Raw genomic sequence first — 56,268 nt, 5'->3', positions numbered from 1 at the left:
CCGGTCGCCATTGGCCTGCTGGGTCCGAACGGGGATGAGGTTCGCGCGACCGAGGTGTTTGAGCTGACCGAGGCAGAACAAAGCTTTACCTTCACCGGCCTTGCGGCCAAGCCCGTGCCTTCGATCCTGCGCGACTTCTCGGCCCCGGTGATCCTTGAACATGAGCCGTCGAATGCCGAACGCGCCTTCCTGCTGGCCCATGACACCGACCCGTTCAACCGCTGGCAGGCGGGGCGGTCGCTGGCCGAGGACACGCTGCTGCGCATGATCACCGACGAGGCGACGCCGGATGCCGATTATCTGGACGGCTTGCTGGCCGTTCTGCGCGATGAAACACTGGACCCGGCCTATCGCGCGTTGATGCTGGGCCTGCCGACGCAATCCGAACTGGCCGCGGCGCTACATGACAAAGGCGTCACGCCCGATCCGATGGCTATCTGGGCAGCGGTTGAAACCCTGCGTCAGGCCACCGCCCAGCATGTTCAGGACCTGCTGCCCCGGCTGCACAGCGAAACGCTGGTGGATGCGCCCTATAAGCCGGACGCCGAGCAATCGGGCAAACGGGCCCTTGGGGGTGCTGCGCTGGCGCTGACCTCGCGACTGGATGGTGGCGTCAAGGCGGCCGAGGACTACGCCCGCGCCGACAACATGACACTTCAACTGACCGCCCTGTCCTGCCTGCTGCGCGCGGGCAAGGGCGAAGCCGAGCTGGAGGCGTTTTATGACCAGTGGCAGCATGACCGGCTGGTGATGGACAAATGGTTCGGACTGCAGGTTGCGATGACAGGCCCCGAAAAGACGGTCGAAACCGCGCGCAAACTGTCCGAGCACGCTGATTTCAATTGGAAAAACCCCAACCGGTTCCGCGCGCTGATGGGATCTTTGGCCGGCAGCCATGCGGGCTTCCATCAGGCGGACGGCGCAGGCTATGCGCTGCTGGCGGACTGGCTGATCAAGCTTGACCCGGTGAACCCGCAAACCACCGCCCGGATGTGCAGCGCCTTCCAGACCTGGAAACGCTATGACGCCGACCGTCAGGCCCTGATGCGCGCGCAACTGACTCGCATCGCGGACGCGCCCGACCTGTCTCGGGACACCACCGAGATGGTGTCGCGCATCCTCGGCGCATGACCCCGTTCCGGTTCACCCGGCAGAACCGGAACCAACGCACGGTTCTGATCCTGATCGGCATCTACGCGGTACTGATCGGGTTGACGATCGTGTTTGACGCGGTCTGGTGGCTGATGGCCCTGCTGGCCCTGACCACCCTGCCCGCGCTGTGGGATGTGATCAAAGACACCAGCGCCGGGATGGAACTGACCGGCGATACCCTGCGCTGGCACAGCGGTCAGCGGCAGGGCGAACTGAAGCTGGCCGAGGTTGACCGGTTCCGCTTTGACACGCGCTGGGACTTTTCGGTGCGTGTCTCGGCGGTGTTGAAATCGGACAAACGCGTGCGTCTGCCGGATGAATCACTTCCACCGCACAAGCAGTTCGAAGAGGTCTTGACACAGGCCGGATTCGCGGTCGAGCGTCATCATTTTACAGCATTCTGAAACGATCCCCCAGCTCCAGGCAGGATTGGTCACGGATTCCTCTGCTCGCAGCGTTGTGTCCTTGATTTGCGCCTAATTTTTGGCAAAACTGAACCGGTTACACGCTTGTTCCAGTTCGAGTTTCGCCATGTTTCGGTCTATCAGGGCAGTTTCTGCCCGTCTTTTCGGTTCTTCTGATCCCACCCGAACGCCTCTGCCTGCGTCGGTCGCCGATGCCACGGCATGGCTTGTTGCCTCGGGTCAGCTGAACATCCCCATCGCTGAAACGGATGCTGATGATGCGATCGCGCATCAGGTGATCGAGCGCGGCCGCTATCTGGCGCGGCAGGATATGTGGGCCGAATTGTCGCGCGAAATGCGCGCCGCGGACGCTGCCCGCAAGACCACGCCCTGCGGACAGCCAATCACCGACCTACTGGCCTTTGGTGCCCGCTCGGACGTGGTGCTGGCGGCCGAACATGCGCTGTCTGACGGTAAGGAACTGTCGGATTACGATCTTCTGGGTGGAATCTCAGAGCTGGAAGGCGAGATTCAGAACCATCCCAACGATCCGATGATCGCGCTGGTGGTGGCGCTGGCCCATATCGATCTGGCCTGGGCGTGGCGTGGCACGGCGCAATCGGATGCGCTGCCGGCGCTGCATCAGTCCCGTTGTGCGGCGCATTTCGACCGCGCCGCCGCGCTGCTGCCGGTGAGCCGCGCAGCCATGCCCGACAGCCCCGCCGTTGCCGCGGCGGATTGTGCGCTGCTGGCCGGTCACATCGACCCGCGCACGCGCGTCGCTGACAAGTATGAGGCGCTGATCACACTGGACCCGCAGAACCACCGCCACATGCGCGCCATGGGGACTCACCTGCTGCCGCGCTGGTTCGGCAGCTATGAACAGCTTGAGGTTCAGGCCCTGCGCAACGCCGCGCGGACCCAGAAGACGTGGGGCGCAGGCGGTTATACCTGGGCGCAGTTCGACGCCATCGCACTGGATGATGATGCCTGCGCGCGGGTGGATGTCGAGTATTTTATTGAAGGATTACAGGATATTGTAGCGCGCCGTCCGGATCAACAGACGATCAACCTGCTGGCGGCCTATTGCTCGGTCACCCTGCAGAAGGGCATGGGCCGCAGCCCCAAGGCAGACGTCGCCCGCAAGCAGATCTGCGCCGCCGCAGACTGGTTGATCCGCGATCACCTGACCGAGTTGCACCCGCTGATCTGGGCCCATGCAGCGAACGGGTTCAACAACAGCCTGCGTGTCAATTCGGCTGAACGCTTTGCCGCCCGGGGCCGCCGCGATGCGCTGCGGGCCATTGCCAACCTGCTGCGGGACGAGCTGCGCAGCGGTCAAAGCGCGACGTTCACGCCGTCTGGGCTGCAGTTCTCGGGGAATTAGGGTCGGAACCCCTTGCTCCTTTGGCGCGCCGGGCCTAATACGCAGGCTTAGACTTCTGCGGATATGAGGCGCGCCATGCTCGACCTGACATACGAAATGCCCAAACCCAAAACCATTGCCGGGGCCAAGCACGATTGGGAACTGGTGATCGGGATGGAGGTGCACGCTCAGGTCTCATCCAATGCCAAGCTGTTTTCGGGCGCATCGACCCAGTTCGGGGCGGAGCCGAACTCGAACGTAGCATTCGTGGACGCGGCGATGCCGGGCATGCTGCCGGTGATCAACGAGTACTGCGTGGAACAGGCGGTGCGTACCGGGCTGGGCCTGAAGGCGGATATCAACCTGAAATCGGCCTTTGACCGCAAGAATTATTTCTACCCCGACCTGCCGCAGGGATACCAGATTTCTCAGCTTTATCAGCCTATTGTGGGCGAAGGCGAGGTTCTGGTCGAGATGGGCGACGGCACCGCACGCATCGTGCGGATCGAACGTATCCACATGGAGCAGGACGCGGGCAAATCGATCCACGACATGGACCCGCATATGTCCTTTGTCGACCTGAATCGGACCGGTGTGTGCCTGATGGAGATCGTCAGCCGTCCCGATATTCGCGGACCGGAAGAGGCTGCAGCCTATATCGCCAAGCTGCGGCAGATCATGCGGTATCTGGGCACGTGCGACGGCAACATGCAGAACGGCAACCTGCGGGCGGACGTGAACGTCTCGATCTGTTTGCCGGGCGCGTATGAGAAGTATCAGGAAACACAGGACTTTTCGCATCTGGGCACGCGGTGCGAGATCAAGAACATGAACTCGATGCGGTTCATCCAGCAGGCGATTGAGGTCGAAGCCCGTCGTCAGATCGCCATCGTCGAAGCTGGGGGCAAGGTCGAGCAGGAAACCCGTCTCTATGACCCGGACAAGGGTGAGACACGGTCGATGCGGTCCAAGGAAGAAGCGCATGATTACCGCTATTTCCCCGACCCCGACCTGCTGCCGCTGGAGATCGAGCAGGCCTGGGTGGACGACATCGCCGCCAAGCTGCCGGAACTGCCGGACGATAAAAAATCGCGTTTTATCAGCGAGTTCGGCCTGACCGACTATGACGCGTCCGTGCTGACCGCCGAGGTGGAATCGGCGGCATATTTCGAAGATGTCGCCAAGGGCCGCAGCGGCAAGCTGGCCGCGAACTGGGTCATCAACGAGCTGTTTGGGCGGTTGAAAAAGGACGACAAGGGCATCACCGACTCGCCGGTTTCTCCGGCGCAGTTGGGGGGGATCATTGACCTGATCGCGTCGGATGCGATCTCGGGCAAGATTGCCAAGGACCTGTTTGAAATCGTCTATACCGAAGGCGGTGATCCGGCGCAGATCGTCGAGGATCGCGGCATGAAACAGGTCACGGATACCGGCGCGATTGAGGCCGCTTTGGACGAGATCATCGCCGCCAATCCGGCGCAGGTCGAGAAGGCCAAAGTGAACCCGAAACTGGCGGGCTGGTTCGTGGGTCAGGTGATGAAGGCGACCGGCGGCAAGGCCAATCCGAAGGCGGTTAACGAATTGGTCAGCAAGAAGCTGGGCTCGTAAATCTTCCGATTTGTACATCCCCGAAGACCGGGTTTGTTCATTTTGTACATAATGAAAGCTTAACGTCCGGGGGCGAGTCAGCGGCTTGACTCGGCCCCTGAATGCGCTTTCTCATCCCGCAAGGCAGAGAGGGGATACCGATGCAAAATCGTTTTGATCAGGAACTGGAAACCCGGCTGATGCGCTATGCCGCCATCGACAGCCAAAGCGATGAGACCTCGCCCTCGACCCCCAGCACCAAGATTCAGTTCGACATGCTGAACCTGCTGCAGCAGGAGCTGACCGAGATCGGCGCGCAGGATGTAAAGATGACCGGCGACAGTGTGGTGATGGCGACGATCCCCGGCACGGCTGAGGGGCCGACCATCGGGTTTCTGGCGCATGTGGACACGGCGCCTCAGTTCAACGCGACCGGGGTCAAGCCTCGGGTGATCAAGGGGTATAATGGTGGAGAGATCACGTTTCCCGATGATCCCGATTTGGTACTGTCGCCCGAGGAACACCCCTATCTGGCTGAGAAGATCGGGCATGATCTGATTACGGCGTCGGGGACGACTCTGTTGGGCGCGGATGACAAGGCTGGAGTGTCGATCCTGATGACGCTGGCGCGGCATCTGCTTGAGAACAAGGATGTCCCCCACGGCCCGATTCGCATCGCCTTTACACCCGATGAAGAGATCGGGCGCGGTGTTACTGAACAGCTGCCCAAGGATATGAACGCGGATTTCGCCTATACGCTGGACGGGCAGGAACTGGGTGAGATCGAATATGAAAGCTTCTCGGCCGATCGGGCGGTGATCAAGATCACCGGCGTGTCGATCCATCCGGGGCTGGCCAAGGACAAGATGGTGAACGCCGCGCATCTGGCCGCCAAGATTGTGCAGACCTTGCCGCAGGCGACGATGACGCCCGAGGTGACGGATGATCGTCAGGGGTTCATCCATGTGACGGATATGAATGGCGGTTCGTCCGAGATGGAGATCAAGCTGATCCTGCGCGACTTCGAGATGGAAGGGTTGGAAGCGCAGCGCGATATCGTGCGTCAGGTTTGTGCCGCTGTGCAGGCCACCGAACCGCGCGCGCAGATCGACTGCGAGATTTCGCACCAGTATCGCAACATGCGCTATTGGCTGGAAAAGGACATGACGCCGGTTGATCTGGCGCGGGATGCCTGCCGCGATTTGGGGATCGAGCCGGTTTCCGTACCGATCCGGGGCGGCACCGATGGGTCGCGCCTGACCGAGTTTGGCACGCCGACGCCCAATATCTTCACCGGGATGCAGTGCATTCACGGGCCGTTGGAGTGGATTTCGGTGCAGGACATGGCCGTGGCGACCGAACTGTGCCTGTCGTTGGTTGGCAAGGCCGCGCGCGGCTGAGGCTGAATCTCGCCGAGGCACGATCATGGCTTTCGTTTGCTTGCCAAAATGTTAACGTGCCCGGACACAGCAATCAGGACCTGTTGATGCAGCGCTACGAATACAAAGTTGTCCCCGCTCCGCAAAAGGGCACCAAAGCCAAAGGCGTGAAGACGCCCGAGGGCCGGTTTGCCACCTCGATCGAGCAGTTGCTGAACCAGTTGGGGCAAGAGGGCTGGGAGTATCAGCGCGCGGAACTGCTGCCCAGCGAGGAACGCTCGGGCCTGACCGGATCGACGACGAACTGGCGCAATGTGCTGGTGTTTCGCCGGGCGGTTGCCGCCGATGCGCCGCAGGTCGAGCCGGTGGAAGAGGATGACACCCCGACCCCGCGCCCAGTGCCCGGCCCGGATGAGGTGCTGACCACCCCGCCTGCGGCCCCTGCCCCGATCTCGGAAGCGCCGCAGGACCCGCCGCTGACGCTGAAAGCGTCGGACGAGATCGAAGAGGACACGGTCAAAGACAAGGCCTGACCCCGGAACATGATGTTTCACCCCGCTCACGCGGGTGTTTCGTGTATGTGAACGCGATTGCGGGCAGATTGGGTTTGGACCCAATCGGAGGATGCCATGTCGATCACGCGTCGCAGTTTTACCGCTTTGCTAGGGGCCGGTGCCGCCCTGCCCACCGCGCTTTGGGCGCAGGAGGACCCGGTTTATCAGGCCGTGCGGTCAACGCTTTATGCCGGAGGGGCGGATTTCAAGGCCGGGATGGCCTTTCTTCAGCAACGCGGCAACCCCGATGTGGTGCCTGCCCTTTTGACCGCGATGCGATATGGTCGGCGGCGCGAGCGCGCGATCGCCGAGGTGATGGACGCGCTGACCGGTCAGAACCTGGGCGCTGATTGGTTCGAGTGGATGCTGTGGCAGGAGAAGAACCCTCAGATCGTGCCGCACCCGTCGCTGGCGCCGTTCAAACGCGAGGTGCTGTTGGGGATCGACGAGAATTTCGACCTGTTCCTGCGCCCCGAATACCTGCAGCGCGACAAGATGAAGATCCGGCTGGAAGAGATCACCTGGGGCGGCGTGGTCAAGGACGGCATCCCGTCGCTGGACAATCCCAAGCTGATCCCGGCGGCGCGGGCGGATTATCTGAAGGATGACGATCTGGTCTTTGGTGTCTCGATCAACGGCGATGTGCGCGCTTACCCGCTGCGGATCATGGGCTGGCACGAGATGTTCAACGAGGTGATCGGCGGTGTGCCGGTGGCGCTGGCCTATTGCACGCTCTGCGGGTCGGGGATCTTGTTCGAAACGCAGGTCGAGGCGCGGCGGAAGCCGTTTGTCTTTGGCTCGTCGGGGTTTCTCTATCGGTCGAACAAGCTGATGTTTGATCGCGAGACGCATTCGCTGTGGAACCAGTATACTGGCAAGCCGGTGGTTGGTCCGCTGGTGGATAGCGGCATCGAATTGAAGCAGCGCCCGGTGGTGATCACGCGCTGGGATAACTGGAAAGCCTCGCACCCGGATACGCAGGTGCTGTCGCTGAACACAGGGCACCGGCGGAACTATGGCTCGGGCGTGGTGTATCAGGAGTATTTCGCTTCGCCCGAGTTGATGTTCCCGGCGCTGGTGGATCAGCGCCAGCATCGGCAGAAGGATTACGTGTTTGCCGTGCGCCAGTTCGGCGCGGCGCGGGCCTGGCCGTTGCAGGCGTTCAAGGGCAAGCCGGTGATCAATGACGCCATCGGCGGGCGGGCCTTGATGCTGATGGGCGATCCTGACAAGCGCAGCGTGCGGGCCTATGAGCGTGGATCGCATCAGTTCCGCGCGACCAGCGATGGTGGGTTGCTGGATGAGGCGGGAAATAAGTGGAGCGTCACCGAAGAGGCTCTGGTCGCGCCGGATGGTACGGAATTGCCGCGCGTGGCGGGGCATATTTCCTACTGGTTTGCGTGGGACAATTATCTGGGCGATGCGGCCAGCGTGTATGACGGCTGATTACGAATGTTCCTCGGCCGCAGTCGCCGCCAGCGCGCGGTTATAGGCCTTGAGCGCGTCGATGTGATAGAGCGCGCCGACCGGGTTTTCGCAGCCGTCCTTGTCGATCACCACCACGGGGATGCAGGGGATATCGTCGCGGTCGAAATAGGGCATCGCGGCCTCAAGCGTGGCGTTGGCCCTGACACAGAGGCCCTGATCGATCAGCGCCAGTGCCTGATCCTTGGTGATGGATCGCGCGTCGCCAAGGGGGCGCATCACCGCCCCGGCGCGCAGCATCGCCAGCAGGTAGGCCTGCGGCCCGGCGGCCAGATGCACGTTGCGGCGCTCAAGCTGGGTCAGGAAGAACGACCGGTCCACAAGGCGCGAGGCCAGCGCAGTGGACATCGAGACCGAGACCATCACGGCGAGGCCGATCTGCCAGTCTCCGGTCAGTTCGAAGACGATCAGCGTGGTGGAGATCGGCGCGCCCAGCACCGCCGCCGCCACCGCGCCCATCCCGGCGAAGGCATAGAGCGTGTGGGTGCCCGACACATCCGGCAGCAACCCGGTGGCAATCAGGCCAAAAGCCAGCCCGGTCAGCGCCCCGATCATCAGAGAGGGCGAGAACACGCCACCGCCCATGCGCCCGCCCATGGTGATGGCCACGGCGACGGTTTTCATGACCGCAAACAGGATGGCGGTCGTCAGCACGAGGTCTCCCGTCAGGGCGCGAATGGTTGTCTCGTACCCGACGCCGATGATGTGGGGGAACCAGACGGCAAGCAGGCCCAGCATGGCCCCCGAGACACCGGGGCGCAGCCAGCGTGGCAGGGACAGGCGGTTCTGGATGTGGGTGCCGATATCCTCGGCAAAGAAGATCGAGCGCATCAGCAGCAGCGCCACGAGCCCGCAGATCAGGCCGAGGATCAGGAAGGCGGGCAGTTCCACGTAGAATTGCAGCGAGCCGGGGGTGTCCAGCGTGAATTCGGTGACATCTCCGTAAGCCAGCCGGTTGATCACAGTGCCCGCGACCGAGGCGATCACGATGGGCGCGAAGGCGTGCACGGCAAAGTGGCGCAGCACGACCTCGAGCGCGAACAGCGCGCCTGCGATGGGGGCGTTGAAACTGGCCGAGACGGCGGCGGCCACGGCGCAGCCCAGCAGGTCGCGCCCGGTGATACCATCGGCATGGATACGGTCGCTGACCCATGTGGAGATCACCCCGGCCATGTGCACGACCGGCCCTTCGCGGCCCGTCGACCCACCAGAACTGAGGGTGATGAGCGAGGCGAAGAAGGAGGCGATACCGGCCTTTTTCTCGACCCGGCCATCGGTGATCGCCGCGCCCTCGATCACATCCGCAACCGAGCGGACGCGGCCGTCATCGGTGAACCTATGCAGGATGATGCCGACCAGCAGCCCTCCGACAACGGGGGTGAGGAAGATCCACAGCCAGTGCAGGCTTTCGGCATGGCTGTGCAGATGCAGGATGTCTTGGGTGTTATACAGATAGGTCTGCAGCGCCGAGATCGCCATGCGAAACCCCAGCGCCATGAAACCGGCTGCGATGCCGATGACCAGCGCGATGAACCAGAACTGAACCTGGCTGGGCCCGCGGTGCCGCATCACCCGCCAGCCGTCCCGCAGCGCCGAGAGGGCCTGGTTCAGCTGGTTGCGCAGCACGGTGCGGGTGGACTGGGTCATTGGCCCTCGTGAGGATCGCGGGGATGGTCGCTTAACCTTTACTAAGCCACGTTGGGGCCTGAGAAAAGTCGGTTCACGGGGGATTGTTTGCAGGCGTTGCGCGTTGGGCGCGTCAGGCGTCCAGCAGGGCGCGGGCGGCAGCCCGGGCCTCGTCCGTGATGGTGTCGCCGGCGACCATGCGGGCGATTTCGTCGACGCGGTCAGGGTCAGCCAGCGGGATGACGGTGGACAGGGTCTGATCGCCCGTCACCTGTTTCTGCACCCGCCAATGATGCGCCGCCCGCGCAGCGACCTGTGGGGAATGTGTGACCACCAGTACCTGCCCGCCGTGGGCCAACGATGCCAGACGACGGCCCACCGCATCCGCCGTTGCGCCGCCGACGCCACGGTCGATCTCGTCAAAGATCATGGTGCGGGCGCTGTCTTCACCGGTCAGGCAGACCTTGAGCGCCAGCAGAAAGCGGCTGAGTTCACCGCCCGAGGCGATCTTGTTCAGCGGACCCGAGGGCGCGCCGGGGTTGGTGGCGACGGTGAAGGCCACCGCGTCGGTGCCTTCGGGGCCGGGGTCGGCGGGCGTGATCTCGGTCTGGAATACGGCGCGTTCCATTTTCAGGGGCGCGAGTTCGGCCATGACCGCTTGGTCCAGCGCGCTGGCCGCGGTCTGGCGCGCGGTGCTGAGCGCGGTGGCAGCTTTGTCATACGCGACCTGCGCTGCGTCCACGGCGGCGCGTTTGTCGCTGAGGTCGGCGTCGCCCGCGTCCAGACGGTTCAGGCGGTCGCGCAGGGTATCGGCGAAGGCACCCAGATCGTCGGGGGCGACGTCGTGTTTGCGGGCCAGCGCGCGGATGGCGAACAGGCGTTCCTCGGCCTGTTCCAGTTCCGCCGGATTGAAATCGAGCGCCTGCAGGCAGGTGTTGACGCCGTCCTGCGCCTCGCCCAGTTCGATCAGGGCGCGGCCAAGCGCTGCGATGGGGTCTTCCAACTGACCGCCCGCATTGTCCGAAACGCCTTCGAGCCAGCGCACGGCGTCGGCCATCGCGCCTTCGGCCCCGTCGCCGCCAAGCAGGGCAAAGGCGCGGGCCACGTCATCGCGGATACGCTCGGCCCCCTGCATCATGCGGCGGCGGGCATCCAGATCGGCATCCTCGCCCGGTTGCGGGTCCAACTGGTCAAGCTCGCCGACAGAATGACGCAGGAATTCTTCCTCGGCGCGCATGGTGGCCAGAGTGGCCTCGGTCTCGGTCAGGGCCTTGCGGGCGTGGGACATCTGGGTCCATGCGGTGCGAACGGCGACAAGGTGATCCCCTGCCCCGGCATAAGCGTCCAGCATGGCGCGGTGGCCGCGCGGGTTCAGCAGGCCGCGATCATCGTGCTGGCCGTGCAGTTCGATCAGGGTTTCCGATAGCGCACGCAGCACCTCGCCCGAGCAGCGGCGGTCATTGACCCATGCGGTCTTGCGTCCTTCGGCGGTGTTGATGCGGCGCAGGATCAAGTCTTCGCCGCCCGGCAGACCGGCCTCGGCCAGCACCGCATGGGCGGGATGATCGGCGGGCAGTTCGAACTCGGCCACAACCTCGCCCTGTGCGGCTCCCTGACGGACCAGTTCGGCACGCCCACGCCAGCCCAGCACGAAGCCCAGCGAATCCAGCAGGATCGATTTGCCCGCGCCGGTCTCGCCGGTCAGCGCGTTCAGGCCCGGCTGGAAGGTCAGCTCCAACCGGTCGATGATCAGCATGTCGCGGATATCAAGGGCGCGCAGCATCGGGTCTTTAGCGTCCCTCGGCCTTAGCCATGGCGGTTACAACCACTCACCCTTGACGGTCTGGCGATAGATCGTGGACAGCCAGTTGTTGCCACGGCTCTTGAGGTCCAGCCCGCGCGAGGTCAGCAGCGTATAACCCGCGTCGTACCATTCCGAGGACTGGTAGTTATAACCCAGAATCGCACCGGCGGACTGCGCCTCATCCACCAGACCCAGCGCCAGATAGGCCTCGATCAGACGATAGAGCGCTTCGGCCGTGTGCGAGGTGGTCTGGAAATCCTCGACTACCACGCGGAAGCGGTTGATGGCGGCGGTGAAATGGTCCTGACGCAGGTAGAAACGCCCGATCTCCATCTCTTTTCCGGCCAGATGGTCGAAGGCCAGATCGAATTTCAGAACGGCCGAGGTGGCGTATTCGCTGTCGGGATAGACCTCGATCACCGTGCGCAGGGATTGCAGCGCCTGAAAGGTCAGGCCCTGATCGCGACCCACTTCGTCGATCTGGTCATAATAGCTGAGCGCCAGAAGATACTGGGCATAGGCCGCATCTTCGTCGGTGGGGTAGAAATCAATGTAGCGCTGCGCGGCGGCGCGGCTTTCGGCATAGTTCTTGTCGGAATGGAACGAAAACGCCTGCATGATCAGCGCGCGCTTGGCCCAGTCGGAATAGGGGTAAAGACGCTCGACCTCGGAGAAATACCACGCCGCGTCGTCCGAGCGATTCTGTGACAGTTCGTATTCACCACGGGTGTAGATCTGTTCGGGTGTGAACCCTTCCAGGTTCTGGTTGCGGTCCGCACCGCGGCTGCCAAACAGCCCGCCATTGCCGCATGCGGTCAAAACTGCTGCCAGAAGAAGCGCCCCTGCAATTCTGACTGCCGCCCTGGTGCCAACCATTCCGCCCATCCTTGTCGTCTTTACTTAGCGGGATTTGTCCCTGATCGGACCTTGGTCTAGCACATAAAATTCCGGTGCAAAACGCCTTATGCGCCTCGGTCACTCAAATCTGGAAGAGTTGATCAGCCCGGCCCCGTCAGGCAACCTGCGGGATCTCGCTGCGGACAAGGCCCTGACCGGGTAGGCGCGCGGCCTGTTCGGGGGTGCACAGGATCGGACGCACCGCGCCGGGTGTCTCGAACAGCTTGCGCAGCAGGGTGTTGGTCATGGAATGACCCGACTTTTCGCCGGTGAAACGCCCCAGAATCGGGCCGCCTGCCAGATAGAGATCACCCAGAGCGTCCAGCATCTTGTGGCGCACGGCCTCGTCCGCGTGGCGGAAACCACCCGGGGTCAGCACTTCGTCGCCTTGCACGACCACGGCGTTGTCCAGCGTACCACCCAGCGCCAGCCCGTTTTCGCGCATCGCCTCGACATCGATGCGGCGGCAGAAGGTGCGGCTGTCGCAAAGCTCGCGCGCGAAGGCACCGTTGCACATATCCAGAACCTTGGTCTGGCTGCCGATGGCGTCGTCTTCGAAGTCGATGTGAAACTCGATCTCAAGCTTGTCCGCCGGAGCAATCGTCGCGCTTGCGCCCTCACGCGATACGGTGACAGGTTTCAGAACCTCATAGGCCAGAACCGGGCTGGCCTGACGGCGCACGCCCTTGGCCATGATGCCACGCACGAATTCAACGGACGAGCCATCCATGATCGGAACCTCGGGGCCGTCGATCTCGATCAGCGCATTGTGGATGCCGCAGCCCGCCAGCGCCGCCATGATATGTTCGATGGTCGAGACCGACACGCCTGCGTCATTGACCAGACGGGTACACAGCGGCGTGCGTTCAACCACGTCATAGATCGCGGGGATCAATGCATTGCCCAGCTCGATATCGGTGCGCTTGAACCAGATCCCGTGACCGGCAGCCGCCGGTTTCAGGACCATCGTCGCAGGCTTGCCGCTGTGCAGCCCGGTGCCCTTGAACGTGACCGATGATTTGAGCGTATGTTGCAAATTGAACCTCAGCGAGTGGTGTCCAGCCTTGAGTGGGCTGTGTTGGCCATTCAACTAAGGAACCGAGCCATCAGGCTCAACTCACTCTTTGCAACCGATTGAAACATGAATGTGACAGATCGGCAAAACCCTGCTTAGCCACTGTCAACAGCTTGATATTCAAAAAGAAAGGGCCGCCAGATGGCGACCCTTTGCAGTGATTTTGTGACCGCGATCAGTTGGCCTGACGGCGCAGGAAGGCCGGAATTTCGATGCGATCCTGATCCGGATCGCCTTCGTCCTGTGCAGGTGCCGTAGCGTCAGTTGCGCGCATCGCGGGCTGCTGGCGCACCGGCTGGGCCGGGGTATCGGCGGCGTGGCCGGTCATCCGGTCGATCAGCCGGTTGAAGCCGAACCGGGGGCGATCCTCGGCGGCGTGCTGCGGCTGAGGGGCCGGTTCACGCGGGGCCTCGGCGGTCGGGCGCAGGCGGCTGGCGGGCACCTTCTGTACCGCGGCCTGCAGCCGCTGCATCGCCTCGGGCGACGGTGTGCCGGGGGTCGGGGCACGCGGGGCAACATAAGCGTCGGCCGGTTCTTCGGCTTCGGGCTGGGGTTCGAACTGCGCCACCTGTGGCTGATAGGCGGGCGGCGGCAGGCCGTCATCGTCCTGCGCGGCGGGCTCTTCGTGCCAGCCTTCGTTCAGCTCGACATCCTCGATCGATTCAAACAGCGTGGGGGCGATGTTTGTGTCATCCGCGGCGGGGGTCTCATCCGCGGCGACCTGTTCTGGGGCGGGTTCTTCCGCAGTAACCGTGCGAGTCAGCGGGGCCGACATGGAACGGCGGGCAACCGGCACATCCTCGGACTTTTCGCTGGCGTCGATGCCGGTGGCGACGACCGAAACGCGCATACCGCCTTCCATCGCCGTGTCCAGGGTAGAGCCGACGATGATGTTGGCCTCGGGGTCCACTTCCTCGCGGATGCGGTTGGCAGCCTCGTCCAGCTCGAACAGGGTCAGGTCGTCCGATCCGGTGATGTTGATCAGCACGCCCTTGGCACCCTTGAGGCTGATTTCGTCCAGCAGCGGGTTGGCAATCGCCTTCTCGGCGGCCTGAATGGCGCGGTCTTCGCCGGTCGCCTCACCGGTGCCCATCATCGCCTTGCCCATCTCGTCCATCACGGCGCGAACGTCCGCAAAGTCGAGGTTGATCAGGCCCGGGCGCACCATCAGGTCAGTCACGCCTTTGACGCCCTGATAGAGGACATCGTCAGCCATCGAGAACGCCTCGGTAAAGGTGGTCTTTTCGTTGGCCAGACGGAACAGGTTCTGGTTCGGGATGATGATCAGCGTGTCGACGACCTTTTGCAGCGATTCAACGCCGTCCTCGGCCTGACGCATCCGCTTGGCACCTTCGAACTGGAAGGGTTTGGTGACCACGCCCACGGTCAGCACGCCCAGTTCACGCGCGGCCTGCGCGATGATCGGAGCCGCCCCGGTGCCGGTGCCCCCGCCCATACCGGCGGTGATAAAGCACATATGCGCGCCCGCCAGATGATCCACGATCTGTTCGATGCTTTCTTCGGCAGCCGCAGCACCCACGGCGGGCCGTGCACCTGCGCCCAGCCCTTCGGTGACCTTGACGCCCAGCTGCACCCGCGCCGACGAGCGGCTTTGCTGCAGCGCCTGCGCGTCGGTGTTGGCGACGACAAATTCCACGCCATCCAGCTGTTTTTCGATCATGTTGTCGACCGCGTTGCCGCCTGCCCCACCAACGCCAAATACCGTGATCCGAGGCTTAAGTTCGTCGTGCCCGGGCATCGAAAGATTCAATGTCATGCTCTGTCCGCCTGTTTTATATGTTGCCGCAAAATGCGGTTTTTTCTGACCTATCCACAGATGATTTTACTGTGTCATTTCGGAAACGTCACCAGAAAAATCGCAAGAATCCACAAAATATGGAGGAAATAAGGCATCAGACAGCCGCATTTCGCTGTGACCGCCATATGTTGCGGCAAGAGCTTCATGTTGCACTACACACCGAGAAACCCCACCCGCGCGAACGGGGGTGCGAAAACCGGTTGATCACTTGTTCTGGTCGCGGAAAACTGCTCGATGTCCTGCCGCTGGGCCTCTGCCGGGCCTTGTGGATATCTTGCGGGATTCCGGCGCGCGCTGCAACCGGTTTCTTTAGCCCATCCGGGGGTTTGGGCGATTCAGCGCGGCTTTACCAATTGTCACGGAACCAGCGCACGGCGCGTTTGAACGGGCGCGCGGCGTAGGTGTCGACGGGGATTTCGAAATCCCACCATTCGTCCTGCGGATGCGCGGCAAACAGGCTGAGGCCCACAGCCGACGAGAACCCCGGCCCCGTCGCCGATTGCGGCAGGCCATGGACGCGCAGCGGACGGCCAAGGCGGACGCGCTGGCCGAGGATACGGCTGGCCAGCCCGTCGAGGCCCATGATCTGGCTGCCGCCGCCGGTCAGCACGATCTGCTGGCTCGGCAGATGGTCAAAGCCTGCAGCGTCGAGACGGGTGCGGACCTCTTCCAGAATTTCCTCGACGCGCGGGCGCATGATGCCAATCAGCTCGGCGCGGCTGACGGTGCGGCGGTCGTGTTCCCAATCGCCGGTATCGCCGCCGATATCGATCATGTCGCGGTCATCGGCCCCGGTGGCGTGGACGCCGCCGTTGAAGGTCTTGATACGTTCAGCCACCGCAGCGGGCACGCCGAGACCCATGGAGATATCGCTGGTGACGTGATCGCCGCCCATGCGCACACAATCGGCATAGATCATGTGTTTCTTCATGAAAATCGACACGCTGGTGGTGCCGCCGCCCATGTCGATACAGGCCGCGCCCAGTTCCTGCTCATCCTCGACCAGCGCCGAGATGCCCGACACATAGGCCGAGTTCGCAATCCCCGCCAGTTCCAGATCGCAGCGTTTGATGCAGCGCACGATGTTCTGGATCGCCACCGCGTCGACCGTCAGCATGTGCATGTCCACCGCAAGGCTTTGCCCCAGCTGACCGCGCGGATCAATCAGGCCCGAGCGGTTGTCCAGCGCGAAATTCACCGGCTGGGCGTGCAGAACCTCGCGCCCTTCGCCATAATCCGGCACGTCGCAGGCGTTCAGGACACGACCGACCTCGGCCTCGGTGACCAGTTGGCCCTCCAGATCGACCTGCGCGTCCAGACCATACGAGCGTGGGTTCGCGCCCGAGAAGCTGGCAATCACGTGGTCGACGCGGATATCGGCCATCTTCTGCGCCGCCTGCAACGCTGTGCGGATGGCGCGTTCGGTTTCCTGCATGGCGGTGACTTCGCCGAACTGCACCCCGCGCGACCGGGTGGTGGCCGCGCCGATCACTCGGAAACCCGTCTGACCTGCCATGGAGCCGATCGAGTTATCCTCGGACAGCCGCCCTGTGCCGTCGAACCGCAGCACCAGGCAGGCGATTTTGGAACTGCCCACGTCCAGAATGGCGACAACGCCGCGTTGCATTGCCTGCCGGCGCATCTGCCGCATGGCCCGTTGGGACTGATAAAGATCGGTCATCATGGTCGTTACTGCCCGCTACTCACATCTACTTTTGTGTTCCACCAGTCTTCGCTGGCTGTTTTGTTCATTCGAATGGTTGGCCGCTGTCCGAGGCGCATATCCACCGCCACCACGTCGCGTTCCAGAAGGTCCTGCACCTCGTTCACCGCCAGCACGCGCTCCAAGGCGCGCGCGGGGCGGTCGGTGGGCAGCATGATGCGCTGGTTGCGATCCAGCACCAGATCCCAGCGGCGTTCGCCCACACGCACCAGACCGCGCACCCGCTCGCCCAGACTGCGCGCGGTGGTCAGGATCTGCAGCGCTTCGGGGACGTGTTTGTCGGCACCCTTGCCTGCGATCAGCGGCAGGGTGGCGTGATCGGCGCGCGCGGCGATGTGGTCGACATGGGCCCCGGTTTCGTCCAGCAACTCGATCCCGTCGCGGGTGCGCCAGACGATCACCGGCTGGCGTTCGACCACGTCCACTTGCAGGATACCGCCGGGACGGATGCGCACGGTGGCCGATTTCACCGGGTCCAGCCCGGTGATGGTGTCGCGGATCTGCTCGACATCCAGATCCCAGGAACTGAGCGGAAAGTCGAGCGGCACAACCTCGCGGATATCTTCCGACAGCGCGGTCCCTGCCCCGTCGATGGCCATCAGGTTGACCATGAATTCGGGGCGTTCCTGAATCGAGGTTTTGATGTCGGCGATATAGGTGCTGACGGCCTCGCGCCGGTCTTCCGAGGCGAAATAGCCGCCCACCGCAGCGACCACGGCCAGCACCGGCAGGCCGATCTTCAGCCCGCGCCGGATGCCGGGGGTGAGCATCCAGCGCTGAAAACGGTAGCTGAGGCGCGACGGCGCGGGGTCAGACGCCTGCGCGCGGCCAAACAGGCGCGCACCGCGCAGGCGCAGTTTGGGTTCAGGTTTGGGATCAGGCCGAGGGGCCGCGGCAAAATCCGCGTCTGGCCCGGCAAGGGCCTTCGTCCGGTGGATCACCGGTGCGCGGGTGGCGGTCAGCGGTCGCATGAGGCGTCCTCCACCATCCAGGCGCAAAGCTGGCCGAATGTCATGCCGCAAAGTTCGGCCTGTTCGGGCACCAGCGAGGTCGGGGTCATGCCCGGCTGCGTGTTGGTTTCCAGCAGGAACAGCCCATCCGCGCCGAGGCTGTCATCCCAGCGGTAATCGGTGCGGGTCACGCCGCGGCAGCCCAGAGCGTTGTGGGCCTTGACTGCATAGTCCATGCAGCGGTCGAAGATATCCTGTGGAATGTCGGCGGGCAGCACGTGCCACGATCCGCCGGGTTTGTATTTGGCGTCGTAGTCGTACCAGCCGCCATCGGTCATGATCTCGGTCACCGTCAGGGGGCGGTCGCCCATGACGGTCACGGTCAGTTCGCGGCCTGCGACGTATTTTTCGACCATGATATGCTCGGGCATATCATCGGACAGTTGCGGCGGGCCGTTCGCGCCTTCGTGGACGATGTAAATGCCGACGCTGGAGCCTTCGTTGTTGGGCTTGGCGACGTAGGGCGGTTCCATCACGTGCACCTCGATCACCTCGACCTTGGGCACGATGACGCTGGGCACAATCGGCAGGCCCTCGGTCTGGTAGATTTCCTTGCTGCGCTGTTTGTCCATCGCCAAGGCCGAGGCCAGCACGCCGGAATGCGTATAAGGAATGCGCATCCATTCCAGCAGGCCCTGCACACAGCCATCCTCACCCCAGCGGCCATGCAGGGCGTTGAAGACCACATCCGGTTTGATGTCCAAAAGGCGCGCATAGAGGTCGGGACCTGCGTCCAGCTCGACCACTTCAAAGCCTTCTCCCACAAGGGCGGCTGCGCATTCGCGCCCGCTGCTGAGTGACACCTCGCGTTCAGCCGAGGGGCCGCCCATCAATACCGCCACTTTGGGGTTTGTCCTGCTCGACATACCCAATGTGCGCCTCAATGTCCCCGGACCTTATGTGGTGGTCCGTACTGCGTTTATGCCTTTGATCCGTCGCCTGAATTTGCCTGATTATGGTCTGACGGCTGGGGCTTTATTCTGTCAGCGGATCACCGACCCGCATGATTTCCCACTCTAGCGTGATGCCGCTTGTTTCGTAAACCTTTTTTCGCACCTCTTCGCCCAGACCTTCGAGGTCTGCGGCGGTGGCGTCACCGGTGTTGATCAGGAAATTCGAGTGCTTGGGGCTCATCTGCGCGCCGCCAAGCGTGGCACCGCGCATTCCGGCGTCGTCGATCACCTTCCACGCCTTGAGGTCATGGACATCGTCGGCCTTTCCGGTCGAGGAGAACCCGGCGGGGTTGCGGAAGGTCGAACCGGCGCTGCGGTCTTTGGTGGGTTGGGTTTCGTCGCGTTTCTTAAGTTGCGCTTCCATGCGGGCGTGCAGCTCTTGCGCATCGCCCAAGGGGCCTTTGAACGTGGCCGAGATCAGCACCGCGCCTTCTGGCAGGTCGGACTGGCGGTAGCGGAAATTCAGGTCCTGTGGGGTCAGGTCCACGACCTCTCCGGCCCGGGTGACGACGGTGGCCTTTTGCAGTACATCCGCCGTGTAGCTGCCGTAACAGCCTGCGTTCATGCGCACCGCGCCGCCTATAGAGCCGGGGATCGTGCGCAGAAAGGTCAGGTCCACGCCCGCATCCGCCGCCTTGCGCGCCACATGCGCGTCCAGCGCCGCCGCCCCTGCGGTGACGGTATTGCCATCGACCGAGATATCGTTGAAGCCGCGCCCCAGCCGGATCACCACCGCCCGCAGACCACCATCACGCACGATGAGGTTCGAGCCGACGCCCATGGGGAAGACCGGGGTATCTGTGGGCAGGTCGCGCAGGAAATCCTGCAGGTCTTCGGTATCAGCCGGTTGGAACAGATAATCCGCAGCCCCCCCGACACGCAGCCATGTGAGGTCGTTGAGCGGACGCGCCTTGGTCAGGCGGCCCCGGACGGTGGGTACGTTGCTCATTCCTCGGCCCGTGCGGCCAGGCTGCGCCCGCCGACGCCGCCCATGATGGCAGCAAAGAGGAAGGGCAGAACCGCGCCGGTCAGCCAGACGAAGGGGCCGAAGGCCTGTTCTTCTTCGCCGGTTCCGACACCCGCCAGCATCACGATCAGCACCAGCGCGACGGCTGAGGACAGCCCGATCAGCCACAGCAGCCCTCGCAGCCCGATCCAGCGTCCGGCGACAAAGCCCGCAAGCGCCCCGAAAACGAGGGAGATCAAGGGCAGATAAGCGAAGGTTGCGATGTCGACCATGGGGGCCTCCTGAGACTGGCCGTTACTTTCTGGCCGCCTTCATGCCCTGCATTTTCGCCTTTGTCCAACGGGTCAGGTAAATCACTGGCCAGCGCAGCACGGACATGCCCATCGCCAGCACCAGCAGCCCGATCCACGGGCCGTTCTGATAGGTCACATAGCCCAGAATGGGGATGCCCACGGCAATCAGGATATAGGCGCGGGTCCAGTGGTTGTCCTTGCTGGGGATCATCGCCAGCACATTGGCCGCCAGCCCCCACAGACCGGCCAGAGCAATCGACCAGTTCATTCCGGCACCTCTTTTCCCGTCCATTTGCGCCAGTAATAGCGGATCGGGTTGCGAAACATCGAGGCGAACCCGGCGAAGGCCAGCAACCCGGCAAACCAGCCATAGTCATAGCCCAGAAACACGATCAGCGCGGGCGCGCTGACAAACAGCACGATCCCCGGCGGGAATTGCAGGCGCATCGGCAGCATCGCCACGATGGTCGAGGCCAGCACCCAGAGGCAGGCCAGTATGAGCGACACCGACACGGGACTAGCTGGCCTTTGCCATCAGCCGGTCGGGCAGATCATTGGCCATGGCGCTGATCGAACCGGCCCCGAGGCAGACGACCATATCCCCCGGACGGGCCTGTTCGCGCACAAGGCGCACAAGGTCGTCATCGCCGAGGATCGCACGTGCGTGGCGATGGCCGTGGCGGATCAGCCCCTCGACCAGATCATCGCGCGAGGCGCCTTCGACCGGGTCTTCTCCGGCGGCGAAGACATCGGTGATGGCGACCACATCGGCGTCGTTGAAACAGGTGCAGAAATCATCGAACAGATCCGACAGGCGGGTATAGCGGTGCGGTTGGTGGACGGCGATGACCCGGCCCTCGGTCGCTTGGCGGGCGGCTTTCAGAACGGCGGCGATTTCAACCGGGTGGTGGCCGTAATCGTCGATGATGGTGACGCCGTTCACTTCACCGACCTTGGTAAAGCGGCGGTTGACGCCGCCAAAATTGGCCAGCGCGTCGCGGATTTCCGACAGTTTCATGCCCAGATGGCGCGCCACCGCCACCGCCGACAGCGCGTTCGAGACGTTGTGGTCGCCGGGCATCGGCAGGGTGCAACCCTCGATTACCTTATCTTCGTATTGCAGGTGGATGTCAAAATGAGCAACCCCGCCCTTGTAGGTCAGGTTCTCGGCCCGCACATCGGCCTGCGCGTTGAAGCCATAGGTGCGCACGCGGCGGTCGGTGATGCGGCCGACCAGCGCCTGAACCTCGGCATGGTCGGTGCAGCAGACGGCGAGGCCGTAGAAGGGCAGGTTCGACAGGAATTCGTGGAAGCCGTCGCGCAGCTGATCGAAATCGCCCCAATGCTCCATATGCTCGGGGTCGATATTGGTGACAATGGCGATTGTGGCGGGCAGGCGGTTGAAGGAACCGTCGGATTCGTCCGCCTCAACCACCATCCATTCGCCCTGCCCCATGCGCGCGTTTGAGCCATAGGCGTGGATGATGCCGCCATTGATGACGGTGGGGTCGAAGTCTCCGGCCACCATCAGCTCGGCCATCATGGTGGTCGTGGTTGTCTTGCCGTGGGTTCCGGCAATCGCGATGTTCGAGCGCAGGCGCATCAGTTCGGCCAGCATGTCGGCGCGGCGGACAACCGGCAGGCCTTGCGCACGCGCCTGATCCAGTTCCGGGTTGCCCGGTTTGATCGCGGTCGATGTGACAACAACGGCGGCGTTTTGCAGGTTCTCGGCACGCTGTCCTTCAAAAATCTCGGCCCCCAGCGCGGCCAGACGGTCAGTGATCTTTGACGCCTTCAAGTCCGAGCCCTGCACTTGATAGCCAAGATTCAAAAGCACCTCGGCAATGCCCGACATCCCGATCCCGCCGATGCCAACAAAGTGGATCGGTCCAACGTCCTGCGGCAGTTTGGTTGCTGGATTCATGAGGTCTCCTTCTGCGCCAGTTGTTCGACGAGGGCCACCAGACGCTCGGTCGCGTCCGGGGCCCCGACCGATAGCGCGGCATGGGCCATTTTCTGTGCGGCTTCGGGGTTGGTGAGAACCGTGGTGATTTGCTGCGTCAGCGCAGAAACGTCAAGCGCATTTTCGGGGATCATGATCGCCCCGCCCGCCTGCACCAGCCCGCGCGCATTGGCAGTCTGGTGGTCGCCTGCGGCAGTGGCCAGCGGGATCAGGATTGAGGGCCGTCCAATCACCGAGATATCGGCGATGCTGGACGCGCCCGAGCGGCTGATGACAAGCTGCGCGTCGGACATGCGACGGGGGACATCATCGAAGAAGGGCTGCACATCGGCCTGAATGCCGTGGTCGGCGTAGAAGGCCTTGACCCGCTCGCCATCCTCATCGCGGGCCTGATGTGAGACGCGGACGAAGCCGCGCAGGTATTCGGGCAGGGCCGCGAGCGCGCCGGGCACTACGTCGCTGAGGATGCGCGCGCCTTGGCTGCCGCCCATTACAAGGACAGACATCGGGTAATCGCCGGGCGGGATATAGGGCGCTGCGGCGCGGTCCAGCACGGCGGCGCGGACCGGGTTGCCGGTGTGGACGCCCTTGGCCCCGTCGGGCAGGTCGGTGGGCCAGACGCCGCAGGCGACTTGAGCCACGCGGGTGGCGAAGATCTGGTTCACGCGGCCCAGAACGCCATTTTGCTCATGGATCATGCGCGGGAGTTTTAACAGCGTTGCTGCACCCAGCGCCGGGATCGAGGGGTAGCCGCCAAAGCCCACCACCACGTCCGGCTTGTCGCGCATCATCTGCGCGGCCATGCCGGTGACACCTGTGGCGATCTTGGGGCCGACCAACAGTTTGGCGGCCAGACCGCCACGGGCGAAGGTGGCCGAGGAGGCCTCGACGATTTCGACGCCGTCAGGGAAGGCTCCGGTATAACGCGCGCCGCGCGGGTCGGTGGACAGGCGCACGCGCCAGCCTTTGTGCAGCATCGCCTCGGCCAACGCCTGCGCGGGGAACATATGGCCCCCGGTGCCACCCGCCGCGATCAGAAGATACGGCATCAGCCTCGTCCACGCAGAATGTCGCCCAGTTCGCCTTGCGGGCGCGAGCGGGTGAAGGCCAGCAACATGCCAACCGCGATGCCGCCTGCGATCAGGGACGAGCCGCCATAGCTGACGAAGGGCAGTGTCATGCCCTTGGCCGGTAGCAGCCGCACGGCGACGCCCATGTTGATCATCGCCTGAACGCCGAACATACAGGCCAGACCGGTGCCGGCCAGACGGATGAACATATCGCGTTCGCGCATCAGCCGCAGCAGCGAGCGCACCACGATCAGCGAATAAAGCGCGATGATGATGAGGACGAGGATCAGGCCGTATTCTTCGGCCGCAACAGCAATGATGAAATCCGTATGCGCATCGGGCAGCGACCATTTCACCTGCCCTTCGCCCACGCCAACGCCGAACAAGCCGCCCTCGCGGATGGCGTTGGTGGCGTAGCCAAGCTGCGTCGTGGGGTCGAGTTCCTGATTGAGGAAGCCGTCGATGCGGCGGGCAAAGTGCTCGGAATTGGAATAGGCGAACATACCGCCCAGAACCACGGCTCCGGCCATTCCGACCAGCAGCAGCATAGGTGCCCCAGCGACGAAATACATCACGCCCCAGCCAAACAGGATCAGGCAGGCTTGCCCGAAATCGGGCTGCATCACCAGCATCGCCACAATCGCCATGCACAGCGCAAAGGACCACAGCCGCCCCGGCGGGCCGTTGATTTCTTGCGACGCGGCCAGCAGCCAAGCGGCGACGACCACAAAGCCGGGTTTCAGAAACTCGGACGGTTGCAGCGAGGCAAAGCCCAGCGAATACCAGCGCACGGCACCTTTGCCGAAATCGGTGCCGAAGATGGGCAGGAAGGCCAGCGCCACAAAGGCCCCCAGAAAGCCCAGCACCGCCAGACGTCGCACCAAGGTCGGCGACATCATCGAAGTCAGCAGCATCGCCACCAGAGCCAGCCCGCCAAACAGCGCCTGCCGTTCGACATAGTGGAACGGATCGAACCCGTTGCGCCCGGCCAGCGGCGGCGAGGACGCCAGCCCCAGCAAAAGCCCAATGACAAACAGGATCAGAACGCAGGACATCGTCCAGCGATCAATCGTTCGCCACCACTTTGGTAGAATCGGTTCGCCGCGCTGGTCCTGGACCGCGCCATACACCATCTCAGTCATGAGATACCGCCACTATCTGCCTCGTTAACGTCCCGTTTTCGGGATCTGTTTGAGAGTCTACAGGTGTTTTTGCGTTCAGGCCAGTGGAATGACGGGGTTTGAACGATTTCTGGGCAGCGCTGATCCGATCGCGGGCAATCGCCTTGCTGGCCGCCGATTGCACGTGTGAAACGCGCAGATCAACTTCACCCTATAGGGGTTTGATTTCCCTCAGAATGCAGAGGCTTCATTCAGCCAAAAAGCGGCTTGCCGTTCTTCACATGACGCCGAACCAGCGTGCGAACCTGCCCGCCGCGATCCGGTGTCGGTCGCGCAAGTTGCGGTGCGTGGTCGTCCGAGGTGAGCTCGGGGAACAGCGCCTCGATCTCGGCGCGGGCGTCTGCGCCGACGCCTTTCAGGGCCTCGGGGCCGGTAAAAAGGCTCTCGGTCGGGGCGCCTTCGGCAAAGATCACCTCGTGCCGGTCGAACAGCATGTGGAAATAGGTGACGGCGTTCACATCGGCCTCTTCGGACACACCGGGCAGATCGAGCAGCTTATGCGCCGGAACAAGGACCTCTTGCGCCGAGAACATGCGCACGGCGATGGGCGAGCGCACCAGCATCCGGTGCTGCGGCGAGACACGCAGGTCATTGCGCGGCACCCCGTCACCCAGCGCGCCGCGGGCGATCCGGATCGGGCGCAGCCTGGGCTTGCCCTGCAGATCAATGCTGTCCAGGTCACGCGACCCGATCCAGCGGATCACTTGCGGCCCGTGATCAAGGGTCATCACCGCGTCCCCGACCGCCAGCGTTTCGACCGCGCGGGGACCATCGGGCGTTTCGATCCGGGTTCCGGCAACGAAACAGGGCACAGCGGTGTCGATATCAATGTCAGGCCCATTGTCGATGATATCGATGATCGTCAGCGTCGTGTTGAGCGGCGGGACGGAGCCTCCGAGAAAGGCCATGAAGAAGCCATCCTCGGAATCCACGCCGATCGAGTTGCCATCGCCATCGATGTCATAGTCAAACAGGCCGATCTGATAGGTATTCACGCCATCGGTGACTGAAACGGTGAAATCCCAATAGATGATCTCACCATCAAAAGTCTGGGTCGGGTCGTTGGCGGTTTCGTTCGAGACGCTGTCGCCGTCAAAGATCGTGCCATTTGCACCGTCTTCGATGGTGATCTGGCTGTAGGCGGAAATCTGGAAAGTCGACCCCGCGACATTCGACGAGGCCCCGGCATCAGACAGGGTGGAGTCGCTGCGGAACGCACCAAAGATTGTTGTCGGCATCGTGGGGAAACTCCACCAAAATTACAAAACACATGTGTATTACGCAAGAAACGTTAGGAAATGGCTAGGGGCAGCTTGTCTTTCGGTCAAGGGCACCGGCGGGTTTCGTCAGGCGCTGTGGCGCATCCGCACCCTATTGGGGGCCGCTGCCTCTTGCCATTGCGCCGGGAACAGGCCAAGGGCGGGGCATGACTTACGACACGATCATCCTTGGCGCCGGAGCGGCTGGCATGATGTGCGCGGCCCAATGCGGCGGGCGCGTGCTGGTGATCGACCATGCGAAAGCGGCGGGTGAGAAGATCCGTATCTCGGGCGGTGGGCGGTGCAATTTCACCAATATGTATGCGGGGCCTGCCAACTTCCTGTCGCAAAACCCGCATTTCTGCAAATCGGCGCTGGCGCGGTATACCCAGTGGGATTTCATCGAAATGGTGGATCGCCACGGCATTGCCTGGCACGAGAAGACGCTGGGGCAGTTGTTCTGCGACGGATCCTCGAAACAGATCATTCAGATGCTGCTGGACGAGATGGCGCAGACGGGGGCCGCGCTGTGGGTGCAGACCTCGGTCCGTGATCTGCGCAAGACCGAGGGCGGCTTTGCGTTGGAGGTTGAGCGTGAGGGGCAGCGCGTGGCGCTGAGCTGCCGCAATCTGGTGCTGGCCACCGGCGGCAAGTCGATCCCCAAGATGGGGGCGACGGGGCTGGCCTATGATATCGCGCGGCAATTCGGGCTGCGGGTGACCGAGACGCGGGCGGCGCTGGTGCCGTTCACCTTTTCCGAGGGCCGGTTCAAGGACCTGTCAGGCGTGTCCCTGCCCGCGCGCCTTGCGAATGACCGCACCAGCTTTGACGAGGCTTTGCTGTTCACCCATCGCGGCCTGAGCGGGCCTGCGGTGTTGCAGCTGTCCTCGTACTGGCGCGAGGGTGAGGCGATCCGCGTTAACCTGATCCCCGATCTGCCCCTGTTCGACCTGCTGCGCGATCAGCGTCGGGCCGGAGGGCGCAAAGCCCTGACCACGGAACTGGCGCGGCATCTGCCTGCGCGGCTGGTCGAACATCTTGGCCAGCATATCCCGATGGCGGGCAATCTGGCGGATCAATCCGATGCGGCGCTGACCGATCTGGTCGCAGAACTGTCGAGCTGGGAGCTGACGCCCTCGGGCACCGAAGGGTATCGCACCGCCGAGGTGACGCTGGGCGGGATCGATACCGATGATCTGTCGTCAAAAACGATGGAGGCCAGGGATGTCCCCGGCCTCTATGTCATTGGCGAAGCGGTAGATGTCACCGGCTGGCTGGGCGGCTACAATTTCCAGTGGGCGTGGTCCTCGGGCCACGCCGCAGGATGCGCCATCGCACGCCGTTAGCCTACAACATTGTAGCCACGTCCGCGCATACAGTTGCGCACGATGACTTCCTTGTTCTGGTTCTTGTTGATCACATCCGCGCCCGCGCCGACCAGCGCACCGGCAACGGCCGCACGGCCCAGATTGTCGCTGCTGTCCTGAACGATGCCGGTCACGGCGGCGGCACCGGCTGCCCCAATCGCGGCGTTGCCCGCGGTCGAGCCATCAACGCCCGGCTGCGACGCCGCCAGTTGCTGGCATTGCGCCAGATCGGAGTTGTAGTTCGGACCCACAGGCCCGTCGATCACGGGCTGATAGCTGGCACCGGTATTGGTGCAGGCCCCGGCAGCAAGCAGGGCGGGAACGATCAGCAATAGTTTACGATTTGGCATAGTCATGACCTCGTGTTGAATTTCCCAAAGGCAAAAAGCAATGTGCGTGGGACGTCAAGCAGATAGGCCGCAGCTTCGCCGAACCGGCGGGCAATTGCAAATTCAACGCGATCAGAGCCGTTTTTGCACCTCGGCCACGAAATCATCGCCGCGCTGTTCGAAATTGTCATACTGGTCGAAACTGGCCGCCGCCGGGGCCAGCAGGACGGTTTCGCCCGGTTGTGCGTCCGCCATGGCCTGTTCAACGGCCTCGGCCATGGTGGTGCAGACCTGCGCCTGCGGCTCAAGCTGCATGGCGAACCCTGCAGCCTCGCGCCCGATGACATAGGCCTTGATCACGTGGTCGGCGGCGGCGTTCAGGGCCTCCAACCCGCCCTCTTTCTCAAGCCCGCCGCAGATCCAGCGGATCTGTTTGAACGCGCTCAGCGCTTTCAGGGCGCTGTCGACATTGGTGGCCTTGGAGTCGTTCACATAGGTCACGCCACCCGCCTCGGCGATGATCTGACTGCGATGCGGCAGGCCGGGGAAGGAGTGCAGCGCATCCTCGATCACCCGCGGCGCTAGGCCCAGAGACCGACAGGCAGCATAGGCGGCGCAGGCGTTCTGATGGTTATGCGTGCCGGGCAAGCCCCTGATGCCGCGCAGGTCGATGGAACCCGCCTGACGACCCTTGCGATATTCCGCGAGGTACCCTTTGCGGGCAAAGACCTGCCAGCCCGGCCCGGTCAGCTTGCGGGCCACCGAGACGCGGATCACCCGGTCATCCGTCGGGCCTTCGGCCAGTTGCCCGGCCAGAAACGCGCCCTCGGCCTCGTCAATGCCAATCACGGCGCGATCGGGTCCGCCCTCGGCGAACAGGCGGCGCTTGGCGGCGAAATAGCCGCCCATGCCGCCATGGCGATCCAGATGATCGGGCGAGAGATTGGTGAATACCGCCACATCCGGGGTCAGCGCGCGGGCCAGTTCGGTCTGATAGCTGCTGAGTTCAAGCACCACGACCGAGCCATCACCGCCCGGGCCGATATCCAGAACGCCGCGCCCGATATTGCCCGCCAGTTGCGAGTCGCGCCCCGCCTCGGTCAGAATATGGTGGATCAGCGCGGCGGTGGTGGATTTGCCGTTCGAGCCGGTCACCGCGATGACGCGCGGCGGGGTGTCGTAATTGTTCCATTCAGGCCCCGCGAAAGAGCGGAAAAACAGACCGATATCATTGTCGACCGGCACGCCCGCCTCCAAAGCGGCAGCCACAACCGGATTGGGCGTGGGATAAAGATGCGGGATGCCCGGGGAAACGATTAGCGAGGCAATATCATCAAAGGCCCCGTGACGGCGCAGGTCGGCGCAGGTGAAGCCTTCATCCTCGGCAGCCTCACGCGCGGCGGGGTTGTCATCCCAGCAGATCGCTTCGGCCTCGCCTGCGCGCAGCGCGCGCGCGGTGGTCAGGCCCGACCGCCCCAGCCCCAGAACTGCAACCTTCTGCCCTGAAAACCCTTTGACCGGGATCATGCCGCCCACCTTCATCGTCTAGAAATCTGCGCCACCCTGCACCGAAGGATTTGCCAAAGGCAAGGGCGCGTTCAGGCTCGCGCGACAGCGCGAGCCGGGCCCAACGGGTGGGAGGGGGGCCGCAGGCCCTCCGAACCCGGCGGGAGCGTTACCGGACCTTCAGCGTCGCCAGACCGATCATCGCCAGAATCAGAGAGATGATCCAGAAGCGGATGACGATGGTGGGCTCGGCCCAGCCCTTTTTCTCATAGTGATGATGGATTGGGGCCATCAGGAACACCCGCCGCCCCGTGCGCTTGAAGTAAAGCACCTGAATAATGACGCTCAGCGCTTCGACCACGAACAGGCCGCCGACCACGGCCAGAACCAGCTCGTGCTTGGTGGCCACGGCAATTGCGCCCAGCGCGCCGCCCAGAGCCAGCGATCCGGTGTCACCCATGAACACCGCAGCCGGTGGAGCATTGTACCACAGGAACCCCAGCCCTCCGCCGAACAATGCAGCTGTAAAGATCAGGATCTCACCCGTGCCGGGCACGTAATGGACGTCGAGATATTCCGTAAAATCGACCCGTCCCACCGCATATGCGATCACGCCAAGGGTCGAGGCCGCGATCATCGCGGGCATGATGGCCAACCCGTCCAGCCCATCGGTCAGGTTCACCGCATTCGCGGCCCCCACGATCACGATCACCGCGAAGGGGATGTAGAACAGGCCCAGATTGATCAGCGTATCCTTGAACACCGGCAGCGCCAGCTGGTTCTGCAAATCCGCCGGATGGTGCAGCGTCGCCCAGAGCGAGGCCAGAACAGCGATGATGATCCCCAGCGCCAGCCGCATCTTGCCCGACACGCCCTTGGTGTTCTGCTTCGAGACCTTGGCATAATCGTCGGCAAAGCCGATGGCCGCATAGGCCAGTGTCACGAACAGCACCATCCAGACATAGGGGTTATCCCACCGCGCCCAGACCAGCGTCGAGGTCACCAGCGCGCCCACGATCAGCAACCCGCCCATGGTGGGCGTTCCGGCCTTCGAGAAATGCGCCTCGGGCCCGTCATCGCGGATCGGCTGGCCCTTGCCCTGCTTGCGGCGCAGTACGTTGATCAGGGGTTTGCCGAACAGGAACCCAAAGATCAGCGCGGTCAGAAAGGCGCCCCCTGCGCGGAAGGTGATATAGCGGAAGAGGTTCCAGAAATCGCCTCCGTCCGACAGGGCGGTTAACCAATAAAGCATACCAATACCTTTCTTACGCACCGGGCATGGATCACGCGCGCACTTGCCCCATTTTCCGCAGAGCGTCAACAATCTGCGCCAATGCCATGCTGAGCGAGCCCTTCGCCAGCACCGCATCACCGTCACGGATCAACTCGGGCAGGCGCGCGGCCATCTCGGCGCTGGTCTCGGTCCAGAGCCCGCGTTTGCCCTCGGGCAGCGCCTGATGCAGCGCCTGCATCAGCGGGCCGATGCAATGGACCTGATCGACCTGCGCCATTGCCGCGACATCCGCCATCGCGGCATGCATCGCCTGTTCCTGCGCACCCAGTTCTTTCATATCACCCAGAAACGCGATCTTGCGTTTGCCTTGGGATGCGGCCAGCACGTCCAAAGCGGCCTCCATCGAGGTCGGGTTGGCGTTATAGCTGTCGTCCAGCAGTTCGATCTGCCCCTCGGGCAGCGCGATCACCTCGCGCACGCCGCGCCCCTTGACCGGAGACCAGCAGCGCAGGCCCGCGATGGCCCGATCCAGATCGACCCCCATCTCGACACAAGCCGCCAGAGCGCCCAGTGCGTTCATGGCGAAATGGGTGCCCGCTGATTGCACCTCGAATTGGATGGGCTTGCCACCGACAGAGCCCTGCGCCTGCAGGTTGTCCGGCCCCTGCACCACCTCGGTCAGGGCATAATCCTGTGCTGCACGGCCAAATTCGACGATCTTCGCGCCTTTGGCTTGCGCGCAGTCGCGCAGGATGTCGGCGTGGTCGATATCGGCATTGACGATGGCCGCTCCGCCCGTTGTCAGCCCGTCAAAGATCGCGGCCTTTTCGTGGGCGATGCCTGCCACGTTCTCGAACGCTTCCAGATGCACCGCCGCGACGGTCGTCACCAGCGCCACATGCGGTTGCGCCTGACGAGCCAGAGGGGCGATCTCTCCGGGGTGATTCATGCCGATCTCGATCACGGCGAATTCGGTGTCGCGCGGCATCCGGGCCAGCGTCAGCGGCACGCCCCAATGGTTGTTATAGCTGGCGACGCTGGCATGGGTTTTGCCCTGGGTCTCCAGAATGCTGGCCAGCATTTCCTTGGTCGAGGTTTTGCCGACGCTGCCGGTCACCCCCACCACGCGCGCATTCGCCCGGGCGCGGGCGGCCTGCCCCAGCGCCTCGAGTCCTTTAAGCACGTCATCGACGATCAGCAGCGGTGCATCCTCGGACACACCTTCGGGGATGTGGGAGACCAGAGCAGCCCCTGCGCCTTTCTCAAGCGCTTGCGCCACGAATTCATGACCGTCGCGGGCGGCCTTGAGCGCAACGAACAGGTCGCCGGGTTGAAGAGTGCGCGTGTCGATGGAGACCCCGTTCACTTGCCAATCTGAGGTCGCACGACCCTTGGTGGCCTCGGCGGCCTCGGCTGCGGTCCAGAGCGTCATGCGACCCTCCCGTCCAATGCGGCGACCGAGATGCTGGCCTGTTCCACATCGTCAAAAGGCAGGACCTGATCACCGACGATCTGGCCGGTTTCATGGCCTTTGCCAGCGATCAGCAGCGCGTCGCCCGGTTGCAAAGCGTCGATGCCGCGCAGGATGGCCTCGGCCCGGTCGCCCACTTCGGTGGCCTCGGGCGCGCCCAGCATGACGGCGGCGCGGATGGTGGCCGGGTCTTCGCTGCGCGGGTTGTCGTCGGTGACAAAGACCAGATCGGCGTTTTCTGCCGCCGCCTGCCCCATGAGCGGGCGTTTGGTGGCGTCACGGTCACCGCCCGCCCCGACGATGGCGATCAGGCGGCCCATGACATGAGGGCGCATCGCCTTCAGCGCGGTCGCGACCGCGTCAGGTGTGTGGGCATAATCGACAAACACCGCGGCGCCGTTTTCGCGCGTCGCGGCCAACTGCATTCGGCCCCGGACGGTTGTTAGGTGCGGCAGGGTTTCGAACACGCGGTCGGGGTCTTCTCCGGCAGCGATGACCAGACCGCAGGCCAGCAGGACATTTTCAGCCTGAAACCCGCCGATCAGGTTCAGGCGGGTTTGATGAACCTTGCCTTTCCACGAAAAGCGCAGGTCCTGTCCGGTGGCGTCAAAGCGTTGATTCAGCAGGCACAAATCCGCCGCCCCCAGCCCCACGGTAAGGATGTTCTGCCCCCGCGCCTCGGCGATCTTGCGCATCTGCGCGCCCTTGGGATCGCTGAGGTTGATCACCGCGACGCCGTCCTCGGGCAGCACCCGGTCGAACAGACCGGCCTTGGCGGCGAAATAGGCCTCGAACGTGTCGTGGTAATCCAGATGGTCCTGCGTGAAGTTCGAGAATCCGGCGGCACTCAGATGCACCCCGTCCAGACGGCGTTGTTCGAGGCCGTGGGACGAGGCCTCCATCGCTGCATGGGTCACGCCATTCGCGGCGGCCTCAGCCAGACAGCGGTGCAGCGTGATCGGTTCGGGCGTGGTATGGGCCAGCGGGGCGGTCCATGCGCCCTCGACCCCGGTGGTGCCGAGGTTAACGGCCGCAAGGTCCAGTTCCGTCCAGATCTGGCGGACGAAGCTGGCGACGGATGTTTTGCCGTTGGTGCCGGTGACCGCGACGATGGTCTGCGGCTGCGCGCCGAACCACAGGGAGGCAGCTCCGGCCAGCGCCTGTCGCGGGTCTTCAGTGACAATCAGGGCGGCGTCCGAGGCGACCAGTTCTTGGGCGGCGATCTCGGCCCCTTTTGCGTCGGTCAGGATAGCAGAGGCCCCCATGCGCAGGGCGTATTGGATGAACTCTCCGCCGTGGACGCGAGTGCCGGGAAGCGCGGCAAAAAGGAAACCGTCTTTGACCTCGCGGCTGTCGACCGCCAGTCCGGTGATGTCAGGATTCGCCCCGCCCCGTGCGGTCAGGGCCAGTTCGCTGAGTTTCTTTGACGTTGCGCCCATGACCCACCTTTCGCCGGACAGCCTAATTTGAGGTCAGCGTTATAGCAGCGCGCGCCTCAGGCTCAAGCCGGGGTCGAAGACCCAACAAAGGCGCGATGCGCGCGATCAGTTCGGCGGCAACCGGCACAGCCGTCCAACCCGCTGTACGGCGCTTTTCGCCATAGGCCACGATCGAGGGTTCATCCAGCGTGACGATCAGCACGTATTTCGGATCATAGGCCGGGAAGATGGTGGCGAAGGTGGCGATCACCTTGTCATCATAATAGCCACCGCGCGGTTTGGGCTTGTCGGCGGTGCCGGTCTTGCCTGCGACATCATAGCCCGCCACATCGCCAAAGCTGGCGGTGCCGTCGGTGACCACCTTGCGCAGCATGTTCTGCGCTTGCTTGGCGGTGTTTTCGGACATCACGCGGGGGCCGTATTGCGGACCGTTGCGGCGCAGGATGGTCGGGCTGACGTAGTGCCCGCCATTGGCAATCGCGGCATACCCGGCGGCCAGATGCATCGGGCTGGTCGACAGGCCATGGCCGTAGGAGATGGTCACGGTGCTCAGTTCACCCCATTTCTTGGGCTTGAGCGGTTGGCCACCCTTGGCCTCGACAATCTCGAACGGGGTCGGGTCGAACATGCCCAGCGCGTTCAGAAAGTCCTGTTGCCGCTGCGCGCCGATCTGCAGCGCCAGCCGCCCGGTACCGCGGTTCGAGCTGTGGACGATCACATCAGCCACGCTGATCTCGCCATAGTTCTTGCCGTTGAATTCGCCGATTGGGAAACGACCGATCTTCATCGGGCCGGAGGTATCGATGATCGTGTTGGAATTCACCAAACCCAGTTGCACAGCCTGCGCTGCGGTAAAGATTTTGAACACCGAACCGAGTTCATACACGCCTTGCACATAGCGATTAAACAGCGGGCTGTCCGAGGGATCGAAGCCCGAGGTCGGCGGGCGTGGGCGGTCGTTGGGATCAAAAGACGGCAGCGAGGCGGCGGAAACCACCTCACCCGTATGCGCATTCATCAGAACCGCAGACGCGCCCTTGGCGTTCATGATCTTCATGCCGCCATACAGCACCTGCTCAACGGCGGCCTGAACGGTCAAGTCCAGCGACAGTTGCAGCGGCTTGTTGCCATTGGCCGGGTCGCGCAGATAATCGTCGAACTGTTTCTCGACACCGGCCACGCCGATCACCTCAGCGGCACTGACACCTTCGCGGCCAAAGCCCGAGCCGCCCAGAATATGCGCGGCCAGCTTGCCATTTGGATAAAGCCGCATTTCGCGGGGGCCGAACAGGATGCCCGGATCACCGATATCGTGCACGGCCTGCTTCTGCTCGGGCGAGATGCGTTTCTTGATCCACAGGAACTTGCGCTTGCCGGTGAAGTCTTTGACCAGACGTTCTTTTTCCAGATCGGGGAAGATCGCAACCAGTTGGTCGGCAGCGGCAATCGGGTCGATCATCAGGGGCGGCTGGGCGTAGACCGAATAGGTGTCCAGATTGGTCGCCAGAATGCGGCCCTCACGATCAACGATATTGCCCCGCTGCATCGCGATGGAAGCCCCCGGTGCGCTGGCCAGCGGCTCCTGCGCCTCGGAGGTCGCCAGAACGCCCATGCGGAAGCCCACGACCGAGAAGGCGCAGAAGAAGAACAGGCCCAGCACCAGCAACCGGCCCTCGGCCCGGGCGCGGGCGCGGTCTTTCATGTCTTCGTGGCGCTTGCGGATGTTCTCGCGTTCAATCGCCTTGGGGTTTTCGCCCTTGGCACGGGCATCCAGAATACGGGCCAGCGGGCGGAGCGGTGTGCGGGTCATGGGACTTGCACCTCCACCAGCGCCTGAACGTCGGTGATGTCCTGCAGTTCAAGCGGGTCCACGATGGGCAGGTCGGGGTCTTCGCCATAGCTGATCTGGTCGGCACGCCCAAACTGTTCTGCACGAAGGGGCAGCAATCCCAGACGTTCGAAATTCAGATCGGCCAGTTCGCGCAGACGGTCGGGCCGGTTCAGATAGGCCCATTCGGCGTTCAACACCGCCAACCGCGCCTGTGCCTCACCAATCTGACCCTGCAGCGACTGCGTTTCCTTCAACACCTGCTGGGTGCGATAGTTTTCCTGATAGGCCCACAGCGCCAGCCCAAAGACGGAAAGGGCCGTCAACACATACAATATACTCTTCATCTTCCCCGTCCCCCCAGTTGCGGCATGCCGATGGCGCGGGCCTCAATTTCCCCCGCCGGAGCCTCAGTGCGTATCGCCACCCGCAGCTTGGCCGAGCGCGCGCGCGGGTTTTCCTGCAATTCCTGATCGTCGGGACCCACGGCCTTGCGGGTCTTGAGTGTGAATTGCGGCAGTTCCTGTTCCATCTCTGGCGCATAGCGGTTGGCCCGGCCCGTCTTGCCAGCGCGCGATTGGAAGAACCGTTTGACCATCCGATCCTCGATGGAGTGGAAGGTCACAACGGCCAGTTGCCCGCCGGGCTTCAAGGCGCGTTCGGCGGCCATAAGCCCCTGAAACAGTTCTTCATATTCAGCGTTTACCGCGATGCGCAGCCCCTGAAAGCTGCGGGTTGCCGGGTGCGATTGGCCCGGCTTCGGGCGCGGAAGGCAGGATTCTATGATCTCAGCCAGACGCAGAGTCGTGGTGATCGGTTCCTCGGCCCGCGCCTTGACGATGGCCTTGGCGATTCGACGACTGGCGCGTTCCTCGCCGAAATGAAACAGGATATCAGCCAGTTGCGCCTCGGTCGCGGCATTGACCAGATCAGCGGCGCTGTCGCCCTGCTGGCTCATGCGCATGTCCAGTGGGCCATCCTTCATGAAAGAAAACCCGCGTTCGGCCTGATCCAGCTGCATGGACGAGACACCCAGGTCCAGCACCACGCCATCGAGGTCCTGCGCATATTCATCCATGCGCGAAAACACACCCTGCTGCATCACCAACCGGTTGCCATAGTCCCCGGCCCAATCGGCGGCCATTTCAAAGGCCAGCGGGTCGCGATCGACGCCGATGACCCTCTCGGCCCCCGCCTCTAGCAGGCCCCGCGTATAGCCGCCCGCGCCGAATGTGCCGTCCAGCCAGACACCCGACACAGGTGCAACGGCAGCCAGCAACGGACGCAACAGAACAGGGATGTGAGGGTTCGATGAGGTCTGAGCGCCGGCCATGCCGTCACCCATCCCCGATGCCGTCAAGATACTGCATCGGATCGAAATCCTCGGGCAGATCGTCGAGCCATTCCTCGGTCGCGGCCAGTTCATCGGCCTCGTAAGTCTCGGGCTTCCAGATCTGGAAGGTGTCCCCGGCGGCGATAAAGAATGCCTCGCCCTCAAGGCCGATCTTGGTGCGCAGCTTGGCGGGCAGGACCAGACGACCGGTCTCATCAACATTGGTAGGGAAGGACTGACCATGGAACAGCCGCTGCAGCATCCGGCGCTGCATCGAGCCACGCGGCAGAGCGTCGATCTTGTCGTCGACCTCATCAATCGCCTGCATGGTATAGCATTCAAGGTATTTGCGGCGGTGGTCGCCATAGACAATCACCAGTTCAGGATTGTCACCGGGCTGCCAGTTGGGGTCGGACGCTTCAAGCACACGGCGAAACGAGGCCGGGATCGAGACCCTGCCCTTCGTATCTACCTTATGCTGGCTTTCGCCTCTAAACCTGCGCGCCAAGACGACTGTCCCTTTCGCTTGCGCCCCACCTGAAATTCACGTTCCCCCCGGAAGTAAAAACGGCGGGTTGATCTGCTGCCACTGATCAACCCGCCGCATTGACCCGCTGAGCGGGATGTCCAGCTGCGCGCGCCACCTGGGGGGATGTCTGCTCGCCCGCGCGCCGGATCTGTTGAGTGATGAAAGCGAGATGCCTGTATGAAACCTGTTTTTCTTTTGGTTCGGGGTCGTTTGGCGCCCCTTTAACTGTCCTCGCCCTCATCGGGTATCTAAGGGATGCCATGGGAATTTATGGAAAGCAATAGAAATTTTGCGCCTCAAGGATTGATTCAGGTCACGAGTCAAGATCAAAGTGCAGCAACTTTGCCATTCTGACACCATAAATTGATCAATGCGGGATCAAAAACACCATATATATGAAAACATCTCACCAAAATACTTATCCCATAATTTCCCAATAAATCTTGCTTCTAGCCCCAAAGCTCCCTGACAACCCACAAAATACCTCCCAGCGCACTCGAATCACGCCCCTCTCTGACCCCTCTCCCGCTGTGGACCCATGCTTTCCCATACTGAAACCCGGCACCCCCGGGGAACGGCTGCTGAGGATTGCTTGCGCCCGCGGATGCAGCCTCAAGCTGCCCAATCCTTCGCCAATCATGCTGAAAGGACAGGCAGCCCCGACAACCCCGCCAACACCGGCAGACCCGCCCGCGGCGAAAAACCTATATTTTCAAGGCAATTATTCCGCCGCTTCCGAAAAGCGTGACAATCCATGCATTTGCTGCATAGCGGCATTGACGACACGAGCTATTGTGCAATTGCAGCATCTACCTATTTTCACTCTCAACCAAGCGCCGGACGATGCCGGCGAGCACAAGAATGAACGGATGATGAAAATGGCAGTCGCAAGCACACAAACCGCCGCGAAAGGTGTTCCCACGCTGGGGATCGCGGCACTGATCGAGACCGCAAAGACCCGGATCGCGCGTTATCGCCTGTATCGCCAGACCGTGAGCGAGCTGTCGGAACTGTCCGACCGCGAACTGGGTGATCTGGGCCTGCACCGCTCGATGATCCGCCGGCTGGCCATTCAGGCCACCGACGACCTGATGCCGCTGTAAACGCGGCACCGACATACCGAGATCAGGTCCGTCCTCCTCCCTTTTCGGACCTGTATTTCAGCGGCAACGTCTCTCCTCCTCCCTGACGTTGCCGCACCTTATACCGGCCCTGACCGCCGGAACCTGACACATCGGGGCCTTCCTCCTCCCTGCCTCGATGTTGAAAGCGCGCGGCGATGTCCTCCTCCTCCCTGACATCGCCGCGTCTTGCTCATACCGGGATCAGACCCGGGTTCGGATACATCGGGGCCTTCCTCCTCCCTGCCCTGATGTAGAAAAGAACGGCGGTTCCCCTTCCTCCTCCCTGGGAACCGCCGTTTCTCTTTCCCGGAAACAAAAAACAGGGCGCAAACGCCCCCTGCTTCTTCTGTTCAAAAATACTTCGGAGCGCGAGGCAGAGCCTCGCAATAAGTCAAAACGGCACGTCGTCCTTGGCCGTCAGAAACCGCGAGACCACCTTCTTCACCCCGGCCTTGTCGAATTCGACCTCGACCTTGTCGCCTTCGATACCGATTACCGCGCCATAGCCGAATTTCTGGTGAAACACCCGCTCGCCCAGCATGAAGCTGGCCACGGCGGTGGCATCAATCACTGTATTGCGGCTTTCGCGGGGCTGAGACATCCCGTACTGCCCCTGCCGCGCCTGCATCCGCTTCCAGCCGGGCGAGTTGTAAACATTCGCCTCCGCCGCGCGGGTTTCGATGCTGGTCGTGACTTGTCCGCCGCCATAAAGCCCCGGAGGCGTCAGCACTTCAACATGATCCTCGGGCAATTCGTCGATGAACCGCGAGGGCATGGAGTTCTGCCATTGCCCGAACACCCGCCGGTTTGCTGCGAAGGAAATGGTACACACCTCTTCGGCACGGGTGATGCCCACATAAGCCAGCCGCCGTTCCTCTTCCAAACCCTTCAGCCCGGATTCGTCCATGGAGCGCTGAGACGGGAACAACCCATCTTCCCATCCCGGCAGGAACACGGCCGGAAACTCCAACCCCTTGGCCGCATGCAGCGTCATGATCGAGACCTTGGCCCCGTCGCCCTCCTGCTCATTGTCCATCACCAGGCTGACATGTTCCAAGAAACCTTGCAGGTTCTCGAAATTGTCCAACTGGTTGACCAGTTCCTTGAGGTTCTCCAGCCGCCCCGGTGCCTCGGGTGTCTTCTCGTTCTGCCAATGGGCGGTATAGCCGGATTCGTCCAACACGATCTGCGCCAGTTCGATATGCGTATGCTCGGGTTCGCCATAGCGGATGGGTGAGACGCCATCGTCAATGACCGTCTCATCATCGACCTCGATCCGAGGCCCGCGCGTCATCGCATTCCACCGCGCAAGCCCGTCGATCAATTCGCGCAGCGCCTTGGCCCCTTTGCCTTTGATCAGAGCATTGTCGACCGCAATCCGCGCGCCCTCGACCAAGGACACGCCGTTTTCCCGCGCCACCACCTGAATCGTCTGCTGCGCCTTGTCGCCAAGGCCGCGTTTGGGCGTGTTCACGATCCGCTCGAAGGCCAGATCATCCTCGGGGCTGACCACCAGCCGGAAATAGGCCATGGCATCGCGGATCTCCATCCGCTCATAGAACCGAGGGCCGCCGATCACCTTATACGGCAGACCGATGGTCAAAAACCGATCCTCAAACGCCCGCATCTGGTGCGAGGCGCGGACGAGAATCGCCATCTCATCAAGGTTCATCGGTCGCACACCGCGCGTGCCGCCCTGCATCGCGTCAATTTCCTCGCCGATCCAACGCGCCTCTTCCTCGCCGTCCCAATGGCCGATCAGACGAACTTTTTCGCCTTCTTCGCGGTCGGTCCAAAGCTCTTTGCCCAAGCGACTTTCATTGCCGCGGATCACATTCGAGGCCGCGGCCAGAATATGTGGGGTCGAGCGGTAGTTTTGTTCCAAGCGCACCACGAAGGCACCGGGAAAATCCTTCTCAAACCGCAGGATGTTGCCCACCTCGGCCCCACGCCAGCCATAGATCGACTGGTCGTCATCGCCGACGCAACAGATGTTCTTGTGTCCTCCGGCCAGCAGGCGCAGCCAGAGATATTGGGCGACGTTGGTATCCTGATATTCGTCCACAAGGATGTAGCGGAACCAGCGCTGGTATTGCTCCAACACATCCGGGTGGGTCTGGAAAATCGTGACCATGTGCAGCAGCAGGTCGCCGAAATCCACCGCATTCAACTCGCGCAGGCGGGTTTGGTATTGGGCGTAAAGCTCGATGCCCTTGTGGTTAAAGGCCCCCGCATCCGCAGCGGGCACCTTGTTAGGCGTCAGGGCGCGGTTTTTCCAGTCATCGATGATTCCAGCCAGCATCCGCGCAGGCCAACGCTTGTCGTCGATATTGGCAGCCTGCGTCAGTTGTTTCAGCAGGCGCTTCTGGTCATCCGTATCCAGAATGGTGAAGTTCGACTTCAACCCCACCAGTTCCGCGTGACGGCGCAGTAGCTTGACGCAGATCGCGTGGAACGTGCCAAGCCAAGGCATCCCTTCGGCGGGTCGACCCAGCATCCGGCCCACACGCTCTTTCATCTCGCGCGCGGCCTTGTTGGTGAATGTCACCGCCAGAATCTCATTCTCGCGCACCCGATGGGTTCTGAGCAGATGCGTGATCCGCGCGGTCAGCGCCTTGGTCTTGCCCGTCCCGGCCCCCGCCAGCATCAGCACCGGGCCATCCAGCCGTTCGACCGCTTCGCGCTGCGCCGGGTTGAGGTCGTTCAGATATTCGGCAGACGCCGCAGGCATCGCCCGCGCCGACAGCGATGCGCCCTCGAAGGCGTCCATTTCGTCAAAACTGCTCATGGGTCCAAACTACGCCGGATGCGCGAGAAGGGAAAGGGTTTGTTCACGCCTTGTTCACAAGGAATTTGCCTCGTGATCCGTTCAATTCTAGATAATCATCCCGACGCCATTAACCCTCTGTCAAACCTTGCCAAACATCCTGATCCCATTGCTGTGGGAGCGCGGGTTATGAAACAGAATGACATGGCGGGTCGGACATCGGCCCTGAAAATTGCGGGCATCTCGGTGATGCTGATGATGCTGACGGCGCTGGCGGGTTGGGGGATTTACGCGATCCCGGCCCCGGTGGTCGACCGGATGCTGGAATCGGACCTGCGGCATCGCGCAGCGCAGTTGAACCAACAGGTGGCAAGCCATCTGCACGATGTCGAGGCGACGTTCAAACACGGCATTCTGGATGATCATGATGAAGAGTTTCTGGAACTTTTGCCTGAAACCTCGGACATCTACCGGTTTAAGTTGTTTGACAGTCAGGGCCGCGTGTTCTGGTCAACGCGCGCGGGGGATGTCGGGACAGTTAACTCCAAGCCCTATTTCACCGAAATCGTCGCCGCGGGTGGTTCATATTACAAACACGAAGAAAAGCCGATTTCCGAAGTCAGCGGCCTGAATCACGAGGTGATGGCGGGATCAGGCAAGAAAACCTGTCACGTGGCCGAGATTTATACCCCGGTCATCAAGGACGGTCAGTTTCTGGGCGCGATCGAATTCTATTCGGACATCACGCCGCAGCGTGATTTGTTCATCACCCGCGTCCGCTGGTCGCTGGCGGTGCTGTGCGGCGTGGCCCTTATGGCGCTGACGGCGGTGATTCTGGTGATCTACCGGACGAATCGCAAACAGGTTCGCGATCTGCGGGGCCGCGCCGCGAAGGAACGCGCATTGATGGACGATCAGTTGCGTCTGGCGCGCGAGGTGCGGCTGTTGGGAGAGCTGAACGAATGGCTGCAATCCAGCCGCTCGTTGGATGAGCTGTTCGACATGGTGTCGCGCTTCATGACCCATATCCTGCCCGAGGCGGAGGGCAGCGTGTACGTCTATTCCAATTCGCGCGATGTGCTGGATGGTTGCGCCAGTTGGAATGGCGGGTCGCACAAGGCACATATTCATCCCGAGGGATGCTGGGGCCTGCGCCGTGGGCGGACATATGAATTCGGCGCGTCCGAGATCGATTTTGTCTGCGAACACGCGGAACCGCATGACGGGCGGCCCTATTTCTGCTTTCCCATTCTGGCCCATGGCGAGACCGTCGGCCTGCTGCATCTGCGCGCCCATGAGGGCAGCGGTGAGGCATTTCACGACAGCAAGAAACTGGCGCAGCTGTGCGCCGAACAGATCAGCATGGCAATCGCCAATGTAAGGATGCGCGATCAGTTGCACGACCAGTCGGTGCGTGACCCGCTGACCGGGCTGTTCAACCGCCGCCACATGACCGACACGCTGCGCAAGTCGATCAGCCGCAGCCAGCAGACGGGGGCTCCGCTGAGTCTGATCGCGGTGGATGTGGATCATTTCAAGAAGTTCAACGACACCCACGGCCATGACGCGGGTGACATGGTCCTGCGCGCGGTGGGCTCGGCGTTGGAACAGGGCTGCGACCGGGACGAGATCGCCTGCCGGATCGGCGGCGAGGAGTTCATGCTGATCCTGCCCGACAACAGCCCCGACGATGCCATGACGCGCGCTGAGCAGGTGCGGCAGGCGGTTGAGGCGGTCTCGGTCCGGTATGGAGAGAAGTCGCTGCCGCGCATTACCATCTCGGTCGGGGTGGCGCATTACCCCGTGCATGGGGCCATGCCGCAGGATCTGTTGCGGGCTGCAGATGATGCGCTTTATGTCGCCAAGGACAAGGGGCGCAATCAGGTTCAGGTGGCACGCTCGGGGGTGGATGCCGAGGCAAAACCGACCGGGGCCGGGAACCTGCCCGCAAAAGACCTGCGCCCTCCGGCCCCGGCGGCCTGATAGGGTCAGGTGTGGGGCTGCCGGAACCGCCGGGTTGATTGCGTCCGGCACCGAATCACGTGGCATCCGGGGGGCTTTTCGCAAGCAATCTGATGCGCGGCACGGCATATTACGCAACAAAAATACAACAATTCATGCTGCGACGCAGCAAGTGCAAAGGTAAAGCTTCACCACGCGGCGTTTGCGAGCGATAACATGCCGGTTCTACCCAGAAGGGCTGATATACGGGCGCGTATTGTCCGTCTATTGAGGACCCACAGCTAAGAAGACCCCGGGGGCGTGAGATGACAGAGTTTAACAAGATCCTGATTGCCAATCGGGGCGAGATTGCCATTCGTGTAATGCGGGCGGCCAATGAGATGGGCAAACGCACGGTTGCGGTTTTTGCCGAGGAAGACAAGCTGGGCCTGCACCGGTTCAAGGCGGATGAGGCCTATCGCATCGGTGCCGATCTGGGCCCCGTGGCGGCCTATCTGTCGATTGACGAGATCATCCGGGTTGCCAAGGAATGCGGTGCGGATGCGATCCATCCCGGCTACGGGCTGCTGTCGGAAAACCCCGATTTCGTCGATGCCTGTGCGCAAAACGGTATCACCTTCATCGGCCCCAAGGCCGAGACCATGCGGGCCCTTGGCGACAAGGCCAGCGCCCGCAAGGTGGCGATGGCCGCCGACGTACCAGTGATCCCGGCGACCGAGGTGCTGGGCGACGACATGGACGCGATCCGGCGTGAGGCGGCCGAGATCGGATACCCCCTGATGCTGAAGGCCAGCTGGGGCGGCGGCGGGCGCGGGATGCGCCCGATCCTGTCCGAGGACGAGCTGGAAGAAAAGGTGCTGGAAGGCCGCCGCGAGGCCGAGGCCGCGTTCGGCAATGGCGAAGGCTATCTGGAAAAGATGATCACCCGCGCCCGCCATGTCGAGGTTCAGATTCTCGGCGACAAGCATGGCGAGATTTATCACCTCTATGAACGCGACTGCTCGGTCCAGCGGCGCAATCAGAAGGTGGTGGAACGCGCGCCTGCCCCTTATCTGACCGACGATCAGCGCGCCGAGCTGTGCGAGCTGGGCCGCCGCATCTGCGCCCATGTGAATTATGAATGCGCGGGCACCGTCGAATTCCTGATGGATATGAACACTGGCAAGTTCTACTTCATCGAGGTCAATCCGCGTGTGCAGGTCGAACACACCGTCACCGAAGAGGTTACCGGTATCGACATCGTACAGGCGCAGATTCTGATCGCCGAGGGCAAGACCTTGGCCGAGGCCACCGGCAAGGCCAGCCAGGAAGACATCCGGCTGAACGGCCACGCGCTGCAGACCCGGGTGACGACCGAGGATCCGCTGAACAATTTCATCCCCGACTATGGCCGCATCACCGCCTATCGCTCGGCCACGGGCATGGGCATCCGTCTGGATGGCGGCACGGCCTATGCAGGCGGGGTGATCACGCGGTATTACGATTCGCTGCTGACCAAGGTGACCGCATGGGCCCCCACGCCCGAGAAGGCGATTGCGCGGATGGACCGCGCGCTGCGGGAATTCCGTGTGCGCGGGGTCTCGACCAATATCGCCTTTGTCGAGAACCTGCTGAAACACCCGACCTTCCTGTCGAATGAATACACTACGAAATTCATCGACGAGACGCCGGACCTGTTCAACTTTGAAAAACGGCGCGACCGGGCGACGCGGGTGCTAACCTACATCGCCGACATCACCGTGAACGGCCACCCCGAGACGCGCGACCGACCCCGTCCGGTCGGCGGGCTGAGGTTCCCCAAAGCGCCCAAACCGGTCAACGCGGCAATCACGGATGGCCCACGCCAGCTGCTGGAAAGTCAGGGACCGCAGGCGGTGGCCGACTGGCTGGCGGCGCAGAAACAGCTGCTGATCACCGACACCACCATGCGCGACAGCCACCAGTCGCTTCTGGCCACGCGGATGCGGTCGCTGGACATGATCGGTATCGCCCCCAATTACGCCCATGACCTGCCGGGGCTGTTCTCGATGGAGGTCTGGGGCGGCGCGACCTTCGATGTGTCCTATCGCTTCCTGGACGAATGCCCGTGGCAGCGGCTGCGGGATCTGCGCGCGGCGATGCCGAACATGCTGATGCAGATGCTGCTGCGCGGCTCGAACGGGGTGGGCTATACCAACTATCCCGACAATGTGGTGCAGAGCTTTGTGCGGCAGGCGGCAGCCAGCGGTGTTGATGTGTTCCGGGTGTTCGACCCGCTGAACTGGACCGAAAACATGCGGGTGTCGATGGATGCCGTTCTGGAAAGCGGCAAAATCCTTGAGGCCGCAATCTGCTATACCGGCGACGTGCTGGATCCGGCGCGCCCGAAATACGATCTGGACTACTACCTGCGGATCGCGCGCGAGCTGAAGGCTGCGGGCACGCATATCCTGTGCATCAAGGATATGGGCGGCCTGTTGCGCCCCGACGCGGCGCGGGTGCTGTTCCCGGCGCTAAAAGCGGAAACCGGTCTGCCGATCCACTTCCACACCCATGACACCGCCGGCATTGCCTGCGCCACCATCCTGGCCGCGTCCGAAGCGGGCGTGGATGCGGTGGACTGCGCCATGGATGCGTTGTCGGGCAATACCAGCCAGGCAACGCTGGGCACCGTGGTCGAGGCGCTGAAACATGATGCGCGCGCCACCGGCCTGGATATTGCGGCGATCCGGCAAATCTCGGACTACTGGGAAGAAGTGCGCAGCAACTACGGCGCGTTCGAATCCGGCATGCAGTCGCCCGCCTCTGAGGTGTATCTGCACGAGATGCCGGGTGGCCAGTTCACCAACCTCAAGGCGCAGGCGCGCAGTCTTGGGCTGGAAAGCCGCTGGCATGATGTGGCCCGCACCTATGCGGAAGTGAACCAGATGTTCGGCGATGTGATCAAGGTGACGCCGATCGCCAAGACCGTGGGCGACATGGCGCTGATGATGGTCAGCCAGGGCCTGAGCTGCGAGGATGTGCTGGACCCCGACACCGAGGTCAGCTTTCCCGAGAGCGTGGTGACGCTGATGAAAGGTTATGTCGGGCAGACGCCGGGCGGGTTCCCCGAGGCGATCGTGCGCAAGGTTCTGAAGGGCCAGAAGCCGATCACCGAACGCCCCGGGGCGCTGCTTGAGGCCGAGGATCTCGAGGCCCGGCGCGCCGGGCTTGAACAGACCTTCGGGCAGTCCATCGACGACGAGGATCTGAACGGGGCGCTGATGTACCCCAAGGTGTTCGAGGATTACATGACCCGGCACCAGCAATTCGGTCCGGTGCGCACCCTGCCCACGCCGACCTTCTTTTACGGCATGGAACCGGGTGAAGAGATCAGCGCCGAGATCGACCCCGGCAAGACGCTGGAAATCCGCTGTCAGGCGGTGGGCGAGACGGATGCCAAGGGCGAGGTCAAGGTGTTCTTCGAACTCAACGGCCAGCCTCGGGTGATCCGGGTGCCGAACCGTCTGGCCAAGACCGACGCCGTCGTGCGCGCCAAGGCCGAGCCCGGCAACCCCAACCAGATCGGTGCTCCGATGCCTGGCGTCATCGCCACCGTGGCCGTCACTCAGGGCCGCGAGGTCAAAGAGGGCGATCTGCTGCTGACCATGGAAGCGATGAAAATGGAAACCGGCCTGCACGCGGAACGCGATGCGACGGTCAAGGCGCTGCATGTCAAGCCGGGCGACCAGATCGACGCCAAGGACCTGCTGATCGAGCTGGAATAGGCCGACAAGGACAACCTCCGGGGCCGCGCAAAAACTGCGGCCCCGGTTTCAAACCCAGCCTGATCGAGGCTTTTGATGCTGATCATCACCCCCGTTTATGCCGCGTTAATCGCGGTTCTGTTTGTCGCGCTCAGCGTGAATGTCATCCTGCAGCGCCGCAGGGGCAGGATTTCGGTCGGCGATCACGGCGACAAAGCCATGATCAAGGCGATGCGCACGCAGGCGAACTGCGCCGAATACGCCCCCTTTGCGCTGCTGCTGATCGCTATGGTCGAACTGCAGGGCGCGGGCGGCTGGCTGGTGAACCTGTTGGGGCTGATGCTGTTGGCCGGGCGGCTGCTGCACGCCTATGGGTTCGGCAAGACGCCGCAGATCATCATCCTGCGGCAGATCGGCATGGGGCTGACATTCACGGCCATCCTGATCGCAGCCCTAACCGGCCTTGTTCTGGCGCTCTGACAGCGCCCCGGAATTACCCTACCCAGTCCTGCATCTGCGCATGTTCCATGCTGATCGCGCGCCCACCGTCCTGCTGGGGTTCGACTTTCGACGCCACCATGACCAGAACAATCATGACGCCCAGGACCACGGCCTTGATGTCCGAGATGCTGAACATTGCCTCACCTCCCCTTTTTGTGCGTGTTTACGTTCTATTGCTTCTTGAACGTCGCCGCCGCCGCTTTCCGTCGGAAGAAATTTGCCAGCGCCCGGCATTTTCCTCTTGCAGGCATGCGTGGGACTTTATACATCCCTCCTCACTCAACGGCGCGGGCGTAGCTCAGGGGTAGAGCATAACCTTGCCAAGGTTAGGGTCGGGCGTTCGAATCGCCTCGCCCGCTCCATTGAGAGGTCTTTGGACCGACATAGTATCTGATGCGGGCGTAGCTCAGGGGTAGAGCATAACCTTGCCAAGGTTAGGGTCGGGCGTTCGAATCGCCTCGCCCGCTCCAGATACCAAACCTTTCCGAACATGCTGGTTCTTTTGGTGGGCTTGCGCCATGCTGGGTGCAACGCAGATTGCAAGGCTACGCTCATGTCGGAATATGTCATTCGCCCCCTCACCGCCGCCGAAGTGCAGCACGCCGTCGATTGGGCCGGGCGCGAGGGGTGGAATCCGGGTGTCCACGACGCGGAGTGCTTTCGCCCGACGGACCCCGACGGGTTTCTGGGCGGGTTTCTGGATGGCGAGATGATCGCATCAGTCTCGGCGGTGAATTACGATGATGCGTTCTCGTTTCTGGGGTTCTACATTGTGAAGCCCGAGTTTCGCCATCACGGTCACGGGCTTGAGATCGCAGGCCATGCGCTGACCCATTGCAAGGGGCGCAATATGGGTCTGGACGGGGTGGTCGAGCAGCAGGACAATTATCGCAAATCCGGGTTCACTTTCGCCTATAACAACTATCGTTTTGGCGGGACCAAGCGCGGGATTCTGGCCAAGCTCGGGACCACGCCAAATAGCGATGTCTCGGAGCTGACCGATGCGTCAGTCGCATTGAAAACGTATGATCGCGCACTGTTTCCTGCCCCCCGCGACCTGTTTTTGGAAAGCTGGCTGAGCGCCTACAGCCACGTTTCAAGGGTATATTCCGACAATGGCAGGATCAAAGGTTATGCGACGCTACGTCCATGCCGGAGCGGGTACAAGATAGGGCCGCTATTTGCGGACAGCGCCGAGATTGCGCAGGCCCTGCTGGCCTCGCTGCTGCAAGCCATCCCCGACGATCACGCCACCCATGAGGTGTTCATCGACATGCCGCAGCCCAACGCCGCCGCCTTTGCGCTGGCGGATGCGCTGGGGCTGGAGAAGGTGTTTGAAACCGCGCGGATGTATTCCGACCATCAGCCGGATATCGATCTGGACCGGATATTCGGCGTGACGACGTTTGAGCTGGGCTAGAACGCCTTGAAGGTCATCGTTGTCAGGGACCGTTCGATATTGGGAATCACCAGCAGGTTTTCGTTGATGTAATGACCCACATCCTCGGTCTCGGGGATGTAGAGTTTCAGCAGCAGGTCATATTCGCCGCTGGTGGAATAAAGCTCGGAATGGATTTCGCGCAGGGCGATGTCTTCGGCCACTTTGTAGGTGGAGCCGGGTTTGCAGCGGATCTGGATGAAAACGCAGGTGGACATGGGCCGGACCTTGTTGATTTGAGTTGCCCGCAGGCTGGCACGGGGCGGGCGCAGGTGCAATCCCCTGCAACAGTTTGCGGCGAAGGCTGAAAGCGGTCTGGATAGGCCGCCCGTCCGCGTCTATAAGCGCCCCTGTAGCAAAAGGAATTCGCCCATGCGCAGCGCAAAGATCAGCCGTCAGACCGCCGAGACCGAGATCTCGGTTCAGGTCAATCTGGACGGCACCGGCCAGTATGACAACCAGACCGGCGTCGGGTTCTTTGACCACATGCTGGACCAGCTGGCGCGGCATTCGCTGATCGACATGACGATCCGCGCCAAGGGCGATTACCACATCGACGACCACCACACGGTCGAGGATACCGGAATCGCGTTGGGTCAGGCTTTGACGCAGGCTTTGGGCGACAAGAAGGGCATTCGCCGGTACGGGGAATGCCACCTGCCCATGGATGACGCGCAGGTGCGCTGTGCACTGGACCTGTCGGGGCGACCGTTTCTGATCTGGAACGTGGACCTGCCGACGCAGAAAATCGGCAGTTTCGATACCGAACTGGTGCGCGAGTTCTTTCAGGCCTTGGCCACCCATGGCGGCATCACGCTGCACATCGATCAGGTGCATGGCTTCAACAGCCACCACATTGCCGAGGCCGCCTTCAAGGCTGTCGCCCGCGCATTGCGCGATGCGGTCGAGACCGACCCGCGTAAGGCGGATGCGATTCCGTCCACCAAAGGCGCGCTGTAGATGCTCACCGCCATTATTGACTACGAGAGCGGCAATCTGCACTCGGCAGAAAAGGCGTTTCAGCGCATGGCCCGCGAGGTGGATGCGGGTGAGGTCATCGTGACCTCGGACGCCGACGTCGTGGCGCGCGCGGATCGTCTGGTGCTGCCCGGTGACGGGGCCTTTCCCGCCTGCGCCGCCGAGTTGCGCGGCCACAAGGGCATCTATGACGCGATGGTCGAGGCGGTCGAACAGAAGGGCCGCCCGTTTCTGGGTATCTGCGTGGGGATGCAGTTGATGGCCTCGAAAGGTCATGAATACCGCGAAACCGACGGGCTGGGCTGGGTTGGCGGGGATGTGGTTCGGATCGAGCCTTCAGATACGGCGCTGAAGGTGCCACATATGGGGTGGAACGATCTGGTGCTGGAAAGCGACCACCCTGTCTTTGGTGGCGTGACATCGGGCGATCACGCCTATTTTGTCCACTCCTACCATTTCCGCGTCGCCGACCCGGCGCAGCGGCTGGCTTATGTGGATTATGGGCAAGAGGTCACGGCCGTCATTGGCCGCGACACGATGGTCGGAATGCAGTTCCACCCCGAAAAAAGTCAGGATGTGGGCCTGCGGATGATCGGGAATTTCCTGACCTGGACGCCCTGAGGCCTTATTCCACGCGCGTCCAGACTTGCCCGCGGCAGACCAGACCTCCGACAGCGCAACCCTTGACGGTCAGCTTGTTCTGGCCGTCCAACGACATTTTCGAGCTATAAGTCTTGTCGCGATCGGGGGCCCAGATCTTGCCGTCGTCATAGCTGCCGCCGCCTTCGGGGATCATGTCCCAGATGATTTGCTTGCCGAGGTTCTCGTATTCCAGTTGCTGATTGCCGTCGGCGTCAAAGGCGCTGTCGATGGTGCCGCAGATGGCGCTGCCGCATTCGGAAATCGACACATGCAGATAGCCGCCCGTATCGCCCGGAGCTGTCTTCCACAGACCGTCCACCGGATCGGCGGCCATCGCTGCGGTGGCCATTGCGGCGAAACCCGCTGCAAGAGTAAATGTCTTCATGGTTTTCTCCCTGTATTTCCGATCAGTCTGGCCCGCCAATCGGCACCGGGCAAGACTGACTTTGCGTCGCGTTGCGCCCCTGCCCCGCCTGTGCGATATCCCGCGCGTGTAACAGTGATATAGGGCCGCCCGACATGATCCTCTACCCCGCCATCGATCTGAAAGACGGCAATGCCGTGCGCCTGCTGCGCGGTGAGATGGACAAGGCCACCGTCTTTAACGAAGACCCGGCGGCACAGGCCCGCGCTTTTGTCGAGGCCGGGTGCGAGTGGCTGCATCTGGTCGATCTGAACGGCGCCTTTGCAGGTGAGCCGGTCAATGCCGCCCCGGTCGAGGCGATTCTGAACGCCTGCGACGTGCCTGCGCAATTGGGAGGCGGCATCCGCGATATGGCCACGATCGAGACCTGGATCGACAAGGGTCTGGCGCGGGTGATTCTGGGCACCGTGGCGGTCGAGAACCCCGATCTGGTGCGCGAAGCCGCCAAAGCCTTCCCCGGCAAGGTCGCCGTCGGTATTGACGCGCGCAACGGCATGGTCGCCACCAAGGGCTGGGCCGAGGAAACCGACGTGCAGGTCACCGATCTGGCCCGCAGTTTCGAGGACGCAGGCGTCGCCGCGATCATCTACACCGATATCAACCGCGACGGCGCGATGCAGGGCCCGAATATCGAGGCCACAGCAGCACTTGCTCGGGCAGTCTCGATCCCGGTGATTGCGTCGGGGGGCGTCAGTTCGCTGGACGACCTGATCGCCCTGCGCGATTGCGGTGTGGAATTGAACGGCGCCATCTCGGGCCGCGCCCTTTATGATGGCGCGATTGACCTGGCCGAGGCCATTCGCGCCCTGAACTGAGTTACTGCGCGGCCGCGGCGGTCAGTTTCGCCAAAGCGCCGCGCATTTTCTCGATGACCGGCGATTTTTCGACCTCATCGAAGTCATCCATGGTCTCTTTCGGGTCTTCATAGATCAGCCAGACCTGCCCATCCGCATCCTGATAAGCCTGCACTTTCAGCGGCAGGAACAGCCCGGCCCGCGGGTCGATTTGCATGGCGGGCGTGCCCAGCGCGGGGTTGCCGAAGATCAGCACCTGATTGGGCGGGATCGGCGTGCCGACCTTTTCGGCGCCCGCCGCGTGGTCGATGCGGGCAAAGACGGTGGCGCCTGCATTGCCAACGGCAGCTTCCAGCGCGTCCAGCGCCTCGGTCACGGACTTGTTGGTTTGTACTTTGATGATGTCATCAGCCATGGCGGACAGCGCGCCTCCGAATGTGAGTATTGAAGCCAGAATAAGATGTCGCATCTCGATAATCCTTTTTATGAATTTCACCTCTAATTTCCATGGCTTCGCGGCGGATCACAATCACAAGTCTGGCATCGGCGGGGCTTTGCCGGTAGAGGTGCGGACAACAAAGGACGCGCGATGCTGAAAACCCGTATCATTCCCTGTTTGGATGTCGCCGATGGCCGCGTGGTCAAGGGCGTCAATTTTGTCGGCCTGCGCGATGCGGGCGACCCGGTGGAATCGGCCAAGGCCTATGATGCCGCCGGAGCGGATGAGATCTGTTTTCTGGACATCCACGCCACGCATGAAAACCGGGGCACGATGTTCGACGTCGTCCAGCGCACCGCCGAACAGTGTTTCGTGCCGCTAACCGTGGGCGGAGGCGTGCGCACCAAGGATGACATCCGCGCCCTGCTGCTGGCGGGGGCGGATAAGGTCAGCTTCAACTCGGCCGCCGTGGCGAACCCGGATGTGATCGCCGAGGCCGCCGACCAGTTCGGCAGCCAGTGCATCGTCTGCGCCATCGACGCCAAGACCGTCAGCCCCGGCAAGTGGGAGATTTTTACCCATGGTGGTCGCAAACCCACCGGCATCGATGCGGTGGAGTTCGCCCGGACCGTCGTGGCCAAAGGCGCGGGGGAAATCCTGCTGACCTCGATGGACCGCGACGGCACCAAGGCCGGGTTCAACCTGCCCCTGACCCGTGCGATCAGCGATGCGGTGGACGTGCCGGTGATCGCCTCGGGCGGCGTCGGCACTCTGGACCATCTGGTTGAGGGCGTGACGAAGGGCGGGGCCAGCGCGGTGCTGGCGGCCTCGATCTTTCATTTCGGCGAATACACCATCCGCGAGGCCAAAGAGCATATGGCCGCCGCAGGCATTCCGATGAGGCTGACATGAGCATTCTGCACGATCTGGCCGCGACGATTGAGGCCCGCAAGGGGGCTAACCCTGACAGCAGCTGGACCGCCAAGCTGTTGGCCAAAGGCCCCGAGAAATGTGCCGAGAAATTCGGCGAAGAGGCCATCGAGGCGATCATCGAAGCCATCAAGGGGGATCGGGAAAAGCTGACCGCCGAGGCGGCGGATGTACTGTATCACCTGCTGGTCATGCTGGCCGCACGCGACGTGGTGCTGGATGATGTGCTGGCTGAACTGGCCCGCCGGCAGGGCACCAGCGGCATTGCTGAAAAGGCGGCGCGGCCCAAAGGGTAAGCGGGTTCCGTGGGGTGGCATGGCCCGCTATAGTCCGGGTTTGGGATGTTTATGGCAAAGGGCGCACGCATGATCAGAGCTTTGGTGTTTGCAGCCGCGCTTGCCACCCTCGCCGCCTGCGCCACGCCCCCGCCATCGACGGGGGATGAGGTACAGCGTCTGGCGGCGGAAATCCAAAACCTCGGGCCCGATATCGACCCTGCCGAGGCGAACCGGGCCGCCCACATCGCCTATGCCTATACCGCGCAACTGGCGCAGGAGTATGAAATCACCGACCCGCCGCTGATCCACAACGCCAAGGTCAACAAGGGCCTGCGGCCACGGGGCCTATGCTGGCATTGGGCCGAGGATATCGAACGGCGTCTGGATCAGGAACAGTTCCGTACGCTGGAAATGCACCGCGCCATCGCCAATGCGGATAACCCGTTCCGCATCGACCACAGCACCGCCATCATCAGCCGCAAGGGCGAGAGCATGTATGAAGGCGTGGTGCTGGACCCGTGGCGCTATGGCGGTGTGCTGTATTGGGGGCCGTTGGCCGAAGACAGCCGCTATGACTGGGTCCCGCGTGAGGTGGTGCTGGAGAAGCGCCGTCAGGAACAGGCGGCAAAGCTGGCTCAGGCGAATTGAGTCAGCGGCCTAGCGCCAACCGTCCGCATACGCCTCCATGAGGGAGTGAAGCTCATCCAGGCTGGCCGGGGCGCGGGGAAAGCTATGCGCCGCGGGGACATGCGCCCATGGCATCTTTTCATCGGTCATGACCTCGACGAAGGGCTCAAACGACGCGGCCTCGTTCAGCATCGAGGTGCGCAGGTTGATGCGGTCGGACGCCGCGCCGATCCGGGAATAGACGAAGTTCAGGCAGGATTTGCAGAAGTAATGCGCCCGCCCCTCCGAGCCGAGCCCGCCCGCGACCACATCGCCGGTGCAGGAAAAACTGTCGCTGGGGAACATGGTGGTCAGGGTAAACGCACTTGCGCTGAGTTTCTGACAATCGCGGCAATGGCAGGCCACGGTCAGAAGCGGCAGCGCTGTTGCGCGAACCTGCACCGCGCCGCACAGACACGCGCCTTCATAGGGAGGTTTGGGGAGTGCCATGGGCAATCGCTCACTTTCCGTTTGTTTCTGGATTTTCGGGAGTTTTGTTCACGGACAAGACCGCGCATGGGGGTCAAAGCGGCACGCAGCCGGGCCTTCACAGCTTAGACGAGATCACGCCGGTGGCAAAGCCGCCCATCCGAAGCTCTCCGAACAGGCGTTGATATTCGATCTTGGGGCAGCGGTTCATCACCACATCCACCCCGCGCGCCTGTGCCGTGGCGGCCGCGTCATGATGTTCGACGCCGATCTGCATCCAGATCGTGCGCAGGTCGGGGAACGCGGCCAGCGCCTCGTCCACGATGGGGGGCACGGCGTCAGAGCGGCGGAAGATGTCGACCATGTCGACGGGTTCGGAAATCTCGGAAAGGGACGCCCGCACCGTCTGGCCGAATAGGGGCTTGCCCGCATGGCCGGGATTGACCGGTATCACCGTATACCCCTTGAGCGACAGGTAGCGCGCCACGTAGTAGCTGGGCCGCACCGGGTTCATGGACACGCCGACCACGGCCACAACCTTGGTGCGTTTCAGGATCGTTGTCAGATGTGCGTCGGAGTAATCGGGCATGGGCGCAGCCTATCCGGCCCTCGGGCAAGAAAAAAGCGCCCAGGTAAAAACCTGAGCGCCAGTTGTTGGAACGAGGGACAGTGAAATGACCCGCGGCAGTTCCGTTCCGCGGTCATTGTGACATTTAAGCATAAGTTGGCTAAAAAAAAGAGGGGGTGCGCATTTTTGTGATGACAGATCACGAAAAGCGGAAAACCGCCGTTACTGGTAGAGCGCGGACGGCCAATGCGCATCGGCCCGCCGGATGTTCTGCGAGACGTTTTGCTTCCATATCTGCTCAATTTCCGCAGAATGCGTCAGGTAGAGCTTGCCCTTGACGATCTGCCAGGCCAGAGGATCGGTGCTGCTGAGTTGGCCCTGCATCATCGCATAGGCGCAGTAACCGCCGAACTGAGGGGCAAAGGCGCGCGGATTGCGTTCGAACCGGTCGCGGTTTTCCTCGGATTCGAACTGCCACCGGGCCCCTTTCCAAACCAGCGCGATATCCGGGCGACCCTGCATGGGGGTTCCAAGCTGGAAATAAGACACGGCATCATAGCCGGAAATCGCCACGCCGCTGTTGGCGTAGAACATCGGCTTTTCCTGCGCCCGGACCATGGGCGCGGCGGCAAGGCAGGACAGGCTGGTTACAAAGGCACGTCGGGACAGCATATGGTGATTCACTGGTTTTAGATTTGAAGCCCCTAAAATGCATATTCCGGGCAGCGCCCGAAACCCCCATGACGCCGTTGTGAACGGCTGTTAATCGAACACATCCTCGATCACATCCCAGGCCTCGTCCATCACGCGCGAGAACAGGCCTTTCTTCTTTTTCTTCTGTTTTTCGGGTTTGCGCGCAGGTTTGTATTTGCGCGATCCCAGCTTGGCTTTGGGCACCATCTTGAGGTTATGCAGCGGCGCGCCACAGCTGGCGCAGCTCAGCTCATGCTGCTGCTTGCCTTTCAGAACCAGCGCGGCGCGGGTGCCGCAATAGCAGCAGGTGGCGATTTTATGCGGCGTGGAAATAGGGGCCTCCTGTCATCGGTGCTGAGACGCATATAGGGCGATTGCGGCAGCATTTGAGACATTGAGTGACCCAAATCCGCCCGCCGCGTCAATCTTGACCAACTGGTCCACCGTTTCCTTGGTCTTTTGCCGCAACCCCGGTCCTTCGGCTCCCAGAACCAGCGCAACGGGGCGGTCGCGTTTGTCCTGCAGGGCGGCTTCAATGGTCTGATCAGCCTCGCCGTCGAGGCCCAGAACCAGAAAGCCCATATTCTGCAACTCGATGATGGTGTCGGCCAGATTGCGCATCCGCAGATAGGGCTGGCGTTCCAACGCACCGCTGGCGGTCTTCGCCAGCGCACCGGTTTCGGGGGCGGAGTGGTGGCGGGTTCCGATCACCGCGCTGGCCCCAAGCACCTCGGCCGAGCGTAGAATCGCCCCGACGTTGTGCGGGTCAGTCACCCGGTCCAGCAGTAGCACGCGAGGGTTTTCGCGGCCAATGCAATTCTCGGCCAGCCCGCCCCAATCCAGCGGCTTGACCTCGAGCGCGGCCCCCTGATGGACCGAGCCGGGATCGATCGGCGCGGTGAACTTGCGCGGATCCGCCATCTCGGGCGTGATGCCTGAAAATTCAATGGCTTCGGCCAGCTTATCGCCTGCATTGCGGGTCACGATCAGGCGCAGTTTCTGCCGGTTCGGGTTCATCAAAGCATCCCGAACAGCGTGTAGGCCGAACAGCCAGACGGTTTCCGAGGCGGCGGCTTTGCGCGCCTGCTCCTTCTCGACGACCCACTTTGGTTTTTTCATGTCACGGGCCTCCGGGCCGGGAATTCGGTTTCCTGCGTCAAAGCGGTATTTTCCTGTTGACGCCCTTTAGACGCGCTAGTAATCACGCCTCCACGTCAGGTGCAACGCCTGACAGTGGGCGACAGGCCGCAAGGTGTGGCAGGGGACTGTAACTCCCTCGCGGAGACGCACGCCTGGTTCGATTCCAG

54 protein-coding genes and 3 tRNA genes (2 of these 57 only partly in view) are annotated in these 56,268 nt (G+C 62.6%); 22 read left to right on the top strand and 35 right to left on the bottom strand.

Annotated elements, in window-relative coordinates:
* The 7 genes from pepN to ACR1XV_RS11260 form a co-directional block, all read left to right on the top strand.
* Positions 1–1,131, top strand: the 3' end of a protein-coding gene (gene pepN, locus ACR1XV_RS11290) for an aminopeptidase N (RefSeq protein ID WP_480531301.1). Its footprint begins 1,422 nt before the window's first position; 1,131 of the gene's 2,553 nt are visible here — the last part of the coding sequence; the start codon falls outside the window, past its left edge; the stop codon is at positions 1,129–1,131.
* Positions 1,128–1,556 (top strand): hypothetical protein, encoded by a 429-nt coding sequence (locus ACR1XV_RS11285; RefSeq protein ID WP_480531299.1) that lies wholly within the window; start codon positions 1,128–1,130, stop codon positions 1,554–1,556. The genes pepN and ACR1XV_RS11285 overlap by 4 nt, the downstream gene beginning before the upstream one ends.
* A gap of 127 nt (positions 1,557–1,683) precedes the next feature.
* Positions 1,684–2,943 (top strand): hypothetical protein, encoded by a 1,260-nt coding sequence (locus ACR1XV_RS11280; RefSeq protein ID WP_480531297.1) that lies wholly within the window; start codon positions 1,684–1,686, stop codon positions 2,941–2,943.
* A 75-nt stretch (positions 2,944–3,018) separates the two neighbouring features.
* On the top strand, positions 3,019–4,530 hold the full coding sequence (gatB, locus tag ACR1XV_RS11275; RefSeq protein ID WP_480531295.1) for an Asp-tRNA(Asn)/Glu-tRNA(Gln) amidotransferase subunit GatB: 1,512 nt from the start codon (positions 3,019–3,021) through the stop codon (positions 4,528–4,530).
* Positions 4,531–4,670: 140 nt separating this feature from the next.
* A complete protein-coding gene (gene pepT / locus ACR1XV_RS11270; protein ID WP_480531293.1) occupies positions 4,671–5,909 on the top strand; it encodes a peptidase T in 1,239 nt (412 codons plus the stop codon).
* 86 nt (positions 5,910–5,995) lie between these two features.
* Positions 5,996–6,421, top strand: a complete 426-nt coding sequence (locus ACR1XV_RS11265) for a DUF4177 domain-containing protein (protein WP_480531291.1) — start codon at positions 5,996–5,998, stop codon at positions 6,419–6,421.
* A 96-nt stretch (positions 6,422–6,517) separates the two neighbouring features.
* The gene (locus tag ACR1XV_RS11260; RefSeq protein ID WP_480531289.1) at positions 6,518–7,888 is read left to right on the top strand and encodes a DUF3179 domain-containing protein; all 1,371 of its coding nucleotides are present in this window, start codon (positions 6,518–6,520) and stop codon (positions 7,886–7,888) included.
* Here ACR1XV_RS11260 and ACR1XV_RS11255 read toward each other — a convergent pair whose 3' ends face one another.
* The 16 genes from ACR1XV_RS11255 to ACR1XV_RS11180 form a co-directional block, all read right to left on the bottom strand.
* Positions 7,889–9,574, bottom strand: a complete 1,686-nt coding sequence (locus ACR1XV_RS11255) for a chloride channel protein (protein WP_480531287.1) — start codon at positions 9,572–9,574, stop codon at positions 7,889–7,891. It lies immediately after the preceding gene.
* Between the two features lie 112 nt (positions 9,575–9,686).
* The gene (gene recN, locus ACR1XV_RS11250; protein ID WP_480531285.1) at positions 9,687–11,336 is read right to left on the bottom strand and encodes a DNA repair protein RecN; all 1,650 of its coding nucleotides are present in this window, start codon (positions 11,334–11,336) and stop codon (positions 9,687–9,689) included.
* A gap of 36 nt (positions 11,337–11,372) precedes the next feature.
* A complete protein-coding gene (locus tag ACR1XV_RS11245) occupies positions 11,373–12,233 on the bottom strand; it encodes an outer membrane protein assembly factor BamD (RefSeq protein ID WP_480531283.1) in 861 nt (286 codons plus the stop codon).
* 136 nt (positions 12,234–12,369) lie between these two features.
* Positions 12,370–13,290, bottom strand: coding sequence for a UDP-3-O-acyl-N-acetylglucosamine deacetylase (gene lpxC / locus ACR1XV_RS11240; protein WP_480531281.1), 921 nt, complete (start codon positions 13,288–13,290; stop codon positions 12,370–12,372).
* 214 nt (positions 13,291–13,504) lie between these two features.
* Positions 13,505–15,106 (bottom strand): cell division protein FtsZ, encoded by a 1,602-nt coding sequence (ftsZ, locus tag ACR1XV_RS11235; protein WP_480531279.1) that lies wholly within the window; start codon positions 15,104–15,106, stop codon positions 13,505–13,507.
* 388 nt (positions 15,107–15,494) lie between these two features.
* Positions 15,495–16,829: a cell division protein FtsA gene (ftsA, locus tag ACR1XV_RS11230; RefSeq protein WP_480531467.1), complete on the bottom strand. Its 1,335-nt coding sequence runs from the start codon at positions 16,827–16,829 to the stop codon at positions 15,495–15,497.
* A gap of 8 nt (positions 16,830–16,837) precedes the next feature.
* A complete protein-coding gene (locus ACR1XV_RS11225; protein ID WP_480531278.1) occupies positions 16,838–17,842 on the bottom strand; it encodes a cell division protein FtsQ/DivIB in 1,005 nt (334 codons plus the stop codon).
* Positions 17,830–18,747 (bottom strand): D-alanine--D-alanine ligase, encoded by a 918-nt coding sequence (locus ACR1XV_RS11220; protein WP_480531276.1) that lies wholly within the window; start codon positions 18,745–18,747, stop codon positions 17,830–17,832. The genes ACR1XV_RS11225 and ACR1XV_RS11220 overlap by 13 nt, the downstream gene beginning before the upstream one ends.
* A 109-nt stretch (positions 18,748–18,856) precedes the next feature.
* Positions 18,857–19,783, bottom strand: coding sequence for a UDP-N-acetylmuramate dehydrogenase (gene murB / locus ACR1XV_RS11215; protein WP_480531274.1), 927 nt, complete (start codon positions 19,781–19,783; stop codon positions 18,857–18,859).
* Entirely contained in the window at positions 19,780–20,073 is a 294-nt protein-coding gene (locus ACR1XV_RS11210) for a hypothetical protein (protein ID WP_480531272.1), read from the bottom strand. The genes murB and ACR1XV_RS11210 overlap by 4 nt, the downstream gene beginning before the upstream one ends.
* Before the next feature lie 22 nt (positions 20,074–20,095).
* Complete coding sequence (locus tag ACR1XV_RS11205; RefSeq protein ID WP_480531270.1) at positions 20,096–20,362, bottom strand: DUF2484 family protein; 267 nt, start codon at positions 20,360–20,362, stop codon at positions 20,096–20,098.
* Positions 20,359–20,607: a DUF2484 family protein gene (locus ACR1XV_RS11200; protein ID WP_480531268.1), complete on the bottom strand. Its 249-nt coding sequence runs from the start codon at positions 20,605–20,607 to the stop codon at positions 20,359–20,361. Before ACR1XV_RS11200 ends, ACR1XV_RS11205 begins: the two co-directional genes overlap by 4 nt.
* Positions 20,608–20,611: 4 nt before the next feature.
* Positions 20,612–22,018, bottom strand: coding sequence for a UDP-N-acetylmuramate--L-alanine ligase (gene murC / locus ACR1XV_RS11195; protein WP_480531267.1), 1,407 nt, complete (start codon positions 22,016–22,018; stop codon positions 20,612–20,614).
* The gene (locus ACR1XV_RS11190; protein WP_480531265.1) at positions 22,015–23,106 is read right to left on the bottom strand and encodes a UDP-N-acetylglucosamine--N-acetylmuramyl-(pentapeptide) pyrophosphoryl-undecaprenol N-acetylglucosamine transferase; all 1,092 of its coding nucleotides are present in this window, start codon (positions 23,104–23,106) and stop codon (positions 22,015–22,017) included. Before ACR1XV_RS11190 ends, murC begins: the two co-directional genes overlap by 4 nt.
* Complete coding sequence (ftsW, locus tag ACR1XV_RS11185; RefSeq protein WP_480531263.1) at positions 23,106–24,269, bottom strand: putative lipid II flippase FtsW; 1,164 nt, start codon at positions 24,267–24,269, stop codon at positions 23,106–23,108. The genes ACR1XV_RS11190 and ftsW overlap by 1 nt, the downstream gene beginning before the upstream one ends.
* A gap of 230 nt (positions 24,270–24,499) precedes the next feature.
* The gene (locus ACR1XV_RS11180) at positions 24,500–25,546 is read right to left on the bottom strand and encodes a Hint domain-containing protein (RefSeq protein ID WP_480531261.1); all 1,047 of its coding nucleotides are present in this window, start codon (positions 25,544–25,546) and stop codon (positions 24,500–24,502) included.
* 188 nt (positions 25,547–25,734) lie between these two features.
* On the opposite strand from ACR1XV_RS11180, the gene ACR1XV_RS11175 reads away from it, so the two are divergent.
* Complete coding sequence (locus tag ACR1XV_RS11175) at positions 25,735–26,913, top strand: BaiN/RdsA family NAD(P)/FAD-dependent oxidoreductase (RefSeq protein WP_480531259.1); 1,179 nt, start codon at positions 25,735–25,737, stop codon at positions 26,911–26,913.
* Here ACR1XV_RS11175 and ACR1XV_RS11170 read toward each other — a convergent pair.
* The 9 genes from ACR1XV_RS11170 to mraZ form a co-directional block, all read right to left on the bottom strand.
* Positions 26,910–27,284 carry a glycine zipper family protein gene (locus ACR1XV_RS11170; RefSeq protein ID WP_480531257.1) on the bottom strand — a complete coding sequence of 125 codons (375 nt, stop codon included), beginning with the start codon at positions 27,282–27,284 and terminating at the stop codon, positions 26,910–26,912. The genes ACR1XV_RS11175 and ACR1XV_RS11170 overlap by 4 nt on opposite strands.
* A 111-nt stretch (positions 27,285–27,395) precedes the next feature.
* Positions 27,396–28,790, bottom strand: a complete 1,395-nt coding sequence (murD, locus tag ACR1XV_RS11165; RefSeq protein WP_480531255.1) for a UDP-N-acetylmuramoyl-L-alanine--D-glutamate ligase — start codon at positions 28,788–28,790, stop codon at positions 27,396–27,398.
* Between the two features lie 148 nt (positions 28,791–28,938).
* On the bottom strand, positions 28,939–30,021 hold the full coding sequence (gene mraY / locus ACR1XV_RS11160) for a phospho-N-acetylmuramoyl-pentapeptide-transferase (RefSeq protein WP_480531253.1): 1,083 nt from the start codon (positions 30,019–30,021) through the stop codon (positions 28,939–28,941).
* 31 nt (positions 30,022–30,052) lie between these two features.
* Complete coding sequence (locus tag ACR1XV_RS11155; protein ID WP_480531251.1) at positions 30,053–31,435, bottom strand: UDP-N-acetylmuramoyl-tripeptide--D-alanyl-D-alanine ligase; 1,383 nt, start codon at positions 31,433–31,435, stop codon at positions 30,053–30,055.
* Positions 31,432–32,913, bottom strand: coding sequence for a UDP-N-acetylmuramoyl-L-alanyl-D-glutamate--2,6-diaminopimelate ligase (locus ACR1XV_RS11150; protein WP_480531249.1), 1,482 nt, complete (start codon positions 32,911–32,913; stop codon positions 31,432–31,434). Before ACR1XV_RS11150 ends, ACR1XV_RS11155 begins: the two co-directional genes overlap by 4 nt.
* A gap of 22 nt (positions 32,914–32,935) precedes the next feature.
* Positions 32,936–34,723 carry a peptidoglycan D,D-transpeptidase FtsI family protein gene (locus ACR1XV_RS11145; protein ID WP_480531247.1) on the bottom strand — a complete coding sequence of 596 codons (1,788 nt, stop codon included), beginning with the start codon at positions 34,721–34,723 and terminating at the stop codon, positions 32,936–32,938.
* The gene (gene ftsL / locus ACR1XV_RS11140; protein ID WP_480531245.1) at positions 34,720–35,088 is read right to left on the bottom strand and encodes a cell division protein FtsL; all 369 of its coding nucleotides are present in this window, start codon (positions 35,086–35,088) and stop codon (positions 34,720–34,722) included. The genes ACR1XV_RS11145 and ftsL overlap by 4 nt, the downstream gene beginning before the upstream one ends.
* Positions 35,085–36,074, bottom strand: a complete 990-nt coding sequence (rsmH, locus tag ACR1XV_RS11135) for a 16S rRNA (cytosine(1402)-N(4))-methyltransferase RsmH (protein WP_480531243.1) — start codon at positions 36,072–36,074, stop codon at positions 35,085–35,087. The genes ftsL and rsmH overlap by 4 nt, the downstream gene beginning before the upstream one ends.
* Before the next feature lie 4 nt (positions 36,075–36,078).
* Positions 36,079–36,582 (bottom strand): division/cell wall cluster transcriptional repressor MraZ, encoded by a 504-nt coding sequence (gene mraZ / locus ACR1XV_RS11130; protein WP_480531241.1) that lies wholly within the window; start codon positions 36,580–36,582, stop codon positions 36,079–36,081.
* 899 nt (positions 36,583–37,481) lie between these two features.
* Between mraZ and ACR1XV_RS11125 the strand changes: the two genes are divergently transcribed.
* Positions 37,482–37,706, top strand: coding sequence for a DUF1127 domain-containing protein (locus tag ACR1XV_RS11125; RefSeq protein WP_480531239.1), 225 nt, complete (start codon positions 37,482–37,484; stop codon positions 37,704–37,706).
* 412 nt (positions 37,707–38,118) lie between these two features.
* Here the strand turns inward: ACR1XV_RS11125 and ACR1XV_RS11120 are convergent, their stop codons facing one another.
* A complete protein-coding gene (locus tag ACR1XV_RS11120; protein WP_480531237.1) occupies positions 38,119–40,515 on the bottom strand; it encodes an ATP-dependent helicase in 2,397 nt (798 codons plus the stop codon).
* Positions 40,516–40,683: 168 nt separating this feature from the next.
* Between ACR1XV_RS11120 and ACR1XV_RS11115 the strand changes: the two genes are divergently transcribed.
* From ACR1XV_RS11115 to ACR1XV_RS11105, 3 genes are all read left to right on the top strand, one after another.
* On the top strand, positions 40,684–42,477 hold the full coding sequence (locus ACR1XV_RS11115) for a sensor domain-containing diguanylate cyclase (protein WP_480531235.1): 1,794 nt from the start codon (positions 40,684–40,686) through the stop codon (positions 42,475–42,477).
* A 284-nt stretch (positions 42,478–42,761) separates the two neighbouring features.
* A complete protein-coding gene (locus ACR1XV_RS11110; RefSeq protein WP_480531233.1) occupies positions 42,762–46,202 on the top strand; it encodes a pyruvate carboxylase in 3,441 nt (1,146 codons plus the stop codon).
* Between the two features lie 75 nt (positions 46,203–46,277).
* Positions 46,278–46,661, top strand: a complete 384-nt coding sequence (locus ACR1XV_RS11105) for an MAPEG family protein (protein ID WP_480531231.1) — start codon at positions 46,278–46,280, stop codon at positions 46,659–46,661.
* Between the two features lie 13 nt (positions 46,662–46,674).
* Here ACR1XV_RS11105 and ACR1XV_RS11100 read toward each other — a convergent pair whose 3' ends face one another.
* Entirely contained in the window at positions 46,675–46,818 is a 144-nt protein-coding gene (locus tag ACR1XV_RS11100; protein WP_480531229.1) for a hypothetical protein, read from the bottom strand.
* 151 nt (positions 46,819–46,969) lie between these two features.
* Here ACR1XV_RS11100 and ACR1XV_RS11095 point away from each other — a divergent pair.
* The 3 genes from ACR1XV_RS11095 to ACR1XV_RS11085 all read left to right on the top strand — a co-directional run bounded on the left by ACR1XV_RS11095 (position 46,970) and on the right by ACR1XV_RS11085 (position 48,102).
* Positions 46,970–47,044: transfer RNA gene (locus ACR1XV_RS11095), tRNA-Gly, on the top strand.
* 33 nt (positions 47,045–47,077) lie between these two features.
* Positions 47,078–47,152 (top strand) — tRNA-Gly (locus tag ACR1XV_RS11090).
* Positions 47,153–47,235: 83 nt separating this feature from the next.
* Positions 47,236–48,102, top strand: coding sequence for a GNAT family N-acetyltransferase (locus tag ACR1XV_RS11085; RefSeq protein WP_480531227.1), 867 nt, complete (start codon positions 47,236–47,238; stop codon positions 48,100–48,102).
* Here the strand turns inward: ACR1XV_RS11085 and ACR1XV_RS11080 are convergent.
* Positions 48,099–48,338 carry an Lrp/AsnC ligand binding domain-containing protein gene (locus ACR1XV_RS11080; protein ID WP_170710251.1) on the bottom strand — a complete coding sequence of 80 codons (240 nt, stop codon included), beginning with the start codon at positions 48,336–48,338 and terminating at the stop codon, positions 48,099–48,101. The genes ACR1XV_RS11085 and ACR1XV_RS11080 overlap by 4 nt on opposite strands.
* A gap of 154 nt (positions 48,339–48,492) precedes the next feature.
* On the opposite strand from ACR1XV_RS11080, the gene hisB reads away from it, so the two are divergent.
* Positions 48,493–49,080: an imidazoleglycerol-phosphate dehydratase HisB gene (gene hisB, locus ACR1XV_RS11075; protein WP_480531225.1), complete on the top strand. Its 588-nt coding sequence runs from the start codon at positions 48,493–48,495 to the stop codon at positions 49,078–49,080.
* On the top strand, positions 49,081–49,719 hold the full coding sequence (gene hisH, locus ACR1XV_RS11070; protein ID WP_480531223.1) for an imidazole glycerol phosphate synthase subunit HisH: 639 nt from the start codon (positions 49,081–49,083) through the stop codon (positions 49,717–49,719).
* A 4-nt stretch (positions 49,720–49,723) separates the two neighbouring features.
* On the opposite strand, the gene ACR1XV_RS11065 is transcribed toward hisH, so the two are convergent.
* A complete protein-coding gene (locus ACR1XV_RS11065) occupies positions 49,724–50,125 on the bottom strand; it encodes a DUF2147 domain-containing protein (protein ID WP_480531221.1) in 402 nt (133 codons plus the stop codon).
* A 134-nt stretch (positions 50,126–50,259) separates the two neighbouring features.
* Between ACR1XV_RS11065 and hisA the strand changes: the two genes are divergently transcribed.
* On the top strand, positions 50,260–50,979 hold the full coding sequence (hisA, locus tag ACR1XV_RS11060; RefSeq protein ID WP_480531219.1) for a 1-(5-phosphoribosyl)-5-[(5-phosphoribosylamino)methylideneamino]imidazole-4-carboxamide isomerase: 720 nt from the start codon (positions 50,260–50,262) through the stop codon (positions 50,977–50,979).
* Position 50,980: 1 nt separating this feature from the next.
* Here the strand turns inward: hisA and ACR1XV_RS11055 are convergent, their stop codons facing one another.
* Positions 50,981–51,427, bottom strand: a complete 447-nt coding sequence (locus tag ACR1XV_RS11055) for a DUF302 domain-containing protein (protein WP_480531217.1) — start codon at positions 51,425–51,427, stop codon at positions 50,981–50,983.
* Between the two features lie 120 nt (positions 51,428–51,547).
* Here ACR1XV_RS11055 and hisF point away from each other — a divergent pair, with 120 nt between their 5' ends.
* The 3 genes from hisF (at position 51,548) to ACR1XV_RS11040 (ending at position 53,253) form a co-directional block, all read left to right on the top strand.
* The gene (gene hisF / locus ACR1XV_RS11050) at positions 51,548–52,309 is read left to right on the top strand and encodes an imidazole glycerol phosphate synthase subunit HisF (protein WP_480531215.1); all 762 of its coding nucleotides are present in this window, start codon (positions 51,548–51,550) and stop codon (positions 52,307–52,309) included.
* Positions 52,306–52,623 (top strand): phosphoribosyl-ATP diphosphatase, encoded by a 318-nt coding sequence (locus ACR1XV_RS11045; RefSeq protein ID WP_480531213.1) that lies wholly within the window; start codon positions 52,306–52,308, stop codon positions 52,621–52,623. Before hisF ends, ACR1XV_RS11045 begins: the two co-directional genes overlap by 4 nt.
* Positions 52,624–52,692: 69 nt before the next feature.
* A complete protein-coding gene (locus ACR1XV_RS11040) occupies positions 52,693–53,253 on the top strand; it encodes a hypothetical protein (RefSeq protein ID WP_480531211.1) in 561 nt (186 codons plus the stop codon).
* A 9-nt stretch (positions 53,254–53,262) separates the two neighbouring features.
* Here the strand turns inward: ACR1XV_RS11040 and ACR1XV_RS11035 are convergent, their stop codons facing one another.
* The 5 genes from ACR1XV_RS11035 to rlmB all read right to left on the bottom strand — a co-directional run bounded on the left by ACR1XV_RS11035 (position 53,263) and on the right by rlmB (position 56,080).
* On the bottom strand, positions 53,263–53,721 hold the full coding sequence (locus tag ACR1XV_RS11035) for a GFA family protein (RefSeq protein ID WP_480531209.1): 459 nt from the start codon (positions 53,719–53,721) through the stop codon (positions 53,263–53,265).
* A 97-nt stretch (positions 53,722–53,818) separates the two neighbouring features.
* The gene (locus tag ACR1XV_RS11030; protein WP_480531207.1) at positions 53,819–54,289 is read right to left on the bottom strand and encodes a CoA-binding protein; all 471 of its coding nucleotides are present in this window, start codon (positions 54,287–54,289) and stop codon (positions 53,819–53,821) included.
* 201 nt (positions 54,290–54,490) lie between these two features.
* Positions 54,491–54,940 (bottom strand): YHS domain-containing (seleno)protein, encoded by a 450-nt coding sequence (locus ACR1XV_RS11025; RefSeq protein ID WP_480531205.1) that lies wholly within the window; start codon positions 54,938–54,940, stop codon positions 54,491–54,493.
* Between the two features lie 90 nt (positions 54,941–55,030).
* Positions 55,031–55,168: a hypothetical protein gene (locus ACR1XV_RS11020; RefSeq protein ID WP_480531203.1), complete on the bottom strand. Its 138-nt coding sequence runs from the start codon at positions 55,166–55,168 to the stop codon at positions 55,031–55,033.
* 138 nt (positions 55,169–55,306) lie between these two features.
* Positions 55,307–56,080: a 23S rRNA (guanosine(2251)-2'-O)-methyltransferase RlmB gene (rlmB, locus tag ACR1XV_RS11015; protein ID WP_480531201.1), complete on the bottom strand. Its 774-nt coding sequence runs from the start codon at positions 56,078–56,080 to the stop codon at positions 55,307–55,309.
* 116 nt (positions 56,081–56,196) lie between these two features.
* Between rlmB and ACR1XV_RS11010 the strand changes: the two genes are divergently transcribed.
* Positions 56,197–56,268: transfer RNA gene (locus ACR1XV_RS11010), tRNA-Tyr, on the top strand; it runs 12 nt beyond the window's last position.

Source organism: Ruegeria sp. AD2(2025) (assembly GCF_056542385.1).
Note: the sequence above shows the minus strand (reverse complement) of the source record. Positions and strands in the feature narration are given on the sequence as shown.

Bases quoted from the DNA above. Each gene is read 5' to 3' on its own strand.
- rsmH (WP_480531243.1), bottom strand. From the start codon at position 36,074: ATGGCCGGCGCTCAGACCTCATCGAACCCTCACATCCCTGTTCTGTTG.
- ACR1XV_RS11035 (WP_480531209.1), bottom strand. From the start codon at position 53,721: ATGGCACTCCCCAAACCTCCCTATGAAGGCGCGTGTCTGTGCGGCGCG.
- ACR1XV_RS11190 (WP_480531265.1), bottom strand. From the start codon at position 23,106: ATGCCGTATCTTCTGATCGCGGCGGGTGGCACCGGGGGCCATATGTTC.
- murD (WP_480531255.1), bottom strand. From the start codon at position 28,790: ATGATCCCGGTCAAAGGGTTTTCAGGGCAGAAGGTTGCAGTTCTGGGG.
- ACR1XV_RS11210 (WP_480531272.1), bottom strand. From the start codon at position 20,073: ATGGTCGACATCGCAACCTTCGCTTATCTGCCCTTGATCTCCCTCGTT.
- murC (WP_480531267.1), bottom strand. From the start codon at position 22,018: ATGAATCCAGCAACCAAACTGCCGCAGGACGTTGGACCGATCCACTTT.
- ftsL (WP_480531245.1), bottom strand. From the start codon at position 35,088: ATGAAGAGTATATTGTATGTGTTGACGGCCCTTTCCGTCTTTGGGCTG.
- hisB (WP_480531225.1), top strand. From the start codon at position 48,493: ATGCGCAGCGCAAAGATCAGCCGTCAGACCGCCGAGACCGAGATCTCG.
- ACR1XV_RS11120 (WP_480531237.1), bottom strand. From the start codon at position 40,515: ATGAGCAGTTTTGACGAAATGGACGCCTTCGAGGGCGCATCGCTGTCG.
- hisH (WP_480531223.1), top strand. From the start codon at position 49,081: ATGCTCACCGCCATTATTGACTACGAGAGCGGCAATCTGCACTCGGCA.
- rlmB (WP_480531201.1), bottom strand. From the start codon at position 56,080: ATGAAAAAACCAAAGTGGGTCGTCGAGAAGGAGCAGGCGCGCAAAGCC.
- ACR1XV_RS11055 (WP_480531217.1), bottom strand. From the start codon at position 51,427: ATGCGACATCTTATTCTGGCTTCAATACTCACATTCGGAGGCGCGCTG.
- ACR1XV_RS11025 (WP_480531205.1), bottom strand. From the start codon at position 54,940: ATGCTGTCCCGACGTGCCTTTGTAACCAGCCTGTCCTGCCTTGCCGCC.
- ACR1XV_RS11170 (WP_480531257.1), bottom strand. From the start codon at position 27,284: ATGCCAAATCGTAAACTATTGCTGATCGTTCCCGCCCTGCTTGCTGCC.
- pepT (WP_480531293.1), top strand. From the start codon at position 4,671: ATGCAAAATCGTTTTGATCAGGAACTGGAAACCCGGCTGATGCGCTAT.
- ACR1XV_RS11280 (WP_480531297.1), top strand. From the start codon at position 1,684: ATGTTTCGGTCTATCAGGGCAGTTTCTGCCCGTCTTTTCGGTTCTTCT.
- ACR1XV_RS11045 (WP_480531213.1), top strand. From the start codon at position 52,306: ATGAGCATTCTGCACGATCTGGCCGCGACGATTGAGGCCCGCAAGGGG.
- ftsW (WP_480531263.1), bottom strand. From the start codon at position 24,269: ATGACTGAGATGGTGTATGGCGCGGTCCAGGACCAGCGCGGCGAACCG.
- hisA (WP_480531219.1), top strand. From the start codon at position 50,260: ATGATCCTCTACCCCGCCATCGATCTGAAAGACGGCAATGCCGTGCGC.
- ACR1XV_RS11205 (WP_480531270.1), bottom strand. From the start codon at position 20,362: ATGAACTGGTCGATTGCTCTGGCCGGTCTGTGGGGGCTGGCGGCCAAT.
- ACR1XV_RS11065 (WP_480531221.1), bottom strand. From the start codon at position 50,125: ATGAAGACATTTACTCTTGCAGCGGGTTTCGCCGCAATGGCCACCGCA.
- ACR1XV_RS11110 (WP_480531233.1), top strand. From the start codon at position 42,762: ATGACAGAGTTTAACAAGATCCTGATTGCCAATCGGGGCGAGATTGCC.
- hisF (WP_480531215.1), top strand. From the start codon at position 51,548: ATGCTGAAAACCCGTATCATTCCCTGTTTGGATGTCGCCGATGGCCGC.
- ACR1XV_RS11030 (WP_480531207.1), bottom strand. From the start codon at position 54,289: ATGCCCGATTACTCCGACGCACATCTGACAACGATCCTGAAACGCACC.
- ACR1XV_RS11175 (WP_480531259.1), top strand. From the start codon at position 25,735: ATGACTTACGACACGATCATCCTTGGCGCCGGAGCGGCTGGCATGATG.
- ftsA (WP_480531467.1), bottom strand. From the start codon at position 16,829: ATGACCGATCTTTATCAGTCCCAACGGGCCATGCGGCAGATGCGCCGG.
- ACR1XV_RS11220 (WP_480531276.1), bottom strand. From the start codon at position 18,747: ATGTCGAGCAGGACAAACCCCAAAGTGGCGGTATTGATGGGCGGCCCC.
- murB (WP_480531274.1), bottom strand. From the start codon at position 19,783: ATGAGCAACGTACCCACCGTCCGGGGCCGCCTGACCAAGGCGCGTCCG.
- ACR1XV_RS11245 (WP_480531283.1), bottom strand. From the start codon at position 12,233: ATGGTTGGCACCAGGGCGGCAGTCAGAATTGCAGGGGCGCTTCTTCTG.
- ACR1XV_RS11285 (WP_480531299.1), top strand. From the start codon at position 1,128: ATGACCCCGTTCCGGTTCACCCGGCAGAACCGGAACCAACGCACGGTT.
- ACR1XV_RS11125 (WP_480531239.1), top strand. From the start codon at position 37,482: ATGGCAGTCGCAAGCACACAAACCGCCGCGAAAGGTGTTCCCACGCTG.
- ACR1XV_RS11265 (WP_480531291.1), top strand. From the start codon at position 5,996: ATGCAGCGCTACGAATACAAAGTTGTCCCCGCTCCGCAAAAGGGCACC.
- ACR1XV_RS11155 (WP_480531251.1), bottom strand. From the start codon at position 31,435: ATGACGCTCTGGACCGCAGCCGAGGCCGCCGAGGCCACCAAGGGTCGT.
- gatB (WP_480531295.1), top strand. From the start codon at position 3,019: ATGCTCGACCTGACATACGAAATGCCCAAACCCAAAACCATTGCCGGG.
- ACR1XV_RS11020 (WP_480531203.1), bottom strand. From the start codon at position 55,168: ATGGTGCCCAAAGCCAAGCTGGGATCGCGCAAATACAAACCTGCGCGC.
- ftsZ (WP_480531279.1), bottom strand. From the start codon at position 15,106: ATGACATTGAATCTTTCGATGCCCGGGCACGACGAACTTAAGCCTCGG.
- ACR1XV_RS11150 (WP_480531249.1), bottom strand. From the start codon at position 32,913: ATGGGCGCAACGTCAAAGAAACTCAGCGAACTGGCCCTGACCGCACGG.
- ACR1XV_RS11085 (WP_480531227.1), top strand. From the start codon at position 47,236: ATGTCGGAATATGTCATTCGCCCCCTCACCGCCGCCGAAGTGCAGCAC.
- ACR1XV_RS11040 (WP_480531211.1), top strand. From the start codon at position 52,693: ATGATCAGAGCTTTGGTGTTTGCAGCCGCGCTTGCCACCCTCGCCGCC.
- ACR1XV_RS11080 (WP_170710251.1), bottom strand. From the start codon at position 48,338: ATGTCCACCTGCGTTTTCATCCAGATCCGCTGCAAACCCGGCTCCACC.
- ACR1XV_RS11145 (WP_480531247.1), bottom strand. From the start codon at position 34,723: ATGACCCGCACACCGCTCCGCCCGCTGGCCCGTATTCTGGATGCCCGT.
- ACR1XV_RS11260 (WP_480531289.1), top strand. From the start codon at position 6,518: ATGTCGATCACGCGTCGCAGTTTTACCGCTTTGCTAGGGGCCGGTGCC.
- mraY (WP_480531253.1), bottom strand. From the start codon at position 30,021: ATGCTTTATTGGTTAACCGCCCTGTCGGACGGAGGCGATTTCTGGAAC.
- ACR1XV_RS11115 (WP_480531235.1), top strand. From the start codon at position 40,684: ATGAAACAGAATGACATGGCGGGTCGGACATCGGCCCTGAAAATTGCG.
- ACR1XV_RS11180 (WP_480531261.1), bottom strand. From the start codon at position 25,546: ATGCCGACAACAATCTTTGGTGCGTTCCGCAGCGACTCCACCCTGTCT.
- ACR1XV_RS11100 (WP_480531229.1), bottom strand. From the start codon at position 46,818: ATGTTCAGCATCTCGGACATCAAGGCCGTGGTCCTGGGCGTCATGATT.
- ACR1XV_RS11105 (WP_480531231.1), top strand. From the start codon at position 46,278: ATGCTGATCATCACCCCCGTTTATGCCGCGTTAATCGCGGTTCTGTTT.
- ACR1XV_RS11255 (WP_480531287.1), bottom strand. From the start codon at position 9,574: ATGACCCAGTCCACCCGCACCGTGCTGCGCAACCAGCTGAACCAGGCC.
- ACR1XV_RS11225 (WP_480531278.1), bottom strand. From the start codon at position 17,842: ATGCGACCGCTGACCGCCACCCGCGCACCGGTGATCCACCGGACGAAG.
- recN (WP_480531285.1), bottom strand. From the start codon at position 11,336: ATGCTGCGCGCCCTTGATATCCGCGACATGCTGATCATCGACCGGTTG.